This window comes from Hominimerdicola alba, from assembly GCF_900112155.1.
GTDB classification, from domain to species: Bacteria; Bacillota; Clostridia; order Oscillospirales; family Ruminococcaceae; genus Hominimerdicola; species Hominimerdicola alba_D.
Genome location: NZ_FOKQ01000006.1, coordinates 1 through 57,671 on the forward strand (window position 1 = coordinate 1; position 57,671 = coordinate 57,671).

The following is a 57,671-nucleotide window of genomic DNA, read 5'->3' on the forward strand; positions in this document are numbered from 1 at the left end:
CGGCATAACGGTTTCTTTTCCGCTCTTTTCCATGATCCCGGTGATCCATTCAAAAAAGCCTGCGAATCCTTCTGCGTCATTTGTGAACACATAGGCCTTCTTTGAATACTCCATCCCTCTCCAGTCAAATGCTCTGGCATAGTGCTTTTCGCTGCCTACATCGATCCCGACAATTATTTTTTCTTCTCCTACTTGCAAAATCTTTTCATTTTGTGTATAATACATATAGAGGACACCTTTCTGTAGTTTGTATTACTAACTTTCGCATCGTCAGTATTTACATTCTACACTGAGGTGTTCTTTTTTGCAACCCCTTGATTTGTTTGGTTACAGGAAGCTCCATTCAAAATCTCTGAGATGTGTTTAGCTAAACACGAAGCTAATTGTACTGGCACAGCATTGCCAACTTGAATACACTGTTCTTGCCTATTTCCACAAAAGATTACATCATCAGGAAATGTTTGTATTCTCGCAGCTTCACGAACGGTTAAACTTCTATTCTGAGTTGGGTGCAATGGAAATGCATTATGTCCTGGAACCATTGTTGTAGAAGGTTTATATCTACTTAGTCTTTTATATACATGACTAAAGTTCTTAATCTGGTTATTCTTATAGTCACTACGTGAACCGAAAGCTACATCTTCAGGTAAACCTTCTTTGGGTATTCCTTCTCCCTCTTTTATGCAACTGATTCTTGCAGTTACAGTTGCATTATGTTTCATAGGAATATGATTTGGAAACTGGTTCTCTTTTCCTACTAAATCATTTATTACTTCACCAACTGTTCTATACGATTCTTTATCGTATGTTGCTAATGGAAAACTTGGCTCGCCCTTAAAATCATTCCTAACACCAATAAAAAAAACTCGATTTCGTAATTGAGGAACACCATAATCAGCAGCACATAGAACTTTAGAAATCACTTTGTAACCAACGCTTTCAAACTCATTAATTATCGCAGTTTTGATTTTTCCTCCATCAGAAGATAGTAATCCTCTAACGTTTTCCATTAAAAAGACCTTTGGCTTGATAACATTTACGAATCTTATGAACTCAAATACCAGTTCATTTCTTGGATCTTTTACAAGTCTTTTGCCTATTGTAGAAAAACCTTGACAAGGCGGCCCGCCTACTATGACATCAATTTTTCCTTTGTATGGTTTGATTTCATCATCGCTAATTGTCCTTATATCCTTATTTATTAATTGTACGTTTGGATAGTTTTTATTATGTGTTTCAATGGCAGGCTGCCATAACTCAACCGAAAAGACCGGCTTAAATCCAGCATCCATGAATCCACGTAAAAGACCTCCAGCTCCGCTAAAAAGATCTATAAAACTATATTCTTGCATAGTATTTATCTAATTCCTCTCTTAAATATTTTGCCCATACTTCAGCTAGAAGTGGTGGAACTGCATTTCCCACCTGCATACACTGCTTTTGTCTTGGTCCGGCAAAAATATAAGAATCGGGAAATGTTTGTATCCTTGCTGCTTCGCGCACAGTTAAACTTCTGTTAAGCCAAGGGTGAATAGGAAATGCATTGTGTCCTGGAACCATAGTTAAAGATGGTTTGTTTCTATGCAGCCTCTTAAACGTATTTCCAAAGTTCTTTCTGTATAACTCAGGAGGAAGATTATCTTCAGGAAGTCGACCTCCTTCTGGAATTAAGGAATATCTTCTAATATTGATTGCTCCATGTTTTAAAGCTACATGATTTATGCTAGGATCATCACCCTTATCAGCTAAATCACTAATAGCTTCACCAACAGTTTTATATGGTTTCCCAGTTGATTCTCCATATTGAGGAGTAGGCGGGTGCATTTTCACACCTACTCTATTACCGTAAAAGAATACCCTGTTTCTAATTTGAGGGACACCATAATCTGCTGCATTCAAAATCACATAATTAAAATCATACCCGGTTTCTGCAAATGTTTTTTTGATTTCTGCGAATATACGTCCCTTATCTCTTGTTAGTAACCCTTCTACATTTTCCATCAAAAAGAATTTTGGTTGTAAATATCGGAGTATTCTTATATACTCTCTAAACAATGTGTTACGTGGATCAAAAGCAGTTCTTTTATTTGGATCTGAGGATATACGTTTGCCAATAGTAGAGAAACCCTGACACGGCGGCCCACCGATCAACACATCAATATTTGAACCTTTTTTAACATATTTATCTATTGTATCGCTATCGAGATCGTGAATATCAATTTTCAAAAACGGTACTTTAGGTCTGTTTATCTTATGAACATTCTCACAGTCAGCATCAAAATCGGTAGATAGCAGTACTTTAAAACCTTGTCGTTCAAAACCTATCTGAAATCCGCCTGCTCCACTAAAGAGATCTACTATATTATATTTTTTCATTACTACCTCCAAAAATATCGGCTAAAAGAATCTCATTAATGCGATCCCAGTCGAATTCAATGCCAACATATGATTTATAGTATCGAGATTTTCCTTGGAGCTTAACGATGCCTAGTTTATTCCATAGTTTTGGTTCATCTCTAACATATGCTTTCTTAGCTCCAGTTTTTTGTGCTGTAGGTTTTCTCGTTCCAATAGAGTTCTTTTGTGTCATGTAGTCATCAAATAAGATGAAAAATTCTGAACTTGATTCTGGAATTAATTCTGTATTGTTTTTTTGAAATTCCTCGAGATCCTTTATTAAATCAAGATGCTTCCCATCAATCAAAATTATCTTTGCTAAATAATCGAAAAATTCTTTACTGTCTGCACCGTATCTTTTTATTACACATAATACACTTTCACCTTTATGAGTTATATGACCAGTTTCAACGTCCCACAATCCAAGTTGACACATTGGGATTTTATAATTCTGTTTTTCAGATTTATATGATGAAGTGGAATACTTCTTAACTCTTGGAGTCCCATCCCATTTTCTTGTCTTTCCTTCAATCATTAAATTGAAGAATTCTGGATAGACAAAATTTGTATAGATGTCTCCTTGTTCATCATCATATTTTTGACTCAATTCCAACAATGTTGCAACTTCAAAATGACTTCCGTCCCTCCACCAACACCAATAGGAACGCTGTTCCTTAACGGTTCGTTTAGTTGCTTTGTGTTCTGAAATGCTAATTGTATTTAATGGTGAAACCTTTCCATTTGAATCGTATACTATCACTGAAATAGGCAAAGCATTTAAGCGCGTTCTAGTTATATCTTGTAAATAAAAGTTAGCTTCATTAAGACTATGTACATCATATGCATCTACAACCATATCGAATTCTGAAATAGCTTTGACAGTGTTTTCTTTTATTATCTCATTATCATTGTATTTATCAAAAAAAATAATAGCAATAGTCTTTTTACTGTAATCATCAACATAAGCGTAATCAACATATGGATTTGTCCATGTAGCTATTCTATGCAATTCAGAAAAAGCAGAAGCATCAGTACATATTTTTCCATGTAGAAGTTCATTAATTATCTTTTCTGTAACTTCTCTGTTTTCATTAACCATGTTTACCCCCTTTATCTTTTTGAGTTGGGCAATATTGGTGGGAATTTTAAAATACTAGAATTATCTCCTGATTCTTCGATTGCCACAATATCATCAAGCCAAATCCTTAAAAAGCGTTCAGTTTCTGGATCATCTCCTGTAACTTTTCTGAATGTAACTGTATTGGGAATAGATATGCGGGTTGTTTGTTTCGTACCTTGTTCAAGTCCATCTTTAAGTTCAATACCTGCAGCAAATCTTCTTATATCAGAGACAAAATCAAGAACAATCACCTTATCTTTATTATCTGATATTCTTAATCCTCTTCCTAATTGTTGAATAAAAATCCTTCTTGAATGGGTTACCCTTTGAAAAACTAGTATATTAACATCTGGAACATCAATGCCCTCATTAAAAATATCCACGGTACATACAACATTTATATTTCCATCTGAAAAATCGGTAAGAATACGGTTTTTCTCAAATTGTGTCATAGTATATCCGTTTCCAGAATTGGAATAGATTGCCGCTGCTTTACAAAAGCCCATAGCATTTAATTTGGTACACATTATATTAGCGTGATCTATTGTTCCACAAAAAATAATAGCTCTAGGATTGGGTTGTTCACGCCATGTCTTTTTCAATTCATAGACAACCGAATCGTCCCACTGTTCTATGAATAATGTGCGATTAATCTGTTTAGGTGTAAAACTTTGACCGTTTAAATTTTTCAGAGAATCCCAATCAATATTATCAGTATACATTCTATAATCAACATTAGACAAGAACCCTTTTTGTAAACCTTCTACCATATCAATGCAAACGACAGTTTCTCCGAATATATCGCTAAGATCAATCTCGTCAGGTCTCCATGGTGTAGCTGTTAAACCGAGCAAAAATGAACCATTACGTTTTCCTGCCATTGTATAATTAAAAACTGTTTGATACATTGATGAACCTGCATGATGACATTCGTCTACTATGATAATATCAAACTTCGGTAATTCTTCGTTGCGAGTAGCATAATCGGAAACACTATTTACACAAGCAAATACAAAGTCGGCTTTTTCTAATTGAGATAGTGTTGGTTCTTCATATCCATTCCAAATAATGGAGGTTTGTTCTTTGGTCATGAATTTCCAAAAGGAACGTTCTAACTGATATACTAGGGGATTAGTATGTGCAAGAACAAGCACTTTTAAGTTTGGTTTATTTACAAGTATGCGTCGAATAGCTTCAGCAGCAACAAACGTTTTCCCAAGTCCAGTAGCCATCACAGCAAGTGCCTTAAACTTTTTATTCATGAATGAATTTACAATTCCTACTATTGCATCTTCTTGATACTCTCTTGGCTTATTGGTGTTTGGAACTGTATTTGGTAATCGCTTAACGTGGTCAATCAAGACTGAAACATCCCACAACTGTAGTGGAATACCATTTGACATAAGTGTCCTTTGATGTTCTATTGCTTTTGAATCGAATCCGTTAGAAGCAACAATAACTGGGATTTTTGCATTATAAATTTGTGCTGCACGAAGGGTTTCATCAATTACATCAATTCCTACCGGCTTATTCCAATGCTTAGCTTGAAATACCCATCTGATTCCATTTCTTGATGCTACAATATCGGCACCATGATCATTACTCTGCCCAACCACACGTGCTCCATTGAAACCTTCAGCCATCAATAAACGACTGATAACACGTTCAAAGCTTTGCCATGAACTATTTTTCACGCCCTCAGTGCTAATAAACATATTTAATCAGCCACCTTTTGATTTAAAAATTGGACAGCGATTCTTGTTTTTTGAATAACAAAATCACTTTGGCTTTTATATTCGATGTAATATTGTAAATCATCAAGGCACCCCTTATACAGTCCTTTTATTCGTTCTTGTGTGAATAATAGAACATCATGATTCACATCGACATTTTTATATGGTTCATTCCATACAACACCATCAAAAAATAATTCCGGATGAACAGAAAACAATTGAATGACAGTCGATATAGAAACGAACTGAAATGCTGCACTTGAAGTAGTTATTTCTGATAGTTTAGTAATATCCACTCCTGAATTCATCATATTGTTAATCATCGTTTTTGTTTGCTCATCAGTCATCATATCTTTGCAAACTTCAAAGTCAGTATTTGATAACATCAATCTTTCTCTAATCATGTTGAATAGTGACTCGATACTAGAAATTAGCTTATCACTATTGCCTTCCATTTTATCTGCCCAGTACTTTTCAATAATCTGCCATGAAATGAAAGAAATGGTGTGTTTGCCGTTAGCACTCACAACAGATTTATTCAGTAGATAAATATGCTCTGCAATTTCAGAAGCTATAATCTGCTCAACTTTAACTCTACAGCTTTTAAACATTCTATGAGATTTATCCACAAAAATAGCAATCTCGTCTAAAGAAACTTTGTCTGTAAATAAAGGAAGCGATTTATTGTCAAAATTCGACTTAATCGGTTCGTTAGTCGTGTAAACATTAACATTTAAAGCGGAAGAATTATGACCATTTGCAAGTTCAACAAAACAATTGTTAATGGATAAATGATCATCTTTTTCGGAGTGCTTCAATAAGTATTCTTTTGATAAATGATTTTCTTCTCCTTTAACAGCACCGCATTTTACGCATTCTGAATCAATTGCATTGTTTTTTGCTCCGCAAATGTTGCATATCCAAGGCTTTATCACTTCTATTTCTTGACTTTTTCCGCATTTAGGACATATTTTAGCTGATAATGGAATGGTTTCATTACATGAAATACAATTTTTCCCTTTTAAAACTGTCTGGCATGACATACATACTTCTGCTTCTTCTAGGTTCTGGCAACCACATACAGGGCAAAGTGGTAGTTGTTTGACTGGTCTATGCTCTGCTTCTTCTACCTTTTTGTACCACTCAGCATCATCATAATAACCAGGTTCGTGTTTTTTAAATCTTTCATAGAAATCTTTTTCAACATCACGACTGATACGCCTCGGTTCTTCTTTAACGGAGTCCCAAGTTCCCATATATAAATCAGTTTTTCCTGCTGTTTTAACCTTCCTATATCCTTGGAACAATTTGAAAATGGGCGAATTATTATTTTCAGCACCTGGCTGAGTTGGCTGTAAAGAACTATCTCCTCTTAAAAAAGAAATAGCTCTATGCCATTCAGGACTGTTTCTTTGAAAATCTTGTTTCATAAAGTCAACAGGAACATGATCCAAGTGAACTTCTCCTACAATACGTCCAAAGTTAGAATCTATAGGGTAATCCTTGAGCGTTTTTTGAAATTCGTCTACATACTCAAAAAAGGCATTCTTTTCTGAAATGCGTATTGCCCTCCCATTTCGAATAAGATCAATGCCAAATTCAGACAATGAATCAAATCTTTGAATGCCAACCCATCCATATATTCTCTCTTCAACAGTCCTTATTTCGTGAGAACCACAAGATGGACATTGATTTTGATAGTTTTCTAATGTTGCCGTGCAATGCATACATTTTTTTTGCGAAAATATAGTTTGATCAAATCTAAAAACAGCCGGAATTCGACCATATTTTTTTCTTTCGACATATCTATTGTCTCCCCAAACACAGTGTTCAAAAGGCTCACAAGGTGTTTCATTTACAAATATTTTAATCTCTTCTTCTCTTAGAATTGTAGAATATCTTCTTCCAAGTTCTTGCCTGATCTTCTTAGCGCCGTATTGCACCAGTGCTTTAATAAATCCTCTGTTAGAATTGCCCTCTGGCCACCAATTAGAAACCTCTATTATTGTACCATGACATATTTCATTCTTGGGAATCAGATTAGCTTTAACCTGATAATTCTTTGTTTCGTTTATTTCATTCAAATCAATTGTAACTTCAACAGCTTGCTCACTATCTTCTCGTGCAGAATAAAACGTAGTTACACTACCCATTTTTCCTGTCGATATATTAAAACCCATTCCAAATAAACCTAATGTATCGTATGGATTATTACCTGAAAAACCAGCCCTTAGTGCTTTTTCTGTCGACTCAACTGATAATCCCGGACCGTTATCAGAGATGCGAATAACTCCTTTATTAGAATCAATATCTGATACTTTAGGAAGATCAATACGAACTATAGGAGCTGAAATAGGAGTTCCTTGTAATTTCGCTGCTGAAAATGAATCTATAGAATTATCAATTAATTCACACAGGGCATCAAATGGCTGAATATGTGTATGGGTAAGCGCAATAAGCACTTTGGGATCAGGGGTTAGGTTTAATAATACAGATTCATTCATATGATCACCTCAATATAATACCTTTCTATGCATTACGCAAATACACGAAACGCATAATTATCTTAAAGTCAATACCAAAGAATAATTTTCAAGATTTAGTGATTATACGCAATTAAATTTGACGTGACTATGATTGCAAAATATTGTTTTGTTGAAATAATAGAAATCGTGAAATGATTGTTGTATAAAGTTCTTAGCAATATGCCTCACATAGCTTTGCGTATACATAATCATTATAGCACATTTGGGTTCATATTGCAAGCAAAGAAGAAGAATTTGCTTTCAAAATGCGTTGTGATATTACACAAAGAAATATACGGCTGATTGTAGACTATGCTCAAGATAATTGGGAGTGTTTATCGCTCTATAATAATAGGTAATTTAATAATCTTTATCAGTCAATTGCGCTTTTCGACATTTCTCGTCATTCTTCGACGATTAGTTTACAGAAAAATCGTAGAATTTCGGCATGAAGTATGCTATAATTCTATTATACGATTATTGATTCGGAGGAAATGGAGAATGGAAAACATCGAGAGTATTCTCAATACTGTTGCCGAGCAGAACGGTGTAACTGTTGAGGAGGTAAAACGAGAAATTCAGGCTATTATAGATGACCTGTATGAAAGCGATGATCCTGCAATCAAAGCAAAGTGGCATTGTATGACTGAAAATGGGCAAAAGCCATCTATCGAGGAACTGATTCTATATTGTGCAAACAGAGTGGACAGACAGTCTAAGCCTATAAAGTACACAAAGCGTTACAGCTAATAAAAAGCGGAGGAACATTATTGGTTACCTCCGCTTTAACTTTGAACCCACTGGGTTCAAAGTTGACTATTCAATTCCTTGCTTCTTATCCTTACTCTTAGGTTTATCCTTCGGAGTTCTCGGCTTTTTAGCAAGTCGAGCCGCATCACGCTTCATTTTCGCTCTCTCAAAGTAATAGGTCTTATCACGTTTTGGAGCGTTCTTTTTAGCTTCGATAGCTGCCTGATTCAGCTCATCGGTCAGGACTTTCAGTCTTTCCTCTTTGCTGTCAAGCTCCTCCTGCTGCGGGAACGGCTCTGCTACGATCTTTTTGGCTTCTTCATGGTCAAGCCTTAGCTTTGCAAGGTCAGCCTGAGTACGCTCAATTCTGCCGTCAATGTTGTAGAGGGCAGCTTCAAGGCGGTTCAGGTTATGGGCAAAACTCTCGATCAGCTTTGTAGTATGTGAAGCGGCACCTTTCAGGCAAGCCGACATACCACCGCCCATCATATTGCTGTTGACGGTAACTGTCAGGTCAAAGCCCTGGAACGAGCCGACCTTAACAGGCGTATCAGCGTACTTTATAGCCAATACCGCATCTTCAAGAGCCTTAGCCGCTTCTTTTCTGTCGGTGTATTCAGTCTCCCCAATGATGATCTTGAATACGGGCAGTTTTCGCTCAGGATCAATCGGAAGTTTTCGGAGAGCTTCACGGTCTGTATGCAGATCATTAAGGATAGCTGTCAGTCGCTGTTCCTGTTCAGGAAAACGGGCAACCCTGTCCTCCATCTCAAACACCGTGTTTCTATGCTCCGCTGCGAGAACCCTCAGCTCCTTAACATCATTTTCAAGCATGAGCTTCTCCTTAATACGCTCGTCACCCGTACAGAGTGCCTTGATCTCCGAGTATGTAAGAGCCTGCTGGTCTACATCTTCGCATTTTCTCGCAGGAGTTTTGCTTGTCATAATCTGAGAGATAAACTTCTGCTTATTCTCCAATGTCTGATAGCTGTACGCATCGAACGTACCTTTTGTTACATAGCGGAAAATCTGAACATTCTTGTTCTCATTGCCTTGTCTGATGATACGTCCGGCGCGCTGCTCCAGATCAGCCGGTCGCCACGGTATATCGAGGTCATGAACGGCAATCAGCCGTTTCTGTACGTTTGTACCCGTACCCATTTTCGCCGTAGAACCGAGCAGAACACGGATTTCTCCGCTGCGGACTTTATCAAAGAGGTCAGATTTCTGCTGTTCGGTTTTTGCATCATGGATATATGCGATCTCACTTGCAGGAATACCCTTTGCAATCAGCTTGTCACGAATATCGTCATACACGCAGAAGTCACATTCTTCTTCGAGAGATTCGACCTCAGCGATAGACTTCTTATCCTTAGCATCGTCGGCATCTTCGCCCTCGACCTCTGCTTCTCCGGCTGCCTTATGAGGAACGCCCAAGTCACAGAAAATGATCTGCGTGAGCCTGTCCTCAGTCGTTTCAGCGTGGATACGGGCAACATTCTCTACACAGCGATTGAGCTTTGTGTCGGGATTATCTTCAAATGACGGATCAATCAGACGAGGATCAAGACCGAGCTTTCTTCCGTCCGATGTAATCTTGAGCATATTGTCAATCGTAGGATCAACATTTCCGCTGTTGATAGCATCAGCTCTGTCGGCAAGCTCCTGAACAAGCTCCTGCTGAAAAGGAGTAGCTTCGACCTGAACCACCTGATAATCACAGTCAGGCACATCAAGTTTCAGCGTATCGGCGGTACGAATGTCAGCGACCTGCTTGAACATACTCATCAATTCAGGCAGACCTGTATAGTTTGCGATACGGGTGCGCTCCTTGAAACCGTTGCCCGCAGGCTTTAACTCCCAATCGGTTTTCTGGTCTCCAAAGACCGCTACCCAATTATCAAAGTGCTGTAAGCCGTGATCGTTCAGGAAGTCATATTCCAAGTAACGCATCATGGTGTGAAGCTCTGTAATACTGTTGCTGAGAGGTGTGCCGTAAGCAACACCTTAGCAACGATTATTTGGTAATGTTCGGACGGTTGGTTTTACAGCAATAAAACCGAAAGGACAGATACAAATGATTGATGCGATGTATAATTACAGACAGGGTGAAATTCACTCCGCCGAGTTCTCTGAGGAGTTCAACAAGCTCTGCATACCGTTTGAAGATTCGCTGAGTGAGGAGCAGATTGATGTGTTTCACAAGATACTGGACTGCGTGAGCGATACCGCCGCCGCTGAAATGAGAGCTGCTTACAAGGTTGGCTTCAAGGACGGTGCAACTATGATGCAGGAGATTCAGGACTAATATAATCATAGCATAAGGAAAGGGCTATGTCCTCCGTGACCGTGTACGGAAGGCATAGCCCTTTATATAATAGTATGACCACATAAAATGTGCATAGACGATATAAAATGTGCATAGAGCTTGTGCATAAGTGCCTTGAGGTGTGCATTTTGTTTGTGCAAATCAATGCTCAATGTGTGCATAGTGTGCATTATCTATTGACGCACATTTTACTTTGTGCTATACTAAATACAACAGGAGAGGCAGCAAGGAGCTGTTACGAACTGTGTGAATACCAGAGGAGGTATTATTATGAATGATGTAATGAAGGGTATGCTGATCATCTTGGTAGTCATCTATGTTATTTCCCCCATTGACTTTGTCCCCGGTCCAGTAGATGATTTCATTGTGATCCTGTTGGGACTTGCAAGCCAGAAGAAACTCGAAAACAAACAGTAAGACGGCATAGGGCGGATGCCGTGGGCAAGGTGTCCGCCCTATATTATCAAGGAGGTAATCATATGTCTGGTAACAAAGATTTTAGAAACGAATTTCTTAAAGATGGTAAGAATGTTATCATCAGCAAAAAAATGAAGGAGATCCGTCTGAGCCGAGATATGACACAGGGAGATGTAGCGAAAGAGCTTCATATTGACCGTTCTGTATATGCCAAATATGAAACAGGAAAGCTAACACCCACACAGGAACGAATTCAGGAATTTGCTGACATCTTTGATATTGACATCAGTGAACTTGAAAAGTGTGTTTCCGCTGTTATTCCGGACACATCGGCACTTCTAAAAAACAAAAGACTGCTAACAATGCTTTTGGAAGATTTTGATCAGGTAATCATTCCCGATACTGTATTGAACGAACTTGACTATCAGAAGGATAAAGGCAGAAACAAAAAGATTGCTTGGCAGGTAATGATGACGATTGATGAGTATCGCACCCGTTTTCGAGAGAGACTGTTATTTGAGAGAAGCAGTCATTTCAAGCAGGACAAAAATGATGCTAAAATCATCGAACTGGCTGAACAGTTAAACAGAAAGCTCAATAAGGTCATCTATCTTATTCATGATGACATCGGTATGTCACTCTCGTATGATAACAGCATACTCTTAAAGGATTATATAGCCAAACGCTCTAACAATACCAATTATGCGTCTTTTCTTGCACTTGATGAAGAATATGAACATCTTGATGCTTTTCAGAAGATGATGTCCGATCTCGATTTAAATATGTATCTGCCTGATGGTATGACTTTGCTCATAAGTTGCATCAGATGTAATGATGAAGATAAGTGCGCTGAAAGGGACGGCTATTATGTTTCGGACACAAAGCAATATCGCAAGCTCAAATTTTTGATTGAAAATGGAGCTGACCTTGATAAAACCGATAATAGCAGATATTGTTTGACACCGCTTGCACATTGCGTCCAAAAGGGAAACTTCAAATTGTTCAATTTGTTACTTGAAATGGGAGCTGATTATAACAAGGGTTCTGTGGACGAAACTACTCCAAGCCATTTGAAAATGCAGAATATCAATGAAGGAAACACACCGCTGATGATTGCTTGTTGGCACGCAAACAAAAAATTCGTTGAAAAGCTCTGTAGCCTTCCTGATATTTCCTTGAATCAGCAGGATAGTAATGGATACACTGCGCTAATAAAATGTGCCGTTCAAAGATATAACAGGATTAAAGAAGGTAAAAAGGTCGATTATGTTGAATCAATCTATCGCTACCTTTTGACCTTAGACAGGGTGGATACTTTGATCCGTGACAGACAAAATAGAACAGCAAACGATTGGTGGAAATTAGGCGATGAGCTGAGAAAGGAAATGGAACAGAATGATTGATCGTGCTTGTATCAGCATCAATAACCGCTGTAACCTGAACTGCACCTACTGCCACTTTCACACCACTGAAAAGGCAGAACACCTTACAGAATCAGAAATGAACGTGTATACGATACTTGACAATATCAAGCAGCACATAAACAAGTATGATATCGAGGTATTCAAGCTCGGTTTCGTAGGCAACGGCGAACCTCTGCTCGACTACGAATCGCTGCTCGAATACATTGAATATATCAGCGACTACCTTCTGTCGGGCAGGATAGCTGCTTATACCATAACAAATGGAACTCTCATAACCGAAGAAATGCTCGGTTTCTTCAAGGAACATAAGGTCAATGTGGGTTTCTCGATTGACGGAATACCTGAGATACATAATAAGCTGAGATGCAATACCCATTCAGAGGTTATGAATGCTATCGAACTGTATCATTTGGTAAACGATTACTATCCCTCTATGAATTGTACCGTTGGCAGAGATACGCTTGAAAATGTTGATGATACAATTGCTTTCTTTGAGCAGTTCGGCAGCAGGATAACATTCTCCCGAATGATAGGTAAGGGCGGTATATCCTTAGACGAGTTCCACAGTTTCCTTGATAAAGCCAAGAGCAGAGTTAATGTTCGTATAGGCAAATATGACTGCACGATGTACGGAGGTATGTGCGGTGCAGGGATAAACAATATATTCTACGCTAATGGAAATGTCTATTTATGCGGTAACTGCGTGGATCTGCCGCCGATAGCAAAAGCAGATACACATATTGACCGTATAAACCCCGAAATTCCTGAATTCGACAGAAACACTTGTTTCAGAGAATCACGAGGGCTGTAAATCATGGAATCGGTTTTAATAACTGCTTCCTGATATGTATTATAATGTATACAGAAGAAAAAACACCCGTTTTCAACCTAAGAGGGAGGAATTTGAAATGATGAATGAAAAGAGAGTAAACGAGATCATTTCCCAGATAACCGCTTTTTCTAAGGACACTTATACCAGGAGTGAGTACCTGCCTGAGCTGCTTAAACTCCAAAAAGAGCTGATCGATCTTACCTTCAACGCTGAACACGCTGAAAACGGTGATCTTCGGCTTTGGGACGTTGAAAGGCATCTCCGCAAGATGAATGATGAGCGTGGTCATATAGCCGATGATGAACTTGCAAGGTTCGTAAAGGGCAGCAAGGCAGTCTGCAATAACATCAGTGCTGAGTTTTCAGGAAATGCGGGAGAACAGAAGGTGTTCAGAGCATTAGATAACCTCGGCTGTCAGAATAGTGTGATTCACAATGTTGAACTTGAGTTCGACGGCAGAAGAACAGAGATCGATGCTATCGTGTTCACCAATCATGCTATATTCATCATCGAGATCAAGAACAGCAAGAAGAACATCTTTATAGATGAGAACGGCGAGTTTTACAGAATAGGTAACTCGATGCACCATGACTGCAATATCGCTGATAAAATGGACGAGCGTGAAGCTCTGCTCCGTAAGGCACTTGAACGTGCTGGAATGGATTATCTGAAAATCTTCAAGATCGTAACTTTCACGAATCCTCGCCTTGACGTTGAATGCAAATATCACTATATCAAGGTATGTCCCAGCAGCTATCTCCCGTCTTTCATCGAAAAGTTTACAAGCAACCAGTGGTATTCCTATGAGAGCATCTGCACCATGACAGAAGCTGTGACTGAGGTGAAGTGTCCGGAGGAATATCAGATGTCGATAGACATGACTGAGTTCAAGAGAGACTTTGCGGTACTTATGGCTAAACTCGAAGCAGCCGAAGAAGCTGACCAAGAATGCGAAGATATTGAACAGCCCGATGAAGAAGCAGTAAATGCTTCGGATATTAAGGCTGAGGTCAATATTCCAAAGAAGCCGGTACATACTTATGGAAAAGGAATGGTGGCTGCTGCAATCGGTGTTACACTGATGAATGCTGCACTTCTTCTCGGTGGCAGACTGCTCAGAAAGTGAGGTATACTATGGATGATGTAAAAAAAGGTATGCTTATAATACTGGTTCTTCTCTATATCATCTCGCCCATTGACGTGTGTCCCGGTTCACCCGTGGACGATATAATCGTTCTGCTCCTCGGTGTGGCTGCTAATAAGAATAGGGGTTGATGATTTGTGAAGTATGCACTCTACGGTCTGCCCTGTGCAGGCAAGACAACAGTATTTGAATGGCTTACTATCCCTGTTGTACATGGAAGCACGGAGCTTAACAGAATGGCATCGGGAAGATTTTCGGATCTTCCCGATACCGAAAAGAAGTCTCTCCGTATCAGATATGCCGAACAGCTCAAAGCAAGAACAGGCAACTTTATCTCGGACGGTCACTATTCCTTTCTTGATGATGTGGCTTTTACCGATGCTGACGGAGAGTTATACGATGTTTTCATATATCTATACTGCGAGCCTGAAATTATCAGTGAGCGGCTGAAAAGTTCTGATAAAAACAGAAGATTTGCAGAGCTTTCTATCGAACGTATCCGCAAGTGGCAGAGTTTTGAGATTGAAAGTCTGAGAGCCGAATGTCATAAGCATAACAAGGACTTCTATGTAGTGAAAGATATTTCTGCTGATGAGTTGCAGGCTTTCATCGACAGTATTGAGAACGGGTTCAGTTCATTCGGACTTGCTGAGGACATAGCCGATCAGATCATGCACTTTTATCCGCAGCCATGCGATATTCATATATGTGACGGTGACAAGACCATTATAGAACAGGACTCGTTCAGGGTTTGCACAGGCGGTCACGTTACTCATGTATTTGACGGCAATTTCTATACGGGGTATCAGGCATTTCAGTTCACCAAAGAAGTTGAAAATCTAAGCTATGACACCGAAAAACTCAGTACAGTAGACCTCAACGGAACTATCTTTGGTATGGTTGCTGATAAAAACTATGTTATACTTTCATCAGGTATCAAGCTGCTTTGGGAACGGCTTGCCGAACAGTTTACGTTAAAGAACGTGATTGCTGATACGCTTATCTCGGCTGACACAAAGTATTTTGTAGTCAAACTCCTGCAAGAGAAAGGATATACTGTCACAGCATACGGTGACGGCAAGAATGATTACTTTATGCTGAAACAGGCAGACAAGGGCTACCTGTATATCGGCAAATATCTTAGTCGTTCTCTGAGAGATTCGGACTTGTCAGGAATAAGTTTAGTCTATGACAGATTTCCTTACATACTGGCTGATAATGACGATAGTATAGCAGATGATATTGCGATCTGCAAGTCTGATTCAGGTGTAAACGGTGCAATGCTTGCAGATGCACACATCAGGCTTGGAAGAAAACTCGGTGAGGTCATGCGAGGGTTTATCCCGAATGTCAATTCCGATGTTATCGTACTTGAACGTGGCGGACGCTTCTTCGGTGACGGTGTATACACAGGCTTTGGCGGTACATTTTACAGTTACAATCCTAAAACCGATGCACTTCCCGATATACAGCAAGGACTTGCGGTAATTGTTGACAGCGTAATCAATACTGGGAAATCTGTCCTTGATATGATAACTAAGCTGAAAAAGAAAAATCCTGAGATAGAGATCGTTATTGTTTCTAACGTAATACAGAATGATGCGGTCGATCTCTTGCAGGGGTATAAGGTCTTTGCAGTGCGCACTTCCGCAAATTCATTCATCGGCAGCAGGCAATCAACGCAAAAGAACGGTAAAGGTCCGGATACGGCTGACAGGCTGTTTAATTATATCGACTGAGTGAAAGGAGAAATGGTTTATGGCGTGGGATGCAAATGAAAAAGGCAATTACGCATATTTGACAAAGACAGCAAGCGAACACGGTGGTGTAGACAACTTCATTGATGATATTCATAATGAAGGCTATCAGGAAGGTCATGAACACGGTATGATTGAGGGCGCTGGTGCTGCAACTGTTGTAATCGCTGCTGCAATAGGTGCATACGAAGGTATCAAGCATCTTGTTCAGAAACACAAAGCTAAGAAACAAGCGGTTGTAGAACGATCAGAAGCCGCTCAGGAAGCTCTAAGGCAGATATGTAGCGATTCCAATGGTGAGCTGTATAACGAAAGCGAAAAAACTGAAATCGACGATGAATGAGGGAGGTTGATATTATGACTATTTACACAACGCAGGAGTATAAGGGCTATGGTAAGCAGAACTACTACTGGTACGAGTACCGTCTTGAAGGCGGAACAGTAGTCAAGTATAAGTGCCATAGACAAAAGTTCTTCGACGGACATGAAAACAATTGGGAAACTGAGGAGAGAGAAGTTGAATCATGGGCAACTGATGATCCTAATATGCCTGATTGGCTTCATCAGTATCTATAAGCGATACAATTAGTGTGTCCTTAGCCCAAAGTCTAATGACACACTCACTTTCCGTTCCGCTGGGGTTCAAATCAGCATTATGGCGCGCGCCACAATGACAGCATACTCTATTGGAACTGTATATCAGACAAAGACCTGAGATTTGCTCACACAAGAACTTCTCAGGTTTTTTCTTTTCAGGCGGTTAGTTTTACACTCCGCAGGCTCGTGATGTTACGAGTGACATACCAAGCTGTAAATGTAACCTACTATAATCAGGAGGGCGGTAGTAAGCATAAGAACTGTCTGCTTTGCAAGCAGTTGAAGATTGACACTAATCTATCATTGTGGTATAATAATCAGGGTGATCTTATGAACAAAAACCTTGATCTGTTCCTGACCTTTATGAAAATCGGAGCGTTTACATTTGGCGGCGGTTACGCAATGATACCGCTGATACAGCGTGAGGTCTGCGATAATAAACAATGGCTGAATGAGGACGATATACTGGAGGTCGTGGCGATCGCAGAGTCCACACCGGGACCGGTGGCGATCAACGCAGCAACCTTTGTGGGAAGTCGTACTGCCGGAACGCTCGGTGCTGTCTGTGCAACGCTGGGAGTGGTGCTGCCGTCATTCCTGATCATCTCGCTTATTTCTTTTATCCTGAAAGCCTTTCAGGAGTCAAGAGCTGTACAGTACGCATTTATGGGTATCCGTGCAGGCGTTCTCGCTCTGATACTCAAAGCGGTCTGTACCATGTTCATGGCAACGAAGAAGCACGCTGTTTCCTATGTTATCATGGCAGCGGCATTGGTGCTGACAGCTTTTCTGAAAATTGATGCAGTGTTCGTGATCATTGGCTGTGTAATATTCGGGCTTATATGGTCGCTGATATTCAGAAAGGAGCAGAGCGATGATATGGATTGAGCTGTTTCTGACCTTCCTGAAGATCGGTGCGTTTACGTTCGGCGGCGGTTATGCAATGCTTCCTCTGATACAGAGCGAAGTCGAGCGTCACGGCTGGCTCACACAGGCTGAGGTAGTGGACTTCATTGCTGTGAGTGAAAGCACACCGGGGCCGCTGGCGATCAATATGGCTACATTCGTCGGCATCAGAACAGGCGGTATGTTTGGGGCTGTCTGTGCTACACTCGGAGTTGTCCTGCCGTCCTTTGCGATAATCCTGATCGTTGCAAAGTTTTATGAGAGATTCCGCAAGAGCCGTGCTGTTGACGGTGTGATGTACGGTCTGCGTCCTGCGGTGATCGGTCTGATCGGGGCGGCGTTTCTGTCTGTGGGAATGACGGTTTTCTTTCCGAACGGCTTAAAGAACTCTGTATTTTCAGGTGCAGGCTTCTGGCTCTCTCTTGGCATATTCGCCCTCGGTGCTGCGCTTGCTTTCAAAAAGCTGCACCCAATAGCGATCATAGGTATTTCTGCTGTTATCGGCATTATCGCAGGATATGCACTTGGTTTATAGTGATAAAAAAATCCGTGAGTTTTTCGCTCACGGAATTTATGTTATATGACAGTTTCGCCGCTGTGCAGAGCAATGAGCTTGTCGTCCATGATCTCTTTCATCAGTTCAAATGCAGGAATGCCCGTGCAGTGACCGCTGTAAAATACAGTGTTCATCTTTGCAAGCTCCTGCGCTGTCTGAATGATAACAGCTTTTTCTTCCTCGGTGTGCTCGCCATCACGCTTCATCATGTGGAATCCTGTGATAACATAGTCGGGATAGCTGTCAAACAGTTCCTTGTATCTGTCAAGGATATTGAGTATTCCGTTATGAGCACAGCCGGACAGAAGCCAGCGTTTGCCGTTCTGTGTGATGACAAGGCACTGCTCATGCATAAAATCGTCCTCGGTTTTTACACCGTCTTTCAGACAGGACAGCTTTCTGTTTCCCTGCGGATAGCACCGCCTGCCTGTGATGCCGCTGAACAAGAACAGCTCATCATCAAACTGAATATCACCGTCAATAAGCCGGACATTCGGCAGCTTGAGTATATCGGTATCAATGCCGATATAGCGCTCGCCGTTGTAATGCGGTTCGGCGGCTAACCTCTGCATAATTATCTGTGCAGTATGGTTGAGCTTTGAAAACGGTAGGATACCGCCCGAATGGTCGTAATGACCGTGACTCAGTATCACAGTATCAACAGCAGACAGGTCTATTCTGAGAACTCCCGCATTCTTCACAACAGCGTCAGTCTGTCCTGTATCGAGCAGGAGTTTATGTTTTTCAGTCTCAATATAGATGCTCAGCCCATGCTCTGCAATACAGTTTTCATTACCGCAGGAATTTTCTACAAGAGTGACGATCTTCATAGTTCAGCACCTCTTGGCGGATTTTCTTCAAGATAGCGGTCAAGTATCTCCGCAGCAGTTCTTACAAACTTCACGCACGGTCTTACTTTATAGTATTGCTCGGTACGTTTTTCGGGAGTTGGTTCGCTTGTGACGGAAAGACCTTTCAATAGATCACGGCAGACGATGGTTTCATGCTGTTTGCGAAATTCCTCTGCAAGATACTGTATCCTCTTGTAATGCTCTGTTTTAACAGCGTGATCGGTTTCCGTTCCTTCGCCGTAAAGAATGCCTGCCACCATGAACATGGCAGAACAGGTGCCGCATACCTCACGCAGCCGTCCCATTCCACCGCCGAATGATGATGAAAGCCTTTTGGCAAGCTCCTCGTCCATGCCCGTCACATCAGAAAACGCCACAAAGACCGACTGAGCGCAGTTATATCCCTGTGTGAAAAGAGCGACTGCCTTTTCGGTATGGTCGTACTTCATCAGTGTTCACCGCAGGAGTGGTTTCCGCAGGAATGACCTTCGCCGTGATCGTGGTGATGATCGCAGGTAGGATTCTCGTTCTTCACAAGCGTCTGTGCAAGGAAAGCCTGCACCGCTTCATCGGCACTGCCCGAATTGCCGCCGTAGAGGGTGATGCCTGCCTCCTGCATAGCCATCTGCGCACCTCCGCCGATGCCTCCGCAGATAAGCACATCTGCCTGTGCATTTTTCAAAAATCCTGCAAGTGCGCCGTGTCCTGCGCCCATTGTTCCAACTACCTGCTCATTAATGATCTTGCCGTCGGCAACGTCATAGAGCTTGAACTGCTCCGTTCTGCCAAAATGCTGAAAGATCTGTCCGTTTTCATAAGTCACTGCAATTCTCATAATACCATTTCCTTTCTGTGCGATCTCCTCGGAGACCGTGTTATCAAGAATATAATTTCCGCCCGAAATGACGATGCGTCTGCCTTCGACCAGTGCAGCAGCCAGCTTTTTTCTTGCGCTGTCATATATCGCCGTGACGGTAGTTCTTGCAACAAACATATCACGGGCGCACTGTTCCTGCGTTTTTCCCTGATAGTCGATAGAGCGTATGGTTTCAAACTCGTCAAGGGACATAATGACCGTATCATTCGCCTTATCCTGATCGGGCGCAAAGCTCCAGTAATCGGGATAACAGCAGATACGGCGTGATTTCTGAGGTCTTGGCATAATAGCATCTCCTTTCTGACTTATGTCGATTATAGCATAGTTTTCGACTTATGTCAAGTACAAAATTGAAATTCTCGGTTTAGATTCACTATTGACAACTTGCCGGCAAAATGTTATAATAATAACAGAAAATTTCATACGGGAATGATGTTCTCCCACGGGAAACCGAAACCGCTTAACATAAGCTGATGACTTCTGCGTTTTACGCAATAGTTGTCGGCTCTTTTATTTTATGGAGGAATTTTTATGCTGTTATCACTTGCAATCATTTTTCTTGTTGGGTTATCTGCTGCTGCGATCTTTGAAAGGATAGGCTTGCCACGCATCATCGGTATGCTTGCTGTTGGAATTCTTGTAAGCCTCTATGTGCTTGATCTGCTCGATCCGAAAATACTCGGCATATCCACGGAGCTTCGGCAGATAGCCCTCATTATCATACTGATAAAGGCAGGGCTTTCGCTGAATTTGTCCGACCTGAAAAGAGTCGGCAGACCTGCGGTGTTGATGTCCTTTGTGCCTGCCTGCTGTGAGATAGTAGGGTATGTTGTTTTCGCACCTATCTTGCTTGGGGTAGATCGTATCGAAGCTGCCGTCATGGGGGCGGTGCTGAGTGCAGTATCTCCTGCGGTGGTCGTACCACGAATGGTGAAGCTCATTGAAGATAAATGGGGTACGAAAAAAAGTATACCCCAGATGATACTTGCCGGAGCGTCCTGCGATGATATTTTCGTGATTGTATTATTCTCAACGTTTGTGACGATGGCGCAGGGCGGCTCAGCTAAGGTCACTGACTTCTTGAATATTCCCATATCCATTGTGCTTGGTGTTCTGCTCGGTGCAGCAGTGGGATTTGGTGTGTATCTGCTGTTTGAGAAGTCATATCAGCACAGACACAAGATCAGGAACAGCACGAAGGTCATTATCCTGCTTGGTACTGCGTTCCTGCTGATGAGCATTGAAACGCTTGTAAAGCCCTATGTTGCATTATCGGGACTGCTTGCTGTTGTGGCTATGGCTTGCGTTGTCAAGCTGAAAACCGACAATAGCGTTTCCACTCGGCTGTCCGAGAAGTTCGGCAAGCTGTGGATAGCCGCCGAGGTCATGCTGTTCGTGCTTGTGGGTGCGGCGGTCGATGTGCGTTATACTTTGTCGGCAGGCGGTATAGCTGTGCTGATGATATTCATAGCGCTTACTTTCAGGGCTGTGGGCGTGTGTCTGTGTCTGCTCGGTACGGAGCTGAACGCAAGGGAGCGTATCTTCTGCGTGATAGCCTATCTTCCGAAAGCGACAGTGCAGGCGGCTATCGGCTCGGTGCCGCTTTCACTCGGTCTGCCCTGCGGAAAGATCGTGCTGTCGGTGGCGGTGCTTGCGATACTGATAACAGCTCCGCTGGGGGCAATTGGAATTGACAGGAGTTATATGCAGTTGCTTGATGCTCAAAAATAATGATCAAGCAGAAGTCGGCTCTGCGATCCCGTGTTCCGCTTCATACTCCCTGACACGGCGATAGAAAGTGTTAGCCGACAAGCCCATTCTTCGCATAAAATCTCTGCCCGTGATGCTCTTTGACTTCCATTCCCCATAGAGTTGACCGAACCTCGTCCAGTCAATTTCAATGGGCTTTCTGCCCGTGTACTTGCCCTGTGCTTTGGCGATTTCGATGCCCTCACGCTGTCGCTGTTTGAGCTGTTCTCTTTCAAGCTGAGAGAGTGCAGCGAACACGGTCAACATGAATTTGCCAGCAGGCGTGTCCGTGTCGATGCTCTCCTTGTGGCTGATGAGGGTAACACCCTTGTTGGTAAGGGTGTCGATGATGTTCAGCAAGTCCTTAGTTGACCTCCCCAGACGGCTGATGCTCTCGATGTAAAGCGTATCGCCCTCACGCACATAGTCCAGCATAGCCCTGAGCTGAGGGCGGTCTTTGTTCGCTCCCGAAATCTTCTCGGAGAAAATGCGGTCAACCTGATAGTCGCACATGATCTCCTGCTGTCTTGCTGTCTCCTGATGTTCCGTGGAAACACGGATATAACCTATTCTACTCATAAAAATTCCTTTCTTTATTCAAGCTGACTTTTCTTTCTCTTGGCAGCTTGTTCGTTCTGCATATATCGGGCAAGTGTTCTCTGACTGTCACGCTTCTGCTGTGCAAGCCGTGAAAGCCTGTCCGCTTCTTTCTTTAGGGCTTTACGCTCCGCACTCATCTTGGCATAATCTTCACGGGCTTTTTTCAGCTCGTCCTGCAAGTCCTTGATTTTGGGAATGATGCCGTCGGGAAACAGTTCTTTCAGCTTTTTACGGCACTCATGATACTGGTCGAGTTCGTAACGGCAGTTCTCCCCATATTTCTTTTTAGCCTTTCCCTCCAAAGAAGAATAGGTCTTGTAATAGACCTTATACTTGCGATATTCCTCGATAGCCGGAATTTGCTTCTCTAATTCGTGGATACGGTCGCTCAATTCGATCTGCGGTGTTGACATCACCATAAATTCAGCAAAAGCCCTGTGAGCTGCACTCTCCAATTCTTCAAGGGTGGAGTTGCTTGCGTTCATCTCGTTGAGTGCCTTGCTCGCCGCTTTCATATTCTCACGGTCTGCCCAATTCTGCAAGCCCTGAGACTGTTGGAATTTCTCTGCTGTGGTGCGGATAATTCTCGCTGTTGGGCGGTGCGACATTTGGTACTTGTAACTCTCGATACGCCTTCTGATCTGCTGGCTCTCGTAGAAGTAGCCCAGCGTTTTGGCTCTTGTAAACTTCGCCCTCGGATTACGCTCTTTCTGTTCGGCAAGCATAAATTTCAGGTCAATTTTATGGTCGGGATTGTAGTCAACAAGTATTCCGAAATCAGCACACTTTGCAAGGAAATCTTCAAAGTCCTCGCTGCCCTTGATAACCTCGTCGATAGTTCTTTTAAGCTGTTCCTTCCACGAAAGATTTTGTTTGTCAAGCTCCCACTCCCAATGGCTCTTGCCCTTTGAAAGATGCGGATTCTCGATAATAGAAAGTCCGTGTTTCCTGCAAAGTTCGTCCGAAATCATGCGTAGTTTGCTCCACGCTCGGTCGGGTATCTTGCCTTGATTATGCTCAGTCTCAAAGGTTTTGCCCGTGTAGAAATTTACATTATTCACGATGATGTGATTGTGGATATGCTCATGGTCACAATGGACGGCAAGCACATACTGATACTCGTCATTGAAAAGTGCCTTGCAAAGTTCCTGCCCGATAAGCAAAGCCCGTTCGGGAGTGACCTCTCCGGGGGCGAACGATTGTATTATGTGTTGGCACTCACTTCGGCTTCGCCCTGTGCCGACACACTCTCGGATATTTTTGAATTGTTCTGATGCTCCACATGGAGTAGATACGCACAGGTTGCTAACAACATATTTGCCGTCTGCGGTTTTGTCTGGGTTGCAGATATAAGCAATTGCACCGTATGTTCCCGTGTGGATCGTATGGATACGAGTAACTGCCAAACTTCCTCTAACCTCTCTTTCATATCGGCAATATCTTCATCGTAGAGCTTGCCGCCTTTGTTGACACGGTGGGCTACCTGATTGAACGAATTGGAGATTGAAGATATGTACCGTGCTATCTGCTTGATGTCCTCGGTATCTTCCTCCACATTCATCACGGTCAATGCAGAATAACGGCAAAAATCGCCCCTGCTTCTGAATGATGTTTCCGCATATCGGCGGTTGATCGCTTCAAGCTCCATGTCATTCACTCGGAATGTGATAAGGTGTTTGCGTACCTCGCTCGGTTCGGTGTCCTGCGGTGGAGATTCGCCCTCGGTGGTTTCGGGCGGTTCGGTGAAATCTACCTCACCCGTTTCGGTGACTTCGAGCATTGGTATCGGCTCGGCAGAGGTGTCCTCGGCGGTATCCGTTTCAGAATTATCTGACAGCATATCCGCCTGCATTTCGTCCGCATAGGTGTGGGCAAGTTCCTCCGCAAGCTCCTCGACTTGCTTGTGTTTGAACAGCTTTGCAAGGAAACCCTTTTCGGGCTTTTTGAATATTGACATTGTGTTGTCCTCGCTTTCTCGGCGGTTCTGCCGCCGTTGTTCGATTGCTCCTGCAATCGTTCTCAGGGGTCTTAGGGGAATTTTCCCCTGACAAGCCGTATAAAGTTTACGATTTTCCATAATCGTAATACTTTATACCGTGCTTGTGAAAATTGATCGGGCGTTTCACGCCCTCACTTGAATTTTGCCGTTCCTACGGCTGTTTTCACGCTCCTGCGTGATTTGGAGCTATGCGACTTTTCTCTGTATCCGCACGGCTCTGACTATATGATACTGGGGTACGGCGCAGTTATTATGCTGGGTGGGCGGCAGTCTGGTGAAACTATTTTTCGGCACTCCCTGAGCCGATTTTGAATGTCGATATGCTTATCGCTACATTCAATTTTCTGCCCTGTCTGACCGCCTATGAAAAACACCCTTCACTTTACTACCGGAGTTTTTGAGGTTTTGGGCATGATTTTCTGAAAAGTTTACACTTTGTTCATGATGGTTCTCCCTATCGCATAAATTCAACAGCGGATTTCTGTATATGGTGACGGTTATTTTAGAGGGGAGATTTTCTCAGAAATGGGATTGATTTTTTGGGGGTGGTGTGATATAATGGAAAGGCAGGAATAGGCATTCGGCATATTCGTTATAAATGAAAATAGTATGAGAGGATAACACATGAAAAAAGCGTTTAAGATCATAGGGAAAGTATTGCTTGGATTACTGATACTGTTAGCGGTATTTCTTATCGTTATGACGATTTATAATCAAATAATGCTCAAAAAGAATAAAGACCTTTACGATACTCCCCTCGGACAGCTTGTCGAGGTGGACGGTCACAACATGAGCATATACACCGAAGGCGAGGGTGAGCACACTATCGTTTTTATGTCAGGTTGGGACACTCCTTCTCCGATACTGGATTTCAAGCCACTTTACAACAGGCTTTCCGATAAATACAGGATAGTCGTTATTGAAAAATTCGGCTACGGCTTCAGCGATGTCGTTGACGGAGAAAGAGATTTTGACACGATACTGCGACAGGACAGAGAAGCACTCGAAAAGGCAGGCATCGAAGCACCTTATGTGCTGTGTCCGCACTCGCTTTCAGGACTTGAAGCCACACTTTGGACACAGAAATATCCCGAAGAAGTTGAAGCTGTTGTCGGACTTGATATGGCATTTGCTAATTTTTCGGCTCTGCCCGATTATAAAGAAAGCACCTCTCAGAAAATCGCTATCAATATCAACAGATTTGCAAGGGTGACGGGGGTGCTTAGACTGACAGATGCGGACTATTCGGGTACTCTGAGTGAGCAGGAAAAGAAGATACTGACCGAGATAGTTTGCCATAAGACAACCAATGATAACATTGTAAGCGAGAACAATCATGTCAGGGCGGTCTGCGATGAGATAAACTCCAAACCGATGCCGACAATTCCAACTTTGCAGTACCTTTCAAATACAGATAGTGATGATGAGATAAAAGCCTGCAAAGAATATACTGAAAAATCTGTCAACGGTAAGGTGTTTCAGCTTGATTGCGAGCATTATGTTCATGATTTCGAGTATGAGCGCATAAGCAAGGATATGAAGGAGTTTATAGATAGCCTTAACGGGTAAATAAATCAAATCAATGCAGGGCATAACAGCTCTGCATTTTTCTTTTCTGCCGACAAAAATTCCCCAGTCAAAATATCGAACGGAAAAATCTAATGGCGCACTCAACTTCATGCGCACTGCGAATAGACTTTTTATACGGAAGTGCGCTATAATTTTAGTATGGGGCTGAGTGATCAGCTCGACTAAAATTTCAGAATGGTGGTGATGATATGGCTACAACTTCTATCGCTGACAAGCTGACAAAGCTCGAAAAGAAGATCGCAAAGCGACAGGCAACTATCGCTGAGGAGCAGAAACAGCTCGACAAGGATATGGAGGAGTATAACAAGCTGTACCTTATGGCTCTTGCCGACAAGTTCAAGCTGAAAGGCAAAGACCTGTTCTCCGCTATCGAGCGTGAGCATGAACAGCTTGAAAAGCTCCGTGACGGCGGTATGTCCGATTCGGATATTGACAGCCTGACGGACAGCTCTCCTGCGTATAAGGACGATGCGGTTATGCAGGAAGAATTTCCCCGTACTCTCTTTGACAAGGATTGACGGAAAGGGGGCTTTGAATGAGCGAATACATTTACAAGGTCGGGGACGATTTTGAGAGCGATGATAAAGAATATGTTGCTCTGAAAACTGATAAAGGACAGCAGATAACGGTTGCCCTCGGCGTAAGCGGTGTGCCGTTCAAAGGTCGCTTTGATAAGGAAAGCATTTTCTTTTCTTATGACAGCGATTACAAGGATACCGTGCAGGAAATCATGGAGAAAATCACCTCGGACAAGTACGCCGATCAGCGTGATGAGATCGAGAAACATCGCAGGGAAAAGGACTATCTGTTTTTTATTCCTGCGGTGGCTGAAATCCTGCGTATGACAGAGGGTACGCTCCGCCGCAGACCTCTTGATATTCAGCTCGCCGTGTGCAAGCGGTATGCGGACATTTGGGGCTGTGACACATACACGATTCAGCATAAGCTGAGAGATGCGATGATGCTGATTATCAAACCTGAATTGACAGACAGCGACAAAGAGAAAGCTGTCGGAAAGGACTAACATTTGAACACAACATCTGCCGTAGAAAAGAGAGAGAAGGCGGTTGACTATGTGACTGATGAGGGTATCAAAGTCAAGGTTTCGTACCCTGACGATGTTCCCGAAAATATCAGACAGCAGAAGATCAACAAGATGTACGATATTTTCCTCGGTGCAATGCGCCGCAACGGAACAAAGGAAACAACTGAATAATCTGGCACTCTGCCGAATTTGATTACAGTTACAGAAATGCTGTTGCAAATATCGGGCGGTTGTGCTATGATATAGATGTAAAACCAACCGTCCGATTGCAAACGCAATTGGAGGTCAACAATGAGAAAATCAACGAAAACAAATGACGGTATCACGGCTATCTATGTACGCCGATCCGTCAGCGACAAGGATAAGGGCAACAACAGCTTGTCCATTTCCGCACAAAAGGAGGAATGTATCCGCTTTGTAGGAGACTGCGAGTATCGTATCTATTGTGACGATGGAAAGTCGGGCAAAGATGTGATGCACCGTCCCGCATTTATGCAGATGATGAGCGATGCCCGTGAGGGACTTATCAGCAGAATTATCGTGAAAAAGTATGACCGTTTCAGCAGAAATATGAGAGAATATCTCAACATCACGGACGAGCTTGACCGCTACGGTGTGACCGTTTACTCCCTCTCCGAGCCGTTCAATACGGAGACAAAAGAAGGGCGTATGATGCGAAACAATCTGCTGAACTTCGCTGAGTTTGAGCGTGAGACGATCGCCGCAAGAGTGGCAGATGCGTTCAATACCAAAGCAAGAGAAACGGGCTTTTATCAGGGCGGTAAGGTGCAGTTTGGCTACACTCCCGAAAGAAGAACCATTAACGGCAAGACAGGCTCGGTGCTTGTTCCCTCGGAGAATGCAGAAGCGGTGTGTGTGGCCTATGACTTGTATCAGCACCCCGAAAATTCTCTGACCGATATTATCCGCTACATGACGGAGAACGGTATCAATGCTTCAAGACCGACACCACGCACAAAAACAGGCATATCCAATCTTGACAGGTCGCACCTGAGCCGTATACTTGAAAATCCGCTGTATGTCCGTGCCAACAAAGATGTGTACCGCTATTTTCTTTCCAGAGGATATGAATTGCTTGACGATATTGAAGCCTATGACGGTGTTCATGGGCTGTTCGTTCACGCTGGCGGTGATGATACGCACTTCGTCAAGGTAGCCTACCATGAGGGGCTTGTGGACGGCGATGTGTGGCTGAGAGTGCAGGACAGAAAGTCGCACCAGAGTAAATTCCCGAACAACGGCAAGGCTATGAACTCTTGGCTTGTGGGTATGGTGAAATGTGCCTGTTGCGGTTATGCGATGCACTTCAATCATTCCGTTAGAAATGAGGGAAAGAAAGTATATTATCGCTTTCTTGACTACGGCAAATATACGCTGAATGGCTGTCCTACTCCTCCGATTAAGATGAAGCCGAAACAGGTCGAGGACGCTGTGCTGACGGAAATGAAAAAGCGTATCGAACAGCTCAACATTGAAAAGCATGAGGAAAGCAAGCCCGATGCCGAAACGGAGAGTATCAAAACAGAAATTATCCGCCTTGACAGCGAGATACAGAAACTTATGGAAAAGCTCGCTGATGCCGATACCGTTCTGTTTGACTACATTCAGAAGCGTGTGAGTGCCTTGCACGAACAGAAGTCGGAGCTTGAAAAGAAAATGCAGACCATGTGCCGTAAGCGTAAAGCTATCGACACAAAGCCGTTGGAAGAACCTATGAAGCAGTGGGATAAACTGACGGTGCAGGAAAAGCACGATCTGGCGGCAGCTATGATTGATGTGGTGCTTATTTCCGATGAAACAGGTATTGAAGTGAAATTCAGCATTTGAAAAAGTGCGGAATTTCGGTATTTTTTAGTGTTGATAAGGTGATGCGTTGGGCGTTCCGGTTGCGAAAACCACGCCCTTACCGCCAGTCTTTTCATCAAGATAACGGCATTTGAGAAACAAATCAAGTGCCTTTTGCGAAGCAGAGTTGGAAATGCCTGCGACATTCTGCAATTTTGTCGCTACGAACAATAACGATAGGTAACTCTTTGATATAATCTCTAAGTTTTCCCCCGTTTCACACTGTGCATGCGATTTTCACCGCACACAGCGTTCCATCAGATTAACTTACTTTCTATTGATTTCAACAGAACTGTATCCTCACGAAATACAGCCTGCGATAAATTTCACTTTTTGAGATTTTCGCGATATTTTAGAATTTTCTTTTCTGTCTTTGCATCAACATTTATTATAGGGCTGTTATGAATCATATAGTGACAACTCATACATACCCAAGCAAGGTTCTGAACCTTATTGATTCTGTCTATTGGAAGTTTATTATCGACATGATGACAATGTCCTGTAGTGCTATTGCCGAACTCTTTACCACAACATTTGCATTTTCCTTTGTCCCGATTGTAGGCATATTCACGATTCATGTAAAATTCAAAATTTCTCTTCCAGTCCTTGCCTTTCTTGTATTTTGAAAACGCAATTTCTTCGGGAGTGTTGATTGAAGGTCTGTCGCAAGGCAGACTTTTTCGTTTACTGCATTGCTGAATATATCGTTTCCTGCCGTCCTCTGTGTAAGGCGTGGTCTTCTGGTCAAATGGCTTTGATTCATATCTGCTATGTGTAATGAACGCATAGGTTAGACCAAACCAGTTGCCCTCTACCTGTATTGCAAACGTAGTGCTGGTGTAATCCTGATGCCTGTGGGGTAAATTGCATAGTGTCTTGAGCGGAACCTGCATTTGATTGTACTTCTTAGGGTACATATTCTTCCATACTGCAAAAGCAGTATTGTTGACACGCCTGTCGATTATTTCAAAAGCGTGTGAGCAGATTGATGGCTGTAAATATTGAGCTATACCCATGATTTTCGAGTTAATCTCGTGTATCATAGCCGCCCTTGATGTTGGCTCCTTGAAAGTTTCAATTTTCTTTATATCGGCTTTCAGGGTGTCCAATTTTCGGTTAAGGCGTTCCAAATCAGGGTAGGGTTTACCGACGAGGTTATCTGTCCAAGTCTTTGGGTCGGGAGTTTTCCTTTTCCGTTCCGCTTTAACCACGAATCCGAGGAATTTTATTCCTTTTCTTTGCAAGTCCGTGACATAGGTTTTCTCTTGCGATAGTTCGAGTTTCAGCTTGTACTTAAAGTAGCTTGTCATTTCATATTTAAGCCTTATTGCTTCTTCCTTAGTTGTGGTGAGTATAACCCAGTCATCAGCATATCGGAAGTTATATTTAGGCGTTGTACCCTGTGATTTTAATCTTCTGCTGTCATTAACCTTGTACTTGCATTGTCTGTGCGGTTCAAAGTATTTTCTGCCAACATACCAGTCAAAATCATTTAAGTACACATTTGCTAACAATGGTGAAATTATACTGCCTTGCGGAGTTCCAGAAATTGTCATGTAATATATTCCACGGTCAATATATCCCGCTTTCAACATCTGACTGATAATTTTCAAAACTCTCTTGTCATGTATTCCTATCTTCCATAGCTTATTCATTAAAATTCTATGGTTGATATTGTCAAAACAGCCTTTAATATCTCCCTCAACTGCCCATACTGCTTTGTCCACTGAACGTCCTGTACTGTTTATAACATTAACGATATCCCTTATTGCGTGTTTTTGTGCTCTGTACGGTCTGAATCCGTAACTGTGGGGATAAAACTTTGCTTCGCATATTGGTTCAAGGATAATTTTCATACATTGCTGTATTATTCTGTCAAGCATTGTAGGAATGCCAAGGGGTCGCATTTTACCATTGCTTTTGGCTATATATTCTCGCCTTGCAGGCTTAGGTTTATAGTTCTGTATTTTAGATTGAATCAATGCAAACAGTTCATCTCTGTCCATTTGCAAATATCTGTTGATGCTCTGACCGTCCACTCCTGACGTTTTACTGCCGTGATTGGACTTGATATCATGGATTGCTGTAACGATTGTGTTCTTATAGAACATCGCTTCGAGCAAGCCTGTAAAATTAACATTTTCAGAACTTTTCTGATACAGAAAGTCCTGACATTGTTTAAGGTCGGTTTCGCTGGAGAACATGACGTTTAAGTGTATAAGGCATCACCTCATAGTTCGTCACCCGATATTTCAGGGAGTTATTTGTTCTCAAGTGTGAAATTTATCGTTAATCTGACTCGTACCCTTCGCCGTGAGGCATTTCAGCCTCGTGTGATCGGTCCTACCGTCTCAGACTACTATGGTACGGCTGACTTCCTGCCAAGTTCATAGCCCTGTAAAGCTCCCTTGACAGGCTCTCAAACGTTCCTGAACCTCTATCCTTTTGTGAAATCTTTAGGTTGCCACTTTACACCGGAAGAATCTGACCTTGATTTGAATTACAGTTCCTCAGGGTCTCCATAGGTATTTCATCCAATGGAACGTATGCGGAAAAACCAACCACATACATTTTCTTCAGTTGTTCCGTCTTTCGACAGCCGAGTTTGACGGTGCTGCATAGCTTCAACTTATATGTTTAACCATGGATTTCGGAAGTCCGCATCATTATTATCCATGCCTTTTCAGGTTTAGGTTTTCAGATTACGACTTCACCACGCTTTACACGATATGGAGTTACAGCTTCATATCGCATAGTGGAGTATTAACTCTCGTACTACTGGCTTTAACTTGCCATTGTATTAATTCTGTACGGCAGAGGAGTTCCACCTCTGAATTTGAGATTCAAGTTCTCTGTAAATGATTCTTATTGCTAAGTTCATTTACATGACGTGTTTCGGCATAGTCGTTACCTACACCTTATGCGTAACGTTTTGCACAATTCTTGAATTCATGTGCCTCATCGACGAATAGCCTGTCAATACCGAGCTGTTCAAAGGTCAGCGTATCGTCCTGATTAGCCTTTTCGAGCTTATCAAGCTGTTTCTGCAAGCTCTTACGGGTACGCTCCATAGCCTTGATTTGAAACTTTGAGCCTTCGCTCTTTTTCAGTTCCTCGATACCACGGAGAATATCGTCGATCTGGCTCTGAATCGTCATAACCTGTCTCTCTCTTGAAACAGGGATTTTGCCGAGCTGAGAGTGACCGATGATAACCGCATCATAATTGCCTGTTGCGATTTTGGCAAAGAGCTGCTGTCGGTTCGCTTTCTGAAAGTCCTTTTTGGTAGCTACCAAGATGTTAGCACCCGGATAGAGCTTCTGAAAATCGTCACCGATCTGTTCCGTCAGATGATTCGGGACAGCAAACAAGCTCTTAGTACACAAACCCAATCGCTTTGATTCCATAGCTGTTGCGATCATTTCAAATGATGACAATAGGTAACCCTTTGATGTTATCTCCAAGTTTTCCCCTGTCCCACACCGTACGTGACAGTTTCCCGTCATACGGCGCTCCATCAACAATTACTTTTATTCAAACTTATACTTCAGACTTCAATCAGTTCTCCATCGGCTGAGATTGGTGGTTTTTCTGCCATTACTCTCAGCTCATTTATTTTCTTCAACTGTTTTGCATCAGGTTTAACCAGTTCTAGATACTTTTTCAGTGTTACTGTGTTTACTGAGTGAATCAGTATGTGAACCTTGTCAGATACAATAATCAAGTTATTGTATTCATCACCACCGCCTAAAGCTCTTGGTTTCTTGTGGTGACAATCTATCGTACCTATATCAAGTTGTTCTTTAGTTATAGCACATTTACCTTTTTGAGCTACATACATCGATATCCTGTTGTCATTGTATTCTACGCTTTCAGCACCACAGGGAGTATTCATAAGATGATATAGGAGCGAAAAATCAACAAATCCTAAATTTTTATGAATTTCCTCTCGTCCTTCTGGTGTGTAATTATTTATACGTCTTTTCTTATCCATAGGAACTCGATGTTGGACGTATGCAATTGGCACAATGGCATGGTTATTGATGAATCTTACTTCTTTGCTTTTTCCGTATTTACTCCGGATATAGCTATTAGTGATTGTACCTTTTCTGGTTATCCTGTGTTTCAGCCTGTTGTAAAGGCTCTTTTTGACATCATAAGCGATAACGTGAAAGTCAATATTTACATGAGTTGCAATGCAATAGTAATTATGAACGCCAATCAGATAGGCATTGTACATCTGAACAAGCCTAAATTCCATTTCTTTATTGTACGTTTGCCTTATCTTTCCGATTATATCCTTGGTATACGCTCTTATTTTAAATAATCGCTGTTCCTTGATATGTGCTTCAACTACATACTTTGGTTTGCCTTGTCTGTCTTTGCCCTTTTTCCTCATTTTCAGCTTAAATCCGAGGAATTCCGAGAAATGACGTTTAAGATTTACTATTTTTGACTTTTCGGGACTGATTTCCAGTCCTAAGCGGTCTTTCAGCCAAAGTTTAGTAGCTTCAAACATCTTAATCGCATCCGAACGATTTCTACAAAATATCTTGAAGTCGTCCGCATATCTTACAATGTAGCACTCCTTAAGAGAAGACTTCCGTAAATGAAATACTTGTTTCGATTTATCGGGTGTTCCGTTGGCGTATATGCGTTTAATATAATTTTCCCTTGTGGGGATGTTCTCCCATTGACTTGCTACCCACCAGTCTAGTTCATTCAAAACAATATTGGATAATAATGGTGAAATGATACTGCCTTGAGGAGTTCCTTTTTCTGGAAAACCTATTCCGGTAATTTCTGCTTTAAGCATAGCTGATATGATGCACAACAGCTTCTTGTCTCTAATACCTAATGTCCACATCTGCTTTAATAGCTTGCCGTGACTTACATTATCAAAGAATGCTTTAATGTCTACATCTACGACGTAGTGTAGATTCATGTTTTGCATCATTCGCTCAGCCTGTGCTATCGCATTTTCTGCACTTCTGTTAGGTCTGAATCCGTTGCTTCGCTCAAAGAATTTAGCTTCACAAATTGGCTCCAGTACTTGCAATATACATTGCTGTATAAGTCTATCCATGATTGTAGGTATGCCTAAAGGACGGGTTTTACCATTGTCTTTAGGAATTTCTACTCTTCGAACTTTCTGCGGTGTGTATCTTTCCAGTTTTCGCTGTACATGGGAGATAAGCTTGTGTTCTTTCCACTTACTTAAATCGCTTATTGTTTTCTTATCCGTTCCTGCTGTTTTGCTTCCTTGGTTTTTCTTGATGTTTCTGTATGCAAGTTTTATGTTTTCCGGACTGGTTATGATATTCACAAGATGCGTGAACGCTTTACCATCCTTACTGTCTGCATACAGCTTATCAAATATGCCTTGCAAGTTGTAATATTCAGCATTACGGAGTTTTTGCTTCTTAAGAGTTCTTTTCTTGTCTGTCAAAGTCAGCTTAGTTCCTTTCTGCTTTCAGAATGGATTTCGCTTTTCTTAGTCATACTCGAACCTTTGAATTTGTATAATTTGAAATTTATTTGTAATTGTTGACTTGTGCCTATCCCTCCACCGCCTCTTTTTCGCAGCGGCTTCATCGGTACTGTGGCACTACTCTCAGCCGGATAAAGAACAGTTATACAGTATGAGCTGATTTCCTGTTCAACGCTTCATTGCCGCAGTTAGCTCTGCGTTCCGACCTTTCCACGTTCCAATATTCCTATCTGTACATATACCCTTAGGTGTCCCTCTGAGCCTGCGCATACCCAGTGCCTGTAACACTGCAAGGATTTTCATAGTAAAAAAAATTTTACTCATCCTCATGCACTTCCGTATTCGGACTGCGACATTTCTGTCGTAACGCCTTTTAGACCCGTACATTCGGGGTTTCGCCAGTCAACATTGACATTCTGACCATAGGTATTTTATAGACCTCCGGCATATCATCTGCACATTCCACCTCTGGAACGCTTTCCACAGCATTGTCTGTTTGGGCAAACTTCTGCCGACTTCCGCGAGCGTTTTACCATAGTTACCACTGCCGTAGCTAAAGCAAATCGCAGTTTTAAGGCAGGCGTTTCAGGACGTTACTCCTTCATTCCACCTGTCGGAATATCAGTTCTCCAAGAACCGTATTTCAAATATTAATTTATCATACGACCTTGTGCGTAACCTTTTCAGTTACGAACGTGTCGCACTTTTTCCGGCACCAACGCAGTGCGCAAAAAGCGTATTACCGCCAAACATTGCGTGTGCGATAGCATTCTTCTGATGATCGTGGAGCTTAATATCCGAAGTCATCATCGGGAAAGAAAGAGCCGAGCCGTCATACTCACGGGGACGAATACTGTTGAACAGTTCGTTGTACTTTTCCACGATAGCTTCACGGCGCTGCGGATCTTTGAAAATCCACGCCTTGAATGCCTTGCGAATATCATCGGCTTTACGCTGTACCACACGGGTAGCATCAATATCCACTACACGCTTTTCCTTTGTATCGCCCAAACCGTCCGGAACCTCGATAGTCTTATATACCTTCGGTTCTTGTAAGTTCAGCAGATGTTCAAAGATGTCGTAGGCGTTCATCTTATGAGAACCGTATTTCTGCGTAGCAAGCACCGACCTGTCGGAAGATTTGTTGCTGACATGGAAAGAGTTAGCGTGTACGGAATATTCCACGCCGATGATAGAACTCTTATTCCACCTTGCGGACGGACTTGTACTGCGCTGATACTCAGGTGTCTGCAACAGCTCATACATGAACTGCTCATAGTATTTCGCATCAAGCCAAGCAGCACCGAGCTTAATGTCAATATCGCCGGCTTTCAGCGGTTCAGGCATAGCCTGTTTTAGCGCCGATACATTGATGTTGAAGTCCGCATCGTACTCAGCGATTTCTTCCGCTTCACGGAGCTTCTTGCGAATATCGCCCGACAGGTATTCACTTGCCGTCTGATAACCGTTCTCCGTATGGGGAATCTTGAAAATCGCCCCTGTCAGGTCACGCTTCAGCTCGTCCTCCGTCATACCCGTCAGACTGCTCATGTACTCAAAATCTACATGAGCCTTTTCAGCTACGGACAAAGTGAGAGCTTCAAGAGCCGTATCAACATGATCGACTGCTTTCGGCGGCACGATAGTACGTTTTGTGAAAATATCGGACTTTGCTTTCAGCTCAGTCTTATCATAGTCCTTTTCAAGTCCTGCCACAAGGTTATACGAAACATCTTCTGCAAAGTAACGCTTGTTCGTCTGAGAGTGGATAAGTCCGAATTTCTTGTAAAAATCGTCATAAGCCACATTCAGCTTTGCCTGCAAATCCTTGATAACGCTGTCAGGCTTGTCAAGCTCCATTGCTTCGATCAGCTCACGGGTGAGGTCACGAAGCTCAATAAAAGCCTTGAAACGCTTGTGCTGCGCTGTTCCTTTATCGAAACGGAACTCGCAGGCAGCGTTGTTTTTCTTGAAGAACACCTGATCGTCAGACATAAAAAAGCTGTAATTACGCAGATTGGACGGAATCTGTACCTGAACGCCGTCAGCGGTCTTAGCGTATACATCACGCCCCTTATCGTGGCTGATCTCCGCAGAGAGCTTGCCGACAGCTTCATGGAGTGCCGATTTCAGGTCAAAGCCGTCCTCAGCGACAACCATAGTGCCGCTGCCGTAGAGCTTGTTTCCCTCGACCACAGTACCAAGCACCATATCAGGGTGCTGTTCAAAATACTTGTTGATCGGCAGACCGTCAGCCGTTTCACCGATTTGTACCCAATCGGGAATATCGGACATTTCGGCAAGCGACTTGCCTTCGTGCTTCTTCAAAAAGATAATATCCGTGGTAACATCTGTTCCGGCATTATCGTGAAATGCACCATTCTTTCCACCTGGCAAACGGATAGCACCGATGAAATCAGCCTTGTCAGCTAACATCTGGCGAGTGCTTTCATCACGCTTGTCAAGTGTGCCTGCCGAGGTAACAAATGCCATGATACCACCGTCTTTGAGCTTTGAGAGGGCTTCTGCAAAGAAATAATCGTGCAGTTTCGTGGTATCATGGACGGTATCACGGAAACCAAGCTCACCGAATGGGACATTACCGACAGCTACATCAAAGCTGCCGTTCTGAAAACGATTCTTCTCAAAACCCTGAATTGCAATATCCGCATCGGGATAGAGAGCCTGAGCGATTCTGCCCGATAAGCTGTCGATCTCCACGCCGTAGAGCTGAGAGTGAGCCTGCATTTCTTCGGGCATACGTCCGAAAAAGTTTCCGATACCCATTGCAGGCTCTAATACATTACCGCCCTCAAAGCCGAAGTTTCCGAGAGCTTCATAGATACCGTCAATAACCGTAGGACTGGTGTAAAACGCATCATTTACGGTTGAACGTGCCTGAGCGTATTCCTGCGGAGTCAGCAACTCAGAAAGCTCCTTATACTCTGCGGCCCACTTCTCATCATTCTTATCAAAAGCCTTAGCCAAAGCACCCCAGCCGACATATTTCGACAGGGTTTCCTTTTCCTCAGCCGTTGCAGAACGCTTTTCGGCTTCAAGTGCTTTCAGCGTTCTGATTGCATCGACATTGGCTCTGAACTTCGTCTTAGCACCGCCGTCACCGAGGTTATCATCAGTAATGGTGAAGTTATCGCCCTTATCGGGAGTAGGTGCGGTGATTTTCTCAGTTATCGCTTCATCTGTATCGCTGATCTCAGGTATAGGAGTATCAATCTCCGGCTCTTTAGTACGCTCCAAGCTGTCAATAAAATGAAAGCTCATGAGCATATCGCCGTTATCGAGTCTGGAAGTCAGCTCACCGCCGTCAAAACTCCAGTTTTTCGCACGGTCAAACTCCATGTGAAGGTCTTTGCCCGTAGGTTCGCCATTTTCATCGAGCTTTCTGGAAGTAAAATCGACGGTGCTTACGCCAGTGACGATTCTGCGTTCTCCGATACATTCAGGACGGAGATGATCGCTGATCTCAAACATCATTCCCGGCTTCAAAGCCTTTTTGAGCTGAGATAGGTTCTTGATTGTCGGAATATCAGTCTTTTCTGTTTCAGGAGCGACCGCAGTATTATCCGGTGTTACCTCAGCAACAGGCTCAGGCTTCACAGGTTCAGACTTTTCCTTTTCGGGTTCAGCCCTGCCAATGTATTCATACAGACCGCTGCTCAGGAGCTTATCATAAGAAATATTCTCCTCGATCTCAAAAGCACCGCTTCTGCGTTTGACCGTACAATCGTCCGTATAATACGGTAATGCACCCGTCAATGCAACAACCTCCGAAACCACGCCAGTAGCCTTGTTGCGAAATCGGTCACCGATTTCTACCTTATACGGCTCTGCGTTTTCCTCCGGTGAGCGTTCAGCTTTCATAGCCTGCCACTTTTCCTGCTGTTCAGGTGAGAGGTAGGTATTGCTTCTCAGCTTTGATTCGACTGCGGTTGCAACGTTGAACCACGAATGACGGAATTTCTCGCCATTATCGAAGGAAAAGACAAGCCCCTTGCTGTTGTAGTCAACAAGCGTGATCTTGCCGTCACCGCTATGACCGCCTGTTCCATACTCCTTTTTCAGAAAGTCAGCCAGTTCCTGCGTTGTGGGGTGATTCGGCTGGCTTCTCATCTTTTCATAGAACTCCTGCACACGGATTTTGCCGTCAACAAAGCCTGTTCCACGTTCAATTTCCGCATAGAGAGCCTCATAGACCTGAACGCCGTCCACAACCGGACCTGCGGAAAACTCAGATTTTGGCTTCTGAGGTGCAGGTTTAGAGGCTGTCAGCGGTTCGGGATCACCAAACAAAGAAAGCTGTTCGCCCTCAATGTCGGGCTTCTCCCAAAACGGAACATCATCATTCACGCTGCGCTGAATCTCGTCAATGACCGCTTCATCGGTGAATAACGGCTTGTCAATATCCTCCGATACAGCAGGAGCATCATCAACACGCATAATTCCAAGCTCATAAGCAAGACCGTCAAGCTCAGCTTTATGATTCTCATAGGTGTCGATAGAGATAACGCCCTCAGCATTGTCAATGAGAACAGTCGCACCGAGGGATAATGCCTTGTCCTTGATCTCATCAAGGCTCTCAGCATCGCCCTTGTATTTCAGCGTAACCGCTGGAACATCATCAGAAGGAGAAGAAGTATCGAAAATATCGGCGGCATCGCTCATAAGGTCAACCGTCTGTTCGTCCTTGCCATTGTGCCTGTCAATGACTTCATCGGGAACGGAAACAAGGTCAGAAAAGTCAAGCCCTGTCAGTCCGTTTTCGATCATATCCTCGATACTGTCAAACTGCTCTGTATCGAATACTTCACCGTCAAATTCGTGAGTGATCTTGAAGTCCACAAGGTCAGCCCTTACCTGAATGGGCAGCTCATCGTCCGTCAGCGTGGTAAACGCAAGACCGACATTGTGCAGATCATCGAAATCAGCCCCCTCACGGTATTCGGCTTCACAGAAATCGTTGATAAGCCACTTTGCCTTATCAAGCGGAGTTTCAAAGGTACGCTGGAAGTCCATGATCTCCACGGGCTTATCAGGATTATGCTCAAGCATTGCCGTTTGCAGGAGCTTCGGGAAAGTGGACAGCTCACGGTACGGCTCGATCTCCATCTTATCGCCACGGTTATAGATACCGCAAACAGGCTCTCCACCGTAGAAAAGCTCACCGACCTTATCGCCGTCAGCAATAGCCAGTTTCCATGTGCCGTGTTCCGTTTCGGCAGACTCGCAGTCCGTGCCGAAATATGTGTCAACGACCTGCTGTAACGTCTGGAGCTTTTCAGGCTCACGTTTCGGAGGATTCAGTTCAAATGCCTGTTCGATCAGGACAGAATATCCTGCATCACTGAGCTTTTTAGAATACTCGTCCTTTACATGGTCAGGGAAACCGACCATAGGCTGACCGTGCTTTGACAGCATACGCAGTCCGAGGACTTCCGCACCGATCTCCGCATTTTTGCCATACATTTCATAGAAATCACCGACCTTGCGGAGCGATACCGGACCTTTATCCTCCGGCTCTGTCTTTTCAGCAGTCTGGCCGCCCTTAGACAGAATCTCAAAGCCCTTTTCTTCCATATCTGCCTGCCAGCCCTCATAAGCGAACACATCTGAAGTTCCGAGCAGAATCCCACCGTAATCGGGAGCGTCGAGGTCTTTGAGAGAAATGCTCTTTTCGCTGATTTTCTCGACTTCACGGCGTTTGCCCTCATACATGATAACGTCACCGACATCAAGATCAGCGACCGTAGGGGCAGACTTCTCCTGAGAAAGCTCTTTCTCCTTGAAGAACTCAGGCATTTCCGTAAAGCCGAAGCTGTCGCAGAAATACGCTGTATCCTTGCCGTCAACGGAAATGACGATAACATCGCTTACAGAAAGAGAATGACCAGTGAAGTCCGCAGGGTGTGCTGTATTGAACTGAGCAAAGAGTGTTTCAAGGGTAGCATTGCCCCTGAACTCTCCGACCACGCCCTCATAAACAAGCTCATAATCGTCCTTGTTGAGCTGTACGCCGTCCTTTTTGAGCTGTTCCATACCCTCAAAGCGGATACCGTGATATTCTTCACCGCTGGGAAGCTGATAGATCTGGAACTTGCCCTGAGCCTTTTCTACATCATCATAGGTGCGGATCGGGTGCTGTTCCTTGAAATCGTCAAAGATACGCTGTTCCTCAGCCGTCAGCTCAGAATGGGCTTCAAGGAAAGGAACAAACACATCAAGTGTGTGCTTCGCTCTTTCCTGATACTCCGGCTGATTGAACGGGTGCTGCGTATAACCGAGAATACCCTCATTATGGGTGCGGATATGGTCAATCAGCGAACCGCCGCCCGTGCCTTTGCCGTCACCAATATCAAAGCGGCCCTCATAACCGAACTGCTCACCATTGATAACAGCACTGATCGTGAAGTCCGTCTTTTTATACCAGCCTGCTTTCAGCTCAGGGATATTGCGCTCCGAGTGCTGTTTCTCATCGAGGTATTCAAGGACTGCATTGCCGAGTGCAAAACTGCAATCAGGGTGTGCAAGTGCAAAATCGTGAACGATGTCGCTTTCGCTAACCCATTCATCACCGTCACCCTTGCCGAAATGGAATGTCAGGCTGTTAGGCTGTTTTTCGGGCTGTTCAGCTTCAAAGGTCACATTATACTTTTCCTTTGCGATGATAGCAAACGCCTTTTCGGTCTGCACTTCATCACCGAGAATATCATAGAGAGCTTTCTTGATACGGTTGAGCTTCGGGATATTATCGCCCTTCTCCCAATCCGCCATAGCAGCACCGTCAAATGCCGTGAGAAGATTGCTGATTCTTTCATCGGATATATCGGGAATAGCCTCCTGCATATCATCACGAACCCACCAGAAAGCGAGATCGTCAAATTCTTCGTGAATACGGTCAATGAAAGCCTGTCCGATCTCCTCAAAGGAAACAAAACGCTCCATACCGCTGATACTGCAATTATATCCGTCCTCAGTCCTCTCTAAATGCAGAGAGTGACGGAGATTTTCGGCATAATAATAGGTGCGGTCGGACATTTTGCCGTCCTCAAAGACAAACTCAATGTCAGAAGAAATACCGCCCTCTAACAGTCCGAGTGCAAGCTCCTTGCGAATATCGTCGCCGTCATGGAAACGCTGGGCGAGGTCATAGAACGCAGGCTCACTAAGATGATAGCCGAAAGCCGCCTTGTCGCTGGGCTTGTGTTTATCGAGATACCCATGTTCAAACATCGGGTACGCCATATCCTCCCACTCATCGGAGGACGGTGTACGTTCTGCAATAAACTTTGCAAGGTCAGCCTTCGGGAATAATACTTCTTCCTCTGTCGGCACTCTGCTTGCGTTCTCTCTGTCGATAACAACCTGCTTATGAGCAGTCAGGAAGTCCGCAACATCAGATTCCTGCAAAGCGTTATGCAGAATCTCGTCATACGCCTGAATATCCTCAGCCGTGAAAGTTTCGTCAATGCTGTCGATTTGACCTCTTGTCACATCACCGACAAACATAGCGGTAATAGCGGCCCTCTGTTCATCTGAGAATGCGTGCTGAGAAAAAAAGTCTGAAAGCTCGATACTGCGGTCAAAACTCGACTTTGCTTCAAGCATATCATTCAGTTTGGAGTTTTCGCCATATCTTTCAGCCGGAGCCTGAGCGATATACGCATTGACAAGTGAGAGCATTTCACCGAACTGAGCTTCATCATATCTGCGGTCAAAAAATTCAGCAAGATTCAGCTTCATATCCTCAACGGCAAGACGATGAACAACGGGAGATAATGCTACCATCTGTTCCATTGGCAGACCGAGGTCTGTCATATTGCGGAGCATACCGACCTCACGGACAGCGTTCTCCAATGCTCTATGAAATGCAGGAGCATTTTCTTTATCGACCGCAAAAGCTACCTTGCCGTCACGAACAACAGCGTGATAGCTCACACTTGTTTCAAGGAAAGGCTTGACCTCTCCGAACTGTTCAGGTGTGAGCTTACTCATATAATAATGAGTATCACGGTTTGCACGATAGTCACGGTTTCCGACTTCCTGCGCCTTATCGGGACTTGCAAACTGCTTACGCATATTGATAACTTCGTCCCTGATATTGCGGACAGCAAAGAGGTCAGCACGGCTGACTGTCAGCGTACCCTTGCCGGACGGATAGACTCTGCCCGAAAACTGCATACCACGCTTTGACATGATCTCTGCCATTTTCAGGACAAGATCACGGTCATCGGAGATATACTCTTTCTGCGGAATATAACGATACTCCGCTGAACCGAAGATGTTTTTTTCGGGCGGAGAATACGGTCTGTTTGATTTAGTCCGAACAAGATCGGGAGTGCCTGCAATACGCTTGAACCACTCTATGTCTTTGTCATTGATCGCCATAATGACGGAATTATCACGGGCATAGGCATAGTAGTTAATGCCCGAATTATCAAGCTGTTCCTGCAATCTTGCAAAATCCGCAGCCTGAATCGTCACAAGGCTCTTATCTCTGTTATCTGTTGCCTTGTGCCACATTTCGTTGCCGTATCTTTGCATATCTGTCTGCTGAACCTCCTTTATTTCAGTCTCATGTTCTACTTCTTTCGGAATACCACGAAGCATATCATTCCAGTCTTTGTATGTATCGGGAGTGATAACACGCTTCATATCGGGATACTGCTCCTGCAAACGCTGGGCAAATTCATTGCCTGCGGTATCATTATCGGAGCATAAATACACGTTCTCAGGAGCGATATTATGACGGAGCATCGTATCAAGGACGATATTCGGCTTCACTCCCATCATTGAAACAAGCCTGCAATCGGTCAGCTCTTTATCGTGCATTTGCAGATAAGAGAGCATATCAATCGCACTCTCAAAGAAAAAAGCCTTTTCGCCCGTGCCGCGGACAATCTCAAATCCGTGACCGCCTGCCGAGCCTGTTGCTATGCCCTTGAATTTGTGTTCTGTTGATGTGCCGACCTTTTCTGCACCGATCACTTTGCCCTGATCGTCATAATACTTGAAAAGCACATTGCCTGTCTTTTCTTCCTGGGAAATAACGCCATTCTTCACAAGTGCGGAAAGCAGATCATAGTCAAGTCCTCTGGTCTTACACAGATACGCAAACACACGCCTGCAATTATCAGCTTCGGCAAGGGAAAGCTCCCTTGCCGTTTGCTGAACAGGTTTCGGTTCGTATGTGCGGGACGGATTATAGGTGCGGTCAATGTGTTCTCCGGTCAGAGCTTCGACGGCATCTATAAAGGACATATCCATGTATTCACGGAGGAAGCCGATATTATCGCCGCCTTTGTTTTCGCTGAACCTGAACCATTGACCACGTTCGCCCGGACCATTATCCTTAATGTGCAGGCTGTCATGTTCCTTCCACACATACTCTTTGCCGACCTTTTTCAGATCAAAGCCGTGAGACATGAGGAACTGAGGAAGATTGACGAGGTTCGCCCTTTCTTTCTGTTCATCAGTTATTCTCATCTGTTATTCCAACCCCTGATTATTTCTCTTTTTGGGTGTCTGCTGTCTCTGCTTAGGGTTCTGCTGTCCTCGACCGCTGATACGCTGGGCATCTCTCTGCATTTTGCCACGGGAAAAGAAAGCTCTTTTGGAATCCTTCTTTGCGACCGTGACCGCAGACTTTTCACCGCCGAACACAGCGGAATGCTCCACGCCCTTAGCGGTCAGCTCTGCCGACTTCTTCCGAGCCTGTCCCTCGTCCATACGCTGGGTAAAACGCTCCTGCTTCGGGAGTGCCTTGAAAAACTCAGGGTTCACAAGCTCTGCCGCACGTTCACCTTTGACAGCACTCTCGATCTGCTTATATGCCTGAGCGTTCTCCTTAGAAACGGTAATTGCTACCGTGTCATTCTTGCGTACTACCGCAGAATACGGGATATTCTGCTTTTGCAGTTCTCCTGCGATCTTCCTTGCAGTGTCGATAGGCTCAACACGGGTGTGTCTCTGTTCCTTTGAAAGAGAAGCGTAGTATTCGGGATTGACAGTCTCATACTTGCCCTTTTCACCCTTACCGCCGTTCTCCTTTGCTGCTTCTGTATGTGCGATCTTGCCGATAGAAGCATACATCACATCATTCAGGGCAGGCACATCGCTCTTTGAAACGGTAATGCCGACCTTATCCTCGCCCTTAGTAGCAGCGGAGAACTGTACGCCTGCCTCAACGAGTGCTGACATGACCTCAACAGCCTGAATTTCTGTCATAGTCTCTACATGGCGGTCATTTCGGGGCAGTTCCTTGTAGTAGTCGGGATTCACCTTGAAACCGCCGTCTTGCGTGTACTCCGCAGCCCCTTTATCGACCATTGTATCGAGCCAGCTTTCTACAAGGACTTCATCAGAAGCACTCAGAAGTTCCAACTGCTTCTTCATTTTTGCAAGCTCATCAGCCGCCGAAGCACGGACTTCCTCAGAAACAAAAGGATTATCCGCAAGGCTCTCCATATTCTTGATACCTTCGGCAAGCTCTGCTTTTGCCTTGTCAATGTCCTCTTTAGAGCCGTTGTTGATGATACCGTCGATCATGTTGTAATCATCTTCAAGCTGCATCTCCGCATTGGCAAGGGGCTGAATACCGAGCTGATCTGCAAGTTCAGCGACCTTAGAACGGTCAAGATTTTCGACCTCCTGCGCCGCCTGAACAGCAGTCTCAGCAAGTGTCGGCATATCCACAGTGCCTTTCTGCACCATTTCACCGAGCTTATCTCCGGTCAGCTTCATAGAAGCATCGAGCTGATCGTTTGTCTGCTCCTCGTAGTGCGTTTCAGGACGGGCGAGCTTCATGATCTTATCGTCAAGAGCTGAAATACGCTCATTCACATCTTTGAGCTGTTCGGAGAGCTTATACTTGTCAACGACACTTGTAGCAGGAGCATTATAGGTATCAAGGATTTTCTGCTTTTTCGCTTCAAGTGTCGCTTTCTTATCGCTCAGGCAGTCAACCGTCGCACCGTTCAGCCGTGTCATTGCATCTGCAAATGCTTCACGGCGTTCCTTGTTAAAGCCGATAGAAAAGCTCTTGATCGTATCATTCAGAGCAATTACACGATTGAGCTTGTGTTCGATACGGTCACGCTTTGCGGTGAATTTGTCGATCTTCTTCCACGCCTGGTCGATCTTCTGCTGTTTGTCAGGAATCTTCTCCTCACGGATAGTCTGAATACGCTTCTCGTTAAGGGCGATGATAGCACCGATACCCGGCAGATTACCGATAGTCGCTTTCAGCATACGGTTCGTATCTTCGAGCTTGTCAGCCTTTGCATTGAGTGCTTCGATATTTGCCTTGTTGCGGTCAATCTTATCCGTCTGATTGGCAATTTTTTCATCAAGAGCGTCGATACGGCTCTGATGATGTTCCGCCTTAGCATTCAGGAGAGGAAGAAGTTTTCCCGACTTCTGAACGCTGGTCTCGTCCTGCTGCTGTTCCTGAGACTGAGCCTGTTTTCTTCTCAGTTCTTCCTCTGCATCTACCACAGGCTGTTCTGCGGTACGCTTGTCATCATTATCCTGTACGGGCATAGGCTACCTCACTTTCTGCGCTTGACGATGATGATAACCGCTGCGGTCACAGCCGTAACAACGGCACTTCCGATGATGATAATCTTCTTCATGGTCTGAACTTCCTTTCTCTTTCTTCGGTCTGAATGATACGCTCCTGTTCGCTCTGCTGTCTGCGGCGGGCGATCTCAGACAAGTGTTGATGTTTTTCTCTTGAAAAATGCGAATGACCGTTACGGCGATTATAATCGTCAAACAGTTCACTCAAAGTCGGAACTGTATCCGCTGCACTCTGCACGGGGGCGGCAGGAGCTTTCTCCTGAGCCTTTTTACGCTCATGTTCCTGAATATCCGAGAGCGTTCTGCCGTTTACAGAGATCACACGGTCAAGCTCACGCTGAAGCGTAGGAGTATCGCAGAGCCAAAAATCCACATAGGTCTTGCAGAGTGCAAGCTGAATTTCATCGGGACGGTTCTTCAATGCGCCAATCGTTGTGTTCAATAGCTCTGCGACTTCGCCCAAGAGCCTATAATAACCGTCAGGCTCTCCATATACTTGCAGTTCACGGAGCAATGCTTCGTATTCGCCGGACGTAGCTTTTGCGATAATATCCTCGACCTGTTCCTTGAAACTGCCGTCATAGGTCAGCACCATTTCGGTTTCACCGTATCGGGCTGAAAAAGGAATACCGCTTTTATCGAGAGCAATCACGATTTCCTGAGCCTTATCCGTTTCAATGCGGATAAACTTCCTGTTTTCGATAGCTGCAATATCCGTACTGCTGATAAATGGGAACTCTGTCACGGTGCGATCATCTCCCTGATGTGGTCGATAAGCTCTATATTGGTGCTGTCGGCATCATATTCCATTGTGTACGCCCCGCAGATATTCTCCTGAATACGGCGAGGGAGCGTCCTCAGTTCACGCACGGGAGTACCGATGAGCTTTGCCACATTCGGGAGGTCTGCGACCGCAAGAGACTTGTTCACAAGGTCATAGAAACGCTCTGTCTGCGAGCTGTCAGCCATGAACTCATAGACGATAGTCTGCTGGGTTTCATAGTCAAGGCTGCGGAGCGTATTAAGGGTGATACCCGTAGACTTTGCGACTTCTGCAAGCTCAATATAGATAGAGCCTTTCTGCCAAAGGTTGTCGAGGGTTTCAAAGACAGCCTTTTTGTCATCGTCATTCCTGATAGCAACAGTTTCAAAAACCACTGCCATACTCTTTTTGATCTCATCGTCCATAGCGGAGATACTGTCCTCGGAGACACCGAGGATTCTTGCGACTTCCGCAAGCTGATTGTTATTCATCTTCATCTTCCTCCTCATCATCGTAGTCATCGTCATCATCTGTACTATCAAGGTCAGTGTTTTCAAGCAGTATCCAAAATAAAGCCTGATATTCCCGACCGGAAAGCACTACCATACCGTTAATGTCGGTATTCCGAAGTACCCATTCCTTAATGAATCTATTTCTCTCCACCAAGTTTTCAAGGTTGGTTCGACGTTCATTAGTAATGTCATTGAGCGATAACTCCCGTATTCTCTCATTGGTGTTTCTGTCAATCTGACCGAGCAGATGATAAAACCACCCATCGCCTACGTTCAGATTAATGTATTCCGGTTCATCATTCATTTATATCCCACTCCGCTTTCCACTGATAGAAGGTTCTGCCGTTATACATGGTTTCTTCTATTTCAGGATAGACCACGCTGCGACGTCCCTTTGAAATAATTGAAGTAGACTTGCCATTCAGAAGATACTTCACCTGAGCAGAAGAAAGTTTCACACCGTATACATTGCCTACGCTCATACCGCACTTGACTTTGCAGTATAGCCCGTACTTGCCCTTGAGAATGTCACCGCCGCATTTCGGGCATTTGCCGAAAGTTTCCTGATACTGTCTTGCCAGAGATACAGAATCGTCCTTTGCACCGTAATTACTGCACATCGCCTTGATGAACCGTTCAATATCCTTCATGAAGCTGACCGCAGAATACTCGCCGTGTTCGACCTGCTGTAATCGTGTTTCCCATTGTGCCGTGAGTTTCGGAGACTTCACTTCATCAGGGACAACCGTGATAAGCTCCTTGCCCTTATCCGTAGCCCTGAGCTGTTTGCCGTTTCGCTCAACATAGCCGTTTTTGACAAGTGCCTCAATGGTTGCGGCCCTTGTTGCAGGAGTGCCGAGTCCTTTTTTCTCCGTATCCTCGTCATAGTCCTCGTTTCCGGCTCTCTCCATAGCAGATAACAGCGTATCTTCGGTGTATGGCTTCGGCGGAGATGTGAAGTGTTCGCCCTTGCTTGCTGCCACCGTGAAAGACTGTCCCTCAGATACCGCAGGCAGAGCTTTTTCATCGGGCTTTTCCTTATCGGTCTGCCTGATAAAGCGTTTCCAACCCATTTCAAGCACCGTGCGGCCTGTTGCCGTGAACTCCGTTCCATTGCAGATACCTGTCAGCTTGACAGCTTCATACTTGTGAGCCGGAGCCGCTGCACAGATCAGCTTTGCGGCAATCAGAGTGAGGATATTCTTTTCACCTGTCGGCAGAGAAGAAAGGTCAGCCGTGGCGATACCGCTTGTTGGGATAATTGCATGGTGTCCCGATACCTTGCTGTTATTGATGACCTTTGAAATATCAGGTGTATGGGTAATACCATACCCGAAATAGCTGTCACAGAGCTTCGTCACTTCAAGAGCGGTCTGAGCCATATCATCGCTGAGATACTGGCTGTCGGTACGGGGATAAGTAACGAGCTTGCCCTCATAAAGCGACTGCGTATAGTCAAGTGTCTGCTGCGCCGTATAGCCAAAAGCCTTGTTTGCTTCTCTTTGGAGCGTAGTCAGGTCATAAAGTTTCGGAGCTTTATCAATCTTGACCTCACGTTTCACCGAGCTGATTGTGACCGTATTCCCGTCACAGGCAGATACAAGGGCATCGGCGGACTTCTCATCATCAATTCTTGCAGATGATAATGTAAAAGCACCGCAGTTGAGGTCAGCCGTGTAATACTTCTGCTTTACAAAGCCGTTTACTTCTGCATCACGCTGAACGATCATCGCAAGTGTCGGTGTCTGAACACGCCCGATATTCAGCTTACCGCCGTAACGGACGGAAAACAGCCGAGAGCCGTTCATACCCACAAGCCAGTCAGCTCTTGCACGGGCATAGCCTGCATTGAAAAGATTATCGTATGCAGACATGGGCTTCATAGAGGTCAAAGCCTTGCGGATAGCGGATTCTTCAAGGCTTGATACCCATAAACGCTTCACAGGCTTGCGGCACCGAGCCATATTATACACATAGCGGAAGATACATTCTCCCTCACGGTCAGCATCAGTCGCACAGACGATCTCTGTCACGCTGTCGCTGTTCATCAGCTCTTTCAGGATATGATACTGAGCCTTTGTGCTTTCCGTGACCTGAAACAGCCAGTTGTCGGGAATCATAGGGAGCTGAGAAAAGCTCCACTTCTGCTCCCAGCCGTTGCCGTAGTCATTCGGGAACTTCAAGCCCACCAAATGACCAACACACCATGAAACGATATAGCCGTTGCCTTCGGTATAGCCTTTCTTTGTGGTATTCGCACCGACCACGGAACTGATAGCACGGGAAACAGAGGGCTTTTCGCCCACGATCAGGATACTCAATGCAGATCACCTCTGAGTCGAAAATATACCTCGGTTGTGATGTTGACCGGAATAATATAGTTGGAATACTCGTCACCGATATATCCTGCCTTTCTCAGAGCAGAGATAACCTTAGCAGCGGTATCCTTGTCAACCTCAAGCCACTCACGAATCTGCTTGTTAGAGGTATATTTATCAAGCGAGATATGATAAACAAGCATATCCATATCTTTCTCCGAAATGCCGTCAACCTTAACGGAATCAAGCGGAGCATAGTTATGTATGCTTACAGAGAAAGAAGGCTTATTCTCTTTCTTAGGTGCAAGGCACTCATCGTCAGGTTCGATCATATTATCGTAAAACCTGTACTCGTCCTCATCATCGTCAAGCTCAATATCGTCCTCGTCATCGCCGTACTTCTCACGGAAACGCTCGTTGATCTTGCCGTTGCTTTCACCGATCTTATATGCAGCATAGGCAACGCCTGCCATAGCACCGAGTCCGATAATTCCCTTGATGATCTTCTTTACTTTCATAATAGAAACCTCCACATTTTTCAGTATTCCACGGGTTCACCGTAGTTGATTTTCTTGATTGATTTAATATTCGCTCCGAGATCAAGACCGTTCCAGTTGTAATAACCCCAAGAGCCTGAGAATGCCACGCAGGACGGAAGATTGCCGTCATCGTAGATAAACTCCACGATACACTTTCCGCTGCCGCCGAAGTGATGATATTTGCCCTCTCCATCATCGGCAAAACCCTTGCTGTCACATATCTTTGTGGTAAATTGCGTACCGTTTTCAAGCTCGATCAGGAAACGATCTCCGCAGTATCCGTACCATACGCCCATAGCACAGCAGTAATCACCGTACTCATCACGGCGTATTCCGGTACCTGTTATGGTATCGACCTTAGAGCCGTATATTGCTCCCGAGCTTGGCATTGCCGTCAGCCCCGAAGCTCTTTCGCCTGCAAAGCAGTTTGTCCAGCCGTCCTCATACGGAAAGTCATATATGACCTCAACCGTTTCTGTCTTGCCGTCAGCAGTTGAAGGTGTTACAGTATATCCGTCTTTTTCTTCCTCAGAAAGAATAGGCTCGACCGTCACTGTGTACTCTGTATTCTCACGCAGACCTGTTATGTAGCAAAGGTCATTGCTTTTGAACGCAAAGTACATATTATCGCCGTAAGCGTAGTTATCGTCATGAGCCGTGCAGCTCACATAATAGTCACGGTCAGGCTCAGAATCCCATGAGACTTTCAGGCAGGAAACAGAAACAGTCGATACATTCAGGTTATCCGCTGTCAGCTCGATCGGTTCAGGTTCGGAAGATACTCCCGAAAATTCCATAATAAAGCCCATGATAAGGCTGATTGCTTTCTTCTGTATGTCAGGATCAAACATCTTTCTTTTTCTGCTCCTTTTCCTTTGCCTTCATCTCTTTTACAAAAGCACGGTATTTCGCAGTATATTCATAAGACTTGCCGAAGATATTGACTGCTGCCTTATAAAGCATTGGTTCATGTTCCTCGATGATCGCAAGCTCCTCATTGATATGCTTGCTGAACGGACAGCCTACACAGCCTGTTCGCCGTAAGCCGTACTCTGTATAGCATCGGGAATGCTGAACGTCGAATATCTGCTCATAGTCCTTTTTATCGCCGTCCGTGTACCAAAATACCGGACGGAAGGTGTTGCACCCCTTAGATTTACACTCTGAAAAACAAGTCTTGAAAGCTGCGGAACGGATACCGCCCTCAGCCTGCCGGATACCTGTTATATCCAAATCTGCTTCATGTTCCTTGACGATACGCTTTGCAGGCTTCTTTTTGGCGTACTCACAGCATTTGTTGGATATGGGGAAATCTGGCGGATTCTGCATGATAAACTCTTTCAGGAATCTGTTGCGATAGATAGAGAAACGGCTTATCTTCTGGATACCGTCCTTGTCAGAGTAGCGTTCACCGCACCACCATTGCAGAGCCGTCTTACACCGAGGGTATCTCTGCAACAGCACTTCAAGCGGTTCGTCCTCCCATTGAAAGCCGTGTGCCTGCAAACGCATCATCTGTTCGGAGACATATTTCGACAAGAAAGGAACACCATACTGCTTCACACAAGTCGGAATAGGCTTATCCGGCTTGACACGCTCAATGGTAATGCCGTATTTCTGTTCGAGATAGTCCAAATGCTCCTTTGTAGCGGAGTATTCGAGTCCCGTATCTATCCAAAAATACTTGACCTTTCCGTCCTCATCGACCTTGTGAATCAGGTCAAGGACAATATCGCTGTCCGAGCCACCGCTGATACTGCACACAGGATCATAAGACCTCATCAATATGCGTTGTGCCTTGCACATACTGGTATAAATAGTGTAGTTATTGTTTTCGGCACACTTGTTCAGAACTTCATCAAACATCGTGAAGCCCTCCCAAGATGTGAGCGATCACATCTACTGTCCACCCGTTGCCGATAGCAGTATATCTATGTGAGTCCGCTACGCCTTCAGTATAATTGTCCGGAAGTGTCTGTAAGCGCTCATATTCAACAGGTGTTAGCTTGCGAACAGCACCATTTTGAAAGACCTTTTTCTGAAGATTACCACCTGCACCATCACCACACAGCGTTCCGCATTTATGTTTCAGATTGAACACGCGCTTGTTTTCCGAGAATAAGTGTCCTTCGTCAAGCGTGGCGATAACACGATCGTCTTCACCATGAATTGTATATTTTCTATCACGATACCAATATTTTTCAGGAATAGTATCTGCATGGAGAATAATATCCTCAAGCACTATACCTCTGTCAGCAGGCTGCGTAACTTTTGGGATATTAGTCCAGTACAGTCGCTTGCGTTCCTGTGCTGAAACAAGGGCAGAATTTATCATTATTGGCTCAACGCCTAATTCTGCTGTGATAGCATCGCGCCACTCCGCTTTCATGCTTGCGACATTTTCAAAAAGGAAAAACTTCGGATTGACCGTTTGCAGAGCATCAACATAGGCGTAAAACAGACGGCTCTTTTTTCCTTTCAGACCTGTTTCATAGTCCTTCCTGTAAACCGTGTTCAGACCAGATAAATCCTGACATGGACTGCCTCCAATCAGCAGATCAAAGCCGATATACTCCGAGAAGTCAGCACCATTCACATCGCCCTTATGCTCAATATTCGGATAATGCTTCTTACTGACAGCAATAGACTGTTTGTTGATCTCATAAGCAACATAACGCTCCACAGGAATACCGGCTCTTTCAAGTGCGACCATACCGCAGGAAATCCCATCAAATAAGCTGAGTACCCTCATATCACACACTCACTTTCCGGCAAAAAAGAAAGGATATGTGCAATTACATCGACCGTCCACCCGTTGCCGATACACTTGTATCGCTGAGTTTTAGAAATGCCCTCCGTGTAGTTATCGGGGAGAGTCTGTAAACGCTCTGCTTCAATGGGCGTGAGCTTGCGGATAACGTAGTCACCGTCAGGCAGATCAATCTTATACAGACCTGTTTTCGCACCTTGACCGCCACCGTTTGCGGAAAGCGTGACGGACTTGCCGATAACAGAATAGATACGCTGTCCCTGTCCGCCCTTGCCGTACTGTCCGATACGAACAGGAGTGGCAATCGCTGTAGTACCGCCGTTGAAGCCTGAATTTTTGATGATCGTTGCTTCGCCGTACTTGTGATAGCCTGCCATGACAGTACGGGACTTGTCCGTACCCTGATATGTATTGATCGGGATAGGCTCTGCGACCATAGTACGCTGTTTGCGTTCAAGGGTGTTGAACAAAACCGCACCGTCATAAGAAGCTGTCATACAGTAGGACTTGTCCTGCCAAGCTACACCGCTTTCAAGCACATCTTTCAGTAAAATGCCCTTATCTTCGGGAAAAGAAGTAAAAGGGATATTCGTCCAGTAACAGCGTTTTCTGTTTTGTGCCGATACAAGCGCGGAGTTTATCATGATAGGCTCTACACCGAGAACCTTTGTGATCTCGTCCTTGATATTCTGATGAACGGAGTAGTTGTTTTCATAGAGGAAATACTTACAGCCCGATTCCTCTAAGGCTCTCACATATTCCTTAAAGAGCCTGAACCCTTCGCCGTTGCAGTCGATTTCTCTATCCTTTTTGGCAATAGACCAATAGGTGCAGGGCGAACCGCCAAGCAGTAAGTCATATCCTTTGAACTGCGTGAAATCGCCGTCATATACATTCCCGTGATGAACGATTACGGGGAAATTACGCTTTGAGACCGTGACGGCATACTTGTCGATCTCAAACGCATCATAGCACTCCACGGGTATGCCTGCCCTCTGTAAAGCAAGCATACCGCAGGAGATACCGTCAAATAAGCTGAGTACCTTCATTAGACAAATTCTCTCTCTTTTCTCATTGTCTTATGTTATCTGTTCTGTTGTCCGGAACTTTGAATCCACTGGGTTCAAAGTTGATTATTCTTCGTAGTAATCCTCACAAAGATCGTAGTAGTTCTCCTGAAGCTCCTCATATTCCTCGCAGAGCTTGTCATACTTCTTCTGGATAACAGTCTTTTCATGGGCGAAGTTCTCCGCAGCGGTCAGATTGCCGATAAACTGTCCGGCTTCAAAGCCACGGAGAAACCACTTCTTTCTCACGCCCTCAACCGCCTTAGCAGTAATGCCTGCAATTCCTGCAGCCCCTGCCACCGCTGCCGCACATACACCGATCTTCTTCATATTTCCCATTCTTTTGCCCTCTCTTTCTTATTCTTCATCGTCCTGATTATCGTAGAACCTCATATCGTCCTCGTCCTCAGTGATCTCAGTATCATCGTCATACTCAGGCTCAAACTGAACCGCAGTCTTTGCTGTACCGCCGTTCTTTTTCTTCATCAGGAAGAATCCTGCGGCACCGACACCGATCAGAGCAAGCACACCGAAAACAAGAATCATACTGTTCTTGTTCATAGGAACGGGCTTTACCTGAGCTTCAGGCTCAGATGTTTCCTCGCCGTCCTCAGCGGTATCTTCGGTATAGTCTGCATCGGTACTGTTGCCGGACTGCACTCTGCCGTTTGCTCTTTCCGCTGCCTGAGCTGCCTGTTCGGGTGTGATCTTCTTTTTATCGTCTTTTTCCTCTGCTCCTGCATAAAGAAGCGCGTAGAGGTCGTAATCATCGACCTTGTTCAGAAAATACACGTTGTCCTCGCCGTTCTTTGCGGTATAATTGATCAGCACATAGAAAACGTGACCGTCCTTTGTGGTCACGGCGATGAACTGCATTTCCTCCGTGTTGTAGATGATCTGCTCAGACTTGATAAGGGTTGCATTGCCGTCAGTATCGTAATAGGGATCGCCGTCATAGTCGGGAACAACATCGGTTGTCTCTGCCTCGGCAAGCTCACTCATGACCTCACGGAACTTCTCCATATCATCGGAGCTTTCCGTTACAGTGGAGCTTTCGTCCGCAGGATCAGAAGCGGTTGTTTCCGTAGTATCTGCCGAGCTTTCCTCATCATCGACCGCAGTAGTTTCTGCTGTTCCTTCTTCGGCAGAAGCCCTCTCAGCGGCAGAAGCGGTAATACCGCCGACACTTGCTGTTGCAAGCATGAAAGCAGCCATCACAGCACTAATCATTCTTGTTTTCATCATTGTCCTCCTCAGAGTAAAAACTCATTTGTTCTTCGTATTTACCGCCCTTGCCGAGATCGTCTATCTCATCATCGGTCAGACCACGAGCCTTCATATTCTGAATCTGCTCATGTTCTCTGGCAAGCACGGTTTCTAATTCCTCTCCCTCACAATTCAGCTTTTCGCAGAGCGAGAGATAACGCAGGCGTGTGATTTCGGAGAGAAGCCGTCTGCGTTCCTCTGTATCACGCTTGATATTTCTTTCAAGCTGCTCTACCTTTTTGCTGAATTTCTCGATCTTTGCATCATAAAGAGCCATTCAGCACCTCCGTCAATACAGCACAAGTCGGGGATCAATGTAGTCCCAACCGTAGCCGTCAGTGTCTATATAAATATGGAAATTCACATTTCCTGCTGTTGTTTTAGCGAACTCCTGTCCGTCATTTACCGTATCGCCCTCAGAGAAGCCACTCAGGAGCTTTGCATTTGCAATGGTGACTTCCGTATCACGCTTAGTACCTCCCGTACCGTCATACCAATACTCCACATCGTCTTTGCGGATCGTGATCTTGTTATCCGTGGTATCGACATCAGTGATCTTGCCCTTGAACGGAGCTTTGAGCTTATCGCCATTGGTGCAGTACACCTTGATGCCCTGATACAGACCGTCACTGTCAGTGTTCCAACCCGTCATTTCATACCCAAACTCACGTTTCAGGGTATAGTCACGGATCGTAGCACCCGGAAGAAGATTATGCAAAGTCTGATGATTACCGTACAACGAAGCTGTACCGTCAGTGCCGATAAGAAGGCTGTAATATTGCAAACGCTCATCAGAATGTGACATACCGCCGAGCTTTTCAGCGATGACCTCATCAAAGGTCTTGTTCTGCTTGACGTTGTAATAGAGTTTGCACTCTGTTTTCCAGTATTGTTTCTGCACATATCCGAACAGTGCGGAGCAATCATCATCACCGAGCCAAGCTCTTGCATCTGCTTCGGTTATCATGAACCAAGCATCATCTCCGGTCCAGCCGTAGAATGAACGGTATTGATTATTTCCGTCATGATTGCGGAAGAAGAAATTTCCGTCACCGTCTATCCAGTAAAACGGTGCTTTTGTATGTGCGCTGTCCGCATAATAACGGTTGTCAAGCACATAGTATCCTGTCAGAGCATAACTCTTATTGGGATTCAGCACACGGTAATTGCCATTCAGATAACAGTAGCCGTCACCGTCAAGGTACTGTCCAAGCTCCGATGTGTAAGAAGTCGGCTTGAATTTGTAAGTCCAAGAACCGTCGCTTTTGCTTGCATCTTGTTCGCAGTAGTAGTAACTGCCGTCCGTACTGCTTCCACCGCCGAAATAAACATAGTTGTCAAGCTCCTCCCAACGGGACTGATTATCATACCAATACACAAACTCATATTCATCATTGAAAATTTCTTCAAGCAGATCTTCTGTATCGCCGTCAAACTCCCAATAATAAATATCATCGTTATCAGCATCGAAATCATAGTAGTACGCACAGAGGAAAGACCACAGCTTGTAGGTGTCGAAGTCATACTGCGGAGTCCAGTCATAGACCGAGGATTGTCCCCATACCCATTCATCAGGGGTATCTTCCAAATCGCCTGTATTCGCCCCGAACGCTGCAAGACCGCTTTGCCAGTCAGTAGAACTGCCGACCTTGCGTATCTTCTGATTCAGGTTATAGGCAAGCTCCGTGTAGTATTTCTCTGCTTCACTCAGGTCATAGTCCTGAGCTGCGTATGTGCCGAGGGTGAAACCGCTATGAGAGGAAGTAGCCGAGAATATCATCGTAAATATCGCAAATACAAGCAGTATTACAATGACAGGTATCGCCAGACAAAGAAAGAACTTTTTGACCTCGCTCTCATAAACATTCTTCACGAATTTCCAAGCGGCTTTCAGAGCTGCGGAGATCGTATCCTTTGCACCTTTTTTCTTTTTGGGCTTAGGCTTTTTCCGCTTCTTGTAGCTGTCATGCTTCTCTTTGAGCTTGCTTTCCTGACGGTTCAGGCGATTGTTGGACTTCGACTTCTTGTCATTCAGGCGGTCACGCTGTTTCTCCTTTTTCTGCAAACGCTGGGGCTTGCTGACCTTTTGTGCAGCCGGTTCGACTACACGTCTTTTTGCGGAGTCAATAGCGTGGAGAAAATCGTTGTCCTGATCTTCATTGACTGCCTTTTGCCAAGCGGACGCTTTCATTCTGCCTGCGGTATATGTGGCAGGCTTCAATGCAAGCAGCCCTGGATCACTGAGCTTTTTGATCTTCTTCTGATTGCGGTATTCCTTGATTCGGA

General features: G+C 44.3%; 46 protein-coding genes, 3 pseudogenes and 1 riboswitch (1 of these 50 running past the window's edge). Of the genes and pseudogenes, 18 read left to right on the forward strand and 31 right to left on the reverse strand.

Annotated features, from left to right (window positions below; all coding sequences use genetic code 11):
* The 6 genes and pseudogenes from BM265_RS04775 to BM265_RS04800 form a co-directional block, all read right to left on the reverse strand.
* Window positions 1-225 (reverse strand): annotated as a pseudogene (locus BM265_RS04775) (IS110 family transposase); the annotation flags it as partial.
* Between the two features lie 59 nt (window positions 226-284).
* Window positions 285-1,352: a DNA cytosine methyltransferase gene (locus BM265_RS04780; protein WP_074960435.1), complete on the reverse strand. Its 1,068-nt coding sequence runs from the start codon at window positions 1,350-1,352 to the stop codon at window positions 285-287.
* Window positions 1,339-2,376, reverse strand: a complete 1,038-nt coding sequence (locus tag BM265_RS04785) for a DNA cytosine methyltransferase (protein WP_074960436.1) — start codon at window positions 2,374-2,376, stop codon at window positions 1,339-1,341. The genes BM265_RS04780 and BM265_RS04785 overlap by 14 nt, the downstream gene beginning before the upstream one ends.
* Window positions 2,363-3,496 carry a hypothetical protein gene (locus tag BM265_RS04790; protein ID WP_074960437.1) on the reverse strand — a complete coding sequence of 378 codons (1,134 nt, stop codon included), beginning with the start codon at window positions 3,494-3,496 and terminating at the stop codon, window positions 2,363-2,365. The genes BM265_RS04785 and BM265_RS04790 overlap by 14 nt, the downstream gene beginning before the upstream one ends.
* Window positions 3,497-3,507: 11 nt before the next feature.
* Window positions 3,508-5,232, reverse strand: coding sequence for a DEAD/DEAH box helicase family protein (locus BM265_RS04795; RefSeq protein ID WP_074960438.1), 1,725 nt, complete (start codon window positions 5,230-5,232; stop codon window positions 3,508-3,510).
* 2 nt (window positions 5,233-5,234) lie between these two features.
* Window positions 5,235-7,754 (reverse strand): ATP-binding protein, encoded by a 2,520-nt coding sequence (locus BM265_RS04800; RefSeq protein WP_074960439.1) that lies wholly within the window; start codon window positions 7,752-7,754, stop codon window positions 5,235-5,237.
* A gap of 522 nt (window positions 7,755-8,276) precedes the next feature.
* On the opposite strand from BM265_RS04800, the gene BM265_RS21070 reads away from it, so the two are divergent.
* Window positions 8,277-8,525, forward strand: a complete 249-nt coding sequence (locus BM265_RS21070) for a sporulation initiation factor Spo0A C-terminal domain-containing protein (protein WP_074960440.1) — start codon at window positions 8,277-8,279, stop codon at window positions 8,523-8,525.
* A gap of 66 nt (window positions 8,526-8,591) precedes the next feature.
* Here BM265_RS21070 and BM265_RS04810 read toward each other — a convergent pair whose 3' ends face one another.
* Entirely contained in the window at window positions 8,592-10,481 is a 1,890-nt protein-coding gene (locus BM265_RS04810; RefSeq protein WP_081358364.1) for a helicase C-terminal domain-containing protein, read from the reverse strand.
* A gap of 121 nt (window positions 10,482-10,602) precedes the next feature.
* Here BM265_RS04810 and BM265_RS04815 point away from each other — a divergent pair, with 121 nt between their 5' ends.
* From BM265_RS04815 to BM265_RS04860, 11 genes are all read left to right on the forward strand, one after another.
* On the forward strand, window positions 10,603-10,833 hold the full coding sequence (locus BM265_RS04815) for a DUF6809 family protein (RefSeq protein ID WP_074960441.1): 231 nt from the start codon (window positions 10,603-10,605) through the stop codon (window positions 10,831-10,833).
* Between the two features lie 291 nt (window positions 10,834-11,124).
* The gene (locus tag BM265_RS19965; RefSeq protein WP_177219541.1) at window positions 11,125-11,271 is read left to right on the forward strand and encodes a YkvA family protein; all 147 of its coding nucleotides are present in this window, start codon (window positions 11,125-11,127) and stop codon (window positions 11,269-11,271) included.
* 62 nt (window positions 11,272-11,333) lie between these two features.
* Window positions 11,334-12,674: a helix-turn-helix domain-containing protein gene (locus BM265_RS04820; protein WP_074960442.1), complete on the forward strand. Its 1,341-nt coding sequence runs from the start codon at window positions 11,334-11,336 to the stop codon at window positions 12,672-12,674.
* Window positions 12,667-13,506, forward strand: coding sequence for a radical SAM protein (locus BM265_RS04825; RefSeq protein WP_074960443.1), 840 nt, complete (start codon window positions 12,667-12,669; stop codon window positions 13,504-13,506). Before BM265_RS04820 ends, BM265_RS04825 begins: the two co-directional genes overlap by 8 nt.
* Before the next feature lie 97 nt (window positions 13,507-13,603).
* Window positions 13,604-14,653 carry a nuclease-related domain-containing protein gene (locus tag BM265_RS04830; RefSeq protein WP_074960444.1) on the forward strand — a complete coding sequence of 350 codons (1,050 nt, stop codon included), beginning with the start codon at window positions 13,604-13,606 and terminating at the stop codon, window positions 14,651-14,653.
* Between the two features lie 8 nt (window positions 14,654-14,661).
* Window positions 14,662-14,802 (forward strand): hypothetical protein, encoded by a 141-nt coding sequence (locus tag BM265_RS19970; RefSeq protein WP_177219542.1) that lies wholly within the window; start codon window positions 14,662-14,664, stop codon window positions 14,800-14,802.
* A 6-nt stretch (window positions 14,803-14,808) separates the two neighbouring features.
* A complete protein-coding gene (locus BM265_RS19535) occupies window positions 14,809-16,410 on the forward strand; it encodes an AAA family ATPase (RefSeq protein WP_081358366.1) in 1,602 nt (533 codons plus the stop codon).
* Between the two features lie 19 nt (window positions 16,411-16,429).
* Window positions 16,430-16,771 carry a hypothetical protein gene (locus BM265_RS04845; RefSeq protein ID WP_074960445.1) on the forward strand — a complete coding sequence of 114 codons (342 nt, stop codon included), beginning with the start codon at window positions 16,430-16,432 and terminating at the stop codon, window positions 16,769-16,771.
* Window positions 16,772-16,785: 14 nt separating this feature from the next.
* Window positions 16,786-17,004, forward strand: a complete 219-nt coding sequence (locus BM265_RS04850; protein ID WP_205582152.1) for a hypothetical protein — start codon at window positions 16,786-16,788, stop codon at window positions 17,002-17,004.
* A 210-nt stretch (window positions 17,005-17,214) separates the two neighbouring features.
* Window positions 17,215-17,913, forward strand: a complete 699-nt coding sequence (locus BM265_RS04855; RefSeq protein WP_242940776.1) for a chromate transporter — start codon at window positions 17,215-17,217, stop codon at window positions 17,911-17,913.
* On the forward strand, window positions 17,900-18,466 hold the full coding sequence (locus BM265_RS04860; protein WP_074960447.1) for a chromate transporter: 567 nt from the start codon (window positions 17,900-17,902) through the stop codon (window positions 18,464-18,466). The genes BM265_RS04855 and BM265_RS04860 overlap by 14 nt, the downstream gene beginning before the upstream one ends.
* A 41-nt stretch (window positions 18,467-18,507) precedes the next feature.
* Here the strand turns inward: BM265_RS04860 and BM265_RS04865 are convergent, their stop codons facing one another.
* From BM265_RS04865 to BM265_RS04875, 3 genes are read right to left on the reverse strand one after another with little or no spacing between them, the layout of a single operon-like run.
* Window positions 18,508-19,317: an MBL fold metallo-hydrolase gene (locus BM265_RS04865; protein ID WP_074960448.1), complete on the reverse strand. Its 810-nt coding sequence runs from the start codon at window positions 19,315-19,317 to the stop codon at window positions 18,508-18,510.
* On the reverse strand, window positions 19,314-19,787 hold the full coding sequence (locus BM265_RS04870; protein ID WP_074960449.1) for a C-GCAxxG-C-C family protein: 474 nt from the start codon (window positions 19,785-19,787) through the stop codon (window positions 19,314-19,316). Before BM265_RS04870 ends, BM265_RS04865 begins: the two co-directional genes overlap by 4 nt.
* Window positions 19,787-20,500: a DUF134 domain-containing protein gene (locus BM265_RS04875; RefSeq protein WP_074960450.1), complete on the reverse strand. Its 714-nt coding sequence runs from the start codon at window positions 20,498-20,500 to the stop codon at window positions 19,787-19,789. The genes BM265_RS04870 and BM265_RS04875 overlap by 1 nt, the downstream gene beginning before the upstream one ends.
* Before the next feature lie 131 nt (window positions 20,501-20,631).
* A riboswitch (Fluoride riboswitch) is annotated at window positions 20,632-20,705 on the forward strand.
* 41 nt (window positions 20,706-20,746) lie between these two features.
* Between BM265_RS04875 and BM265_RS04880 the strand changes: the two genes are divergently transcribed.
* A complete protein-coding gene (locus BM265_RS04880; RefSeq protein ID WP_074960451.1) occupies window positions 20,747-21,946 on the forward strand; it encodes a cation:proton antiporter in 1,200 nt (399 codons plus the stop codon).
* A gap of 3 nt (window positions 21,947-21,949) precedes the next feature.
* Here BM265_RS04880 and BM265_RS04885 read toward each other — a convergent pair whose 3' ends face one another.
* From BM265_RS04885 to mobC, 3 genes are read right to left on the reverse strand one after another with little or no spacing between them, the layout of a single operon-like run.
* Window positions 21,950-22,543 carry a recombinase family protein gene (locus BM265_RS04885; RefSeq protein WP_074960452.1) on the reverse strand — a complete coding sequence of 198 codons (594 nt, stop codon included), beginning with the start codon at window positions 22,541-22,543 and terminating at the stop codon, window positions 21,950-21,952.
* Window positions 22,544-22,557: 14 nt separating this feature from the next.
* Window positions 22,558-23,865, reverse strand: a complete 1,308-nt coding sequence (locus tag BM265_RS04890; RefSeq protein WP_074960540.1) for a relaxase/mobilization nuclease domain-containing protein — start codon at window positions 23,863-23,865, stop codon at window positions 22,558-22,560.
* On the reverse strand, window positions 23,769-24,521 hold the full coding sequence (gene mobC / locus BM265_RS19670; protein ID WP_074960453.1) for a MobC domain-containing protein: 753 nt from the start codon (window positions 24,519-24,521) through the stop codon (window positions 23,769-23,771). The genes BM265_RS04890 and mobC overlap by 97 nt, the downstream gene beginning before the upstream one ends.
* Before the next feature lie 666 nt (window positions 24,522-25,187).
* Between mobC and BM265_RS04900 the strand changes: the two genes are divergently transcribed.
* From BM265_RS04900 to BM265_RS04920, 5 genes are all read left to right on the forward strand, one after another.
* Window positions 25,188-26,132, forward strand: coding sequence for an alpha/beta fold hydrolase (locus tag BM265_RS04900; protein ID WP_074960454.1), 945 nt, complete (start codon window positions 25,188-25,190; stop codon window positions 26,130-26,132).
* Between the two features lie 209 nt (window positions 26,133-26,341).
* Window positions 26,342-26,671, forward strand: a complete 330-nt coding sequence (locus BM265_RS04905; RefSeq protein WP_074960455.1) for a hypothetical protein — start codon at window positions 26,342-26,344, stop codon at window positions 26,669-26,671.
* Window positions 26,672-26,688: 17 nt separating this feature from the next.
* Complete coding sequence (locus tag BM265_RS04910) at window positions 26,689-27,177, forward strand: hypothetical protein (RefSeq protein WP_074960456.1); 489 nt, start codon at window positions 26,689-26,691, stop codon at window positions 27,175-27,177.
* Between the two features lie 3 nt (window positions 27,178-27,180).
* Window positions 27,181-27,369 carry a hypothetical protein gene (locus BM265_RS04915; RefSeq protein ID WP_074960457.1) on the forward strand — a complete coding sequence of 63 codons (189 nt, stop codon included), beginning with the start codon at window positions 27,181-27,183 and terminating at the stop codon, window positions 27,367-27,369.
* 120 nt (window positions 27,370-27,489) lie between these two features.
* Window positions 27,490-29,046, forward strand: coding sequence for a recombinase family protein (locus BM265_RS04920; protein WP_074960458.1), 1,557 nt, complete (start codon window positions 27,490-27,492; stop codon window positions 29,044-29,046).
* 344 nt (window positions 29,047-29,390) lie between these two features.
* On the opposite strand, the gene ltrA (BM265_RS04925) is transcribed toward BM265_RS04920, so the two are convergent.
* The 18 genes and pseudogenes from ltrA (BM265_RS04925) to BM265_RS05010 all read right to left on the reverse strand — a co-directional run.
* Window positions 29,391-31,268 carry a group II intron reverse transcriptase/maturase gene (ltrA, locus tag BM265_RS04925; RefSeq protein WP_242940777.1) on the reverse strand — a complete coding sequence of 626 codons (1,878 nt, stop codon included), beginning with the start codon at window positions 31,266-31,268 and terminating at the stop codon, window positions 29,391-29,393.
* Between the two features lie 735 nt (window positions 31,269-32,003).
* Window positions 32,004-32,495: pseudogene (locus BM265_RS04930) on the reverse strand (SNF2-related protein); the annotation flags it as partial.
* A 116-nt stretch (window positions 32,496-32,611) separates the two neighbouring features.
* Complete coding sequence (gene ltrA, locus BM265_RS04935; protein WP_074960461.1) at window positions 32,612-34,513, reverse strand: group II intron reverse transcriptase/maturase; 1,902 nt, start codon at window positions 34,511-34,513, stop codon at window positions 32,612-32,614.
* A 729-nt stretch (window positions 34,514-35,242) separates the two neighbouring features.
* On the reverse strand, window positions 35,243-44,056 hold the full coding sequence (locus tag BM265_RS04940) for a YodL domain-containing protein (RefSeq protein ID WP_074960462.1): 8,814 nt from the start codon (window positions 44,054-44,056) through the stop codon (window positions 35,243-35,245).
* A 1,026-nt stretch (window positions 44,057-45,082) separates the two neighbouring features.
* Window positions 45,083-45,160 (reverse strand): annotated as a pseudogene (locus BM265_RS20555) (DUF4316 domain-containing protein); the annotation flags it as partial.
* Between the two features lie 1,039 nt (window positions 45,161-46,199).
* A complete protein-coding gene (locus BM265_RS04950) occupies window positions 46,200-46,895 on the reverse strand; it encodes a hypothetical protein (RefSeq protein ID WP_074960464.1) in 696 nt (231 codons plus the stop codon).
* Entirely contained in the window at window positions 46,892-47,404 is a 513-nt protein-coding gene (locus BM265_RS04955; protein ID WP_074960465.1) for a hypothetical protein, read from the reverse strand. The genes BM265_RS04950 and BM265_RS04955 overlap by 4 nt, the downstream gene beginning before the upstream one ends.
* The gene (locus BM265_RS04960) at window positions 47,397-47,729 is read right to left on the reverse strand and encodes a hypothetical protein (RefSeq protein ID WP_074960466.1); all 333 of its coding nucleotides are present in this window, start codon (window positions 47,727-47,729) and stop codon (window positions 47,397-47,399) included. Before BM265_RS04960 ends, BM265_RS04955 begins: the two co-directional genes overlap by 8 nt.
* Window positions 47,722-49,746, reverse strand: coding sequence for a DNA topoisomerase 3 (locus BM265_RS04965; RefSeq protein WP_074960467.1), 2,025 nt, complete (start codon window positions 49,744-49,746; stop codon window positions 47,722-47,724). Before BM265_RS04965 ends, BM265_RS04960 begins: the two co-directional genes overlap by 8 nt.
* Complete coding sequence (locus tag BM265_RS04970; protein WP_074960468.1) at window positions 49,743-50,261, reverse strand: hypothetical protein; 519 nt, start codon at window positions 50,259-50,261, stop codon at window positions 49,743-49,745. The genes BM265_RS04965 and BM265_RS04970 overlap by 4 nt, the downstream gene beginning before the upstream one ends.
* Window positions 50,262-50,281: 20 nt before the next feature.
* Entirely contained in the window at window positions 50,282-51,133 is an 852-nt protein-coding gene (locus BM265_RS20560; RefSeq protein WP_242940778.1) for a fibronectin type III domain-containing protein, read from the reverse strand.
* Entirely contained in the window at window positions 51,126-52,148 is a 1,023-nt protein-coding gene (locus BM265_RS04980) for a phosphoadenosine phosphosulfate reductase domain-containing protein (RefSeq protein ID WP_074960469.1), read from the reverse strand. The genes BM265_RS20560 and BM265_RS04980 overlap by 8 nt, the downstream gene beginning before the upstream one ends.
* On the reverse strand, window positions 52,141-52,995 hold the full coding sequence (locus tag BM265_RS04985) for a DNA cytosine methyltransferase (protein ID WP_242940779.1): 855 nt from the start codon (window positions 52,993-52,995) through the stop codon (window positions 52,141-52,143). Before BM265_RS04985 ends, BM265_RS04980 begins: the two co-directional genes overlap by 8 nt.
* A 35-nt stretch (window positions 52,996-53,030) precedes the next feature.
* Window positions 53,031-54,101: a DNA cytosine methyltransferase gene (locus tag BM265_RS04990; protein ID WP_074960471.1), complete on the reverse strand. Its 1,071-nt coding sequence runs from the start codon at window positions 54,099-54,101 to the stop codon at window positions 53,031-53,033.
* 84 nt (window positions 54,102-54,185) lie between these two features.
* Window positions 54,186-54,458: a hypothetical protein gene (locus tag BM265_RS04995; protein WP_074960472.1), complete on the reverse strand. Its 273-nt coding sequence runs from the start codon at window positions 54,456-54,458 to the stop codon at window positions 54,186-54,188.
* 18 nt (window positions 54,459-54,476) lie between these two features.
* On the reverse strand, window positions 54,477-55,361 hold the full coding sequence (locus BM265_RS05000; protein WP_074960473.1) for a CD1107 family mobile element protein: 885 nt from the start codon (window positions 55,359-55,361) through the stop codon (window positions 54,477-54,479).
* The gene (locus tag BM265_RS05005) at window positions 55,342-55,662 is read right to left on the reverse strand and encodes a hypothetical protein (protein WP_074960474.1); all 321 of its coding nucleotides are present in this window, start codon (window positions 55,660-55,662) and stop codon (window positions 55,342-55,344) included. Before BM265_RS05005 ends, BM265_RS05000 begins: the two co-directional genes overlap by 20 nt.
* Window positions 55,663-55,674: 12 nt before the next feature.
* Window positions 55,675-57,671: the 3' portion of a hypothetical protein gene (locus BM265_RS05010; protein ID WP_074960475.1), read on the reverse strand. It continues 787 nt past the right edge of the window; the window shows 1,997 of its 2,784 coding nt (coding positions 788-2,784); the start codon falls outside the window, past its right edge; its stop codon occupies window positions 55,675-55,677.

Bases quoted from the DNA above. Each gene is read 5' to 3' on its own strand.
- BM265_RS04870 (WP_074960449.1), bottom strand. From the start codon at position 19,787: ATGAAGTACGACCATACCGAAAAGGCAGTCGCTCTTTTCACACAGGGA.
- BM265_RS04865 (WP_074960448.1), bottom strand. From the start codon at position 19,317: ATGAAGATCGTCACTCTTGTAGAAAATTCCTGCGGTAATGAAAACTGT.
- BM265_RS19965 (WP_177219541.1), top strand. From the start codon at position 11,125: ATGAATGATGTAATGAAGGGTATGCTGATCATCTTGGTAGTCATCTAT.
- BM265_RS05000 (WP_074960473.1), bottom strand. From the start codon at position 55,361: ATGAAAACAAGAATGATTAGTGCTGTGATGGCTGCTTTCATGCTTGCA.
- BM265_RS04880 (WP_074960451.1), top strand. From the start codon at position 20,747: ATGCTGTTATCACTTGCAATCATTTTTCTTGTTGGGTTATCTGCTGCT.
- BM265_RS04860 (WP_074960447.1), top strand. From the start codon at position 17,900: ATGATATGGATTGAGCTGTTTCTGACCTTCCTGAAGATCGGTGCGTTT.
- BM265_RS04990 (WP_074960471.1), bottom strand. From the start codon at position 54,101: ATGAAGGTACTCAGCTTATTTGACGGTATCTCCTGCGGTATGCTTGCT.
- BM265_RS04985 (WP_242940779.1), bottom strand. From the start codon at position 52,995: ATGGTCGCACTTGAAAGAGCCGGTATTCCTGTGGAGCGTTATGTTGCT.
- BM265_RS04995 (WP_074960472.1), bottom strand. From the start codon at position 54,458: ATGGGAAATATGAAGAAGATCGGTGTATGTGCGGCAGCGGTGGCAGGG.
- BM265_RS19970 (WP_177219542.1), top strand. From the start codon at position 14,662: ATGGATGATGTAAAAAAAGGTATGCTTATAATACTGGTTCTTCTCTAT.
- BM265_RS04820 (WP_074960442.1), top strand. From the start codon at position 11,334: ATGTCTGGTAACAAAGATTTTAGAAACGAATTTCTTAAAGATGGTAAG.
- BM265_RS20560 (WP_242940778.1), bottom strand. From the start codon at position 51,133: ATGTTTGATCCTGACATACAGAAGAAAGCAATCAGCCTTATCATGGGC.
- BM265_RS04795 (WP_074960438.1), bottom strand. From the start codon at position 5,232: ATGTTTATTAGCACTGAGGGCGTGAAAAATAGTTCATGGCAAAGCTTT.
- BM265_RS04845 (WP_074960445.1), top strand. From the start codon at position 16,430: ATGGCGTGGGATGCAAATGAAAAAGGCAATTACGCATATTTGACAAAG.
- BM265_RS21070 (WP_074960440.1), top strand. From the start codon at position 8,277: ATGGAAAACATCGAGAGTATTCTCAATACTGTTGCCGAGCAGAACGGT.
- BM265_RS04940 (WP_074960462.1), bottom strand. From the start codon at position 44,056: ATGAGAATAACTGATGAACAGAAAGAAAGGGCGAACCTCGTCAATCTT.
- BM265_RS04885 (WP_074960452.1), bottom strand. From the start codon at position 22,543: ATGAGTAGAATAGGTTATATCCGTGTTTCCACGGAACATCAGGAGACA.
- BM265_RS04850 (WP_205582152.1), top strand. From the start codon at position 16,786: ATGACTATTTACACAACGCAGGAGTATAAGGGCTATGGTAAGCAGAAC.
- BM265_RS04810 (WP_081358364.1), bottom strand. From the start codon at position 10,481: ATGATGCGTTACTTGGAATATGACTTCCTGAACGATCACGGCTTACAG.
- BM265_RS04970 (WP_074960468.1), bottom strand. From the start codon at position 50,261: ATGAAAGTAAAGAAGATCATCAAGGGAATTATCGGACTCGGTGCTATG.
- ltrA (WP_242940777.1), bottom strand. From the start codon at position 31,268: ATGTTCTCCAGCGAAACCGACCTTAAACAATGTCAGGACTTTCTGTAT.
- BM265_RS04920 (WP_074960458.1), top strand. From the start codon at position 27,490: ATGAGAAAATCAACGAAAACAAATGACGGTATCACGGCTATCTATGTA.
- BM265_RS04955 (WP_074960465.1), bottom strand. From the start codon at position 47,404: ATGAATAACAATCAGCTTGCGGAAGTCGCAAGAATCCTCGGTGTCTCC.
- BM265_RS04960 (WP_074960466.1), bottom strand. From the start codon at position 47,729: ATGAATGATGAACCGGAATACATTAATCTGAACGTAGGCGATGGGTGG.
- BM265_RS04790 (WP_074960437.1), bottom strand. From the start codon at position 3,496: ATGGTTAATGAAAACAGAGAAGTTACAGAAAAGATAATTAATGAACTT.
- BM265_RS04780 (WP_074960435.1), bottom strand. From the start codon at position 1,352: ATGCAAGAATATAGTTTTATAGATCTTTTTAGCGGAGCTGGAGGTCTT.
- BM265_RS04875 (WP_074960450.1), bottom strand. From the start codon at position 20,500: ATGCCAAGACCTCAGAAATCACGCCGTATCTGCTGTTATCCCGATTAC.
- BM265_RS05005 (WP_074960474.1), bottom strand. From the start codon at position 55,662: ATGGCTCTTTATGATGCAAAGATCGAGAAATTCAGCAAAAAGGTAGAG.
- BM265_RS04825 (WP_074960443.1), top strand. From the start codon at position 12,667: ATGATTGATCGTGCTTGTATCAGCATCAATAACCGCTGTAACCTGAAC.
- BM265_RS04785 (WP_074960436.1), bottom strand. From the start codon at position 2,376: ATGAAAAAATATAATATAGTAGATCTCTTTAGTGGAGCAGGCGGATTT.
- BM265_RS04900 (WP_074960454.1), top strand. From the start codon at position 25,188: ATGAAAAAAGCGTTTAAGATCATAGGGAAAGTATTGCTTGGATTACTG.
- BM265_RS04815 (WP_074960441.1), top strand. From the start codon at position 10,603: ATGATTGATGCGATGTATAATTACAGACAGGGTGAAATTCACTCCGCC.
- BM265_RS04830 (WP_074960444.1), top strand. From the start codon at position 13,604: ATGATGAATGAAAAGAGAGTAAACGAGATCATTTCCCAGATAACCGCT.
- BM265_RS04855 (WP_242940776.1), top strand. From the start codon at position 17,215: ATGTTACGAGTGACATACCAAGCTGTAAATGTAACCTACTATAATCAG.
- mobC (WP_074960453.1), bottom strand. From the start codon at position 24,521: ATGTCAATATTCAAAAAGCCCGAAAAGGGTTTCCTTGCAAAGCTGTTC.
- BM265_RS04905 (WP_074960455.1), top strand. From the start codon at position 26,342: ATGGCTACAACTTCTATCGCTGACAAGCTGACAAAGCTCGAAAAGAAG.
- BM265_RS04910 (WP_074960456.1), top strand. From the start codon at position 26,689: ATGAGCGAATACATTTACAAGGTCGGGGACGATTTTGAGAGCGATGAT.
- BM265_RS04980 (WP_074960469.1), bottom strand. From the start codon at position 52,148: ATGTTTGATGAAGTTCTGAACAAGTGTGCCGAAAACAATAACTACACT.
- BM265_RS04800 (WP_074960439.1), bottom strand. From the start codon at position 7,754: ATGAATGAATCTGTATTATTAAACCTAACCCCTGATCCCAAAGTGCTT.